The organism is Pseudomonas sp. Leaf15, assembly GCF_001421425.1.
Classification (GTDB): domain Bacteria; phylum Pseudomonadota; class Gammaproteobacteria; order Pseudomonadales; family Pseudomonadaceae; genus Aquipseudomonas; species Aquipseudomonas salomonii.
Genome location: NZ_LMKI01000012.1, coordinates 459,970 through 506,042 on the forward strand (window position 1 = coordinate 459,970; position 46,073 = coordinate 506,042).

General features: G+C 60.6%; 40 protein-coding genes, 1 tRNA gene and 1 pseudogene (1 of these 42 running past the window's edge). 22 read left to right on the forward strand and 20 right to left on the reverse strand.

All coding sequences use genetic code 11. The features are described 5' to 3' along the window. Together sctV and sctW are read right to left on the reverse strand one after the other, a co-directional pair. Positions 1-139, reverse strand: partial view of a type III secretion system export apparatus subunit SctV gene (gene sctV / locus ASE80_RS12495; RefSeq protein WP_056859157.1) — the 5' end (the start) only. It extends 1,955 nt beyond the left edge of the window; 139 of the gene's 2,094 nt are visible here — the first part of the coding sequence; its start codon is at positions 137-139; the stop codon falls past the left edge of the window. After that, positions 136-1,209 carry a type III secretion system gatekeeper subunit SctW gene (gene sctW / locus ASE80_RS12500; protein WP_056859158.1) on the reverse strand — a complete coding sequence of 358 codons (1,074 nt, stop codon included), beginning with the start codon at positions 1,207-1,209 and terminating at the stop codon, positions 136-138. The genes sctV and sctW overlap by 4 nt, the downstream gene beginning before the upstream one ends. Positions 1,210-1,472: 263 nt before the next feature. On the opposite strand from sctW, the gene ASE80_RS12505 reads away from it, so the two are divergent. The 8 genes from ASE80_RS12505 (at position 1,473) to ASE80_RS12540 (ending at position 7,996) form a co-directional block, all read left to right on the forward strand. Continuing rightward, positions 1,473-2,024 (forward strand): RNA polymerase sigma factor, encoded by a 552-nt coding sequence (locus ASE80_RS12505; RefSeq protein WP_056859159.1) that lies wholly within the window; start codon positions 1,473-1,475, stop codon positions 2,022-2,024. A gap of 358 nt (positions 2,025-2,382) precedes the next feature. Then, positions 2,383-2,459: transfer RNA gene (locus ASE80_RS12510), tRNA-Met, on the forward strand. 95 nt (positions 2,460-2,554) lie between these two features. Continuing rightward, positions 2,555-3,121: a ribosomal protein S5-alanine N-acetyltransferase gene (rimJ, locus tag ASE80_RS12515; RefSeq protein ID WP_056859160.1), complete on the forward strand. Its 567-nt coding sequence runs from the start codon at positions 2,555-2,557 to the stop codon at positions 3,119-3,121. Further along, positions 3,118-3,951 carry an EamA family transporter gene (locus ASE80_RS12520; RefSeq protein WP_056859161.1) on the forward strand — a complete coding sequence of 278 codons (834 nt, stop codon included), beginning with the start codon at positions 3,118-3,120 and terminating at the stop codon, positions 3,949-3,951. Before rimJ ends, ASE80_RS12520 begins: the two co-directional genes overlap by 4 nt. A 96-nt stretch (positions 3,952-4,047) precedes the next feature. Then, positions 4,048-4,827: a PhzF family phenazine biosynthesis protein gene (locus tag ASE80_RS12525; RefSeq protein ID WP_056859162.1), complete on the forward strand. Its 780-nt coding sequence runs from the start codon at positions 4,048-4,050 to the stop codon at positions 4,825-4,827. Positions 4,828-4,862: 35 nt separating this feature from the next. Further along, the gene (gene ggt / locus ASE80_RS12530) at positions 4,863-6,692 is read left to right on the forward strand and encodes a gamma-glutamyltransferase (RefSeq protein WP_056859163.1); all 1,830 of its coding nucleotides are present in this window, start codon (positions 4,863-4,865) and stop codon (positions 6,690-6,692) included. Positions 6,693-6,717: 25 nt separating this feature from the next. Next, the gene (gene pgeF, locus ASE80_RS12535; protein WP_056859164.1) at positions 6,718-7,443 is read left to right on the forward strand and encodes a peptidoglycan editing factor PgeF; all 726 of its coding nucleotides are present in this window, start codon (positions 6,718-6,720) and stop codon (positions 7,441-7,443) included. Between the two features lie 238 nt (positions 7,444-7,681). Continuing rightward, positions 7,682-7,996, forward strand: a complete 315-nt coding sequence (locus tag ASE80_RS12540; RefSeq protein ID WP_056859165.1) for a helix-turn-helix domain-containing protein — start codon at positions 7,682-7,684, stop codon at positions 7,994-7,996. Between the two features lie 27 nt (positions 7,997-8,023). Here the strand turns inward: ASE80_RS12540 and ddlA are convergent, their stop codons facing one another. Continuing rightward, on the reverse strand, positions 8,024-9,118 hold the full coding sequence (gene ddlA / locus ASE80_RS12545; protein WP_056859166.1) for a D-alanine--D-alanine ligase: 1,095 nt from the start codon (positions 9,116-9,118) through the stop codon (positions 8,024-8,026). Positions 9,119-9,162: 44 nt separating this feature from the next. Then, positions 9,163-9,801, reverse strand: coding sequence for a LysE family translocator (locus ASE80_RS12550; RefSeq protein WP_056859167.1), 639 nt, complete (start codon positions 9,799-9,801; stop codon positions 9,163-9,165). Positions 9,802-9,937: 136 nt separating this feature from the next. On the opposite strand from ASE80_RS12550, the gene ASE80_RS12555 reads away from it, so the two are divergent. Continuing rightward, positions 9,938-10,747 carry an AraC family transcriptional regulator gene (locus ASE80_RS12555; protein ID WP_056859168.1) on the forward strand — a complete coding sequence of 270 codons (810 nt, stop codon included), beginning with the start codon at positions 9,938-9,940 and terminating at the stop codon, positions 10,745-10,747. 172 nt (positions 10,748-10,919) lie between these two features. Here the strand turns inward: ASE80_RS12555 and ASE80_RS12560 are convergent, their stop codons facing one another. From ASE80_RS12560 to ASE80_RS12570, 4 genes and pseudogenes are all read right to left on the reverse strand, one after another. Beyond that, complete coding sequence (locus ASE80_RS12560; RefSeq protein WP_056859169.1) at positions 10,920-11,495, reverse strand: flavin reductase family protein; 576 nt, start codon at positions 11,493-11,495, stop codon at positions 10,920-10,922. Between the two features lie 59 nt (positions 11,496-11,554). Next, entirely contained in the window at positions 11,555-11,986 is a 432-nt protein-coding gene (locus ASE80_RS31825) for a methyl-accepting chemotaxis protein (protein WP_371920495.1), read from the reverse strand. Between the two features lie 156 nt (positions 11,987-12,142). After that, positions 12,143-12,976: pseudogene (locus ASE80_RS31830) on the reverse strand (PAS domain-containing protein); the annotation flags it as partial. Further along, complete coding sequence (locus ASE80_RS12570) at positions 12,976-13,308, reverse strand: DUF2790 domain-containing protein (RefSeq protein ID WP_056859171.1); 333 nt, start codon at positions 13,306-13,308, stop codon at positions 12,976-12,978. The gene ASE80_RS12570 and the pseudogene ASE80_RS31830, both read right to left, overlap by 1 nt. A 226-nt stretch (positions 13,309-13,534) precedes the next feature. Here ASE80_RS12570 and ASE80_RS12575 point away from each other — a divergent pair, with 226 nt between their 5' ends. The 3 genes from ASE80_RS12575 to ASE80_RS12585 all read left to right on the forward strand — a co-directional run bounded on the left by ASE80_RS12575 (position 13,535) and on the right by ASE80_RS12585 (position 17,261). Further along, positions 13,535-14,854, forward strand: a complete 1,320-nt coding sequence (locus ASE80_RS12575; RefSeq protein WP_056859172.1) for an OprD family porin — start codon at positions 13,535-13,537, stop codon at positions 14,852-14,854. 341 nt (positions 14,855-15,195) lie between these two features. Continuing rightward, entirely contained in the window at positions 15,196-15,870 is a 675-nt protein-coding gene (locus tag ASE80_RS12580; RefSeq protein ID WP_017137677.1) for a heavy metal response regulator transcription factor, read from the forward strand. After that, entirely contained in the window at positions 15,867-17,261 is a 1,395-nt protein-coding gene (locus ASE80_RS12585; RefSeq protein ID WP_056859173.1) for a heavy metal sensor histidine kinase, read from the forward strand. The genes ASE80_RS12580 and ASE80_RS12585 overlap by 4 nt, the downstream gene beginning before the upstream one ends. A 1,636-nt stretch (positions 17,262-18,897) precedes the next feature. On the opposite strand, the gene ASE80_RS12595 is transcribed toward ASE80_RS12585, so the two are convergent. From ASE80_RS12595 to ASE80_RS12610, 4 genes are all read right to left on the reverse strand, one after another. After that, entirely contained in the window at positions 18,898-22,032 is a 3,135-nt protein-coding gene (locus tag ASE80_RS12595) for a CusA/CzcA family heavy metal efflux RND transporter (protein ID WP_056859175.1), read from the reverse strand. Between the two features lie 18 nt (positions 22,033-22,050). Beyond that, on the reverse strand, positions 22,051-23,157 hold the full coding sequence (locus tag ASE80_RS12600; RefSeq protein WP_056859176.1) for an efflux RND transporter periplasmic adaptor subunit: 1,107 nt from the start codon (positions 23,155-23,157) through the stop codon (positions 22,051-22,053). Between the two features lie 18 nt (positions 23,158-23,175). Continuing rightward, a complete protein-coding gene (locus tag ASE80_RS12605) occupies positions 23,176-24,396 on the reverse strand; it encodes a TolC family protein (protein WP_056859177.1) in 1,221 nt (406 codons plus the stop codon). A 111-nt stretch (positions 24,397-24,507) separates the two neighbouring features. Beyond that, positions 24,508-25,413: a cation diffusion facilitator family transporter gene (locus ASE80_RS12610; RefSeq protein ID WP_056859178.1), complete on the reverse strand. Its 906-nt coding sequence runs from the start codon at positions 25,411-25,413 to the stop codon at positions 24,508-24,510. Between the two features lie 216 nt (positions 25,414-25,629). On the opposite strand from ASE80_RS12610, the gene ASE80_RS12615 reads away from it, so the two are divergent. Beyond that, positions 25,630-27,000, forward strand: a complete 1,371-nt coding sequence (locus ASE80_RS12615; protein ID WP_056859179.1) for a GntT/GntP/DsdX family permease — start codon at positions 25,630-25,632, stop codon at positions 26,998-27,000. 3 nt (positions 27,001-27,003) lie between these two features. On the opposite strand, the gene ASE80_RS12620 is transcribed toward ASE80_RS12615, so the two are convergent. Continuing rightward, positions 27,004-28,293, reverse strand: a complete 1,290-nt coding sequence (locus ASE80_RS12620) for an MFS transporter (protein ID WP_056859180.1) — start codon at positions 28,291-28,293, stop codon at positions 27,004-27,006. 186 nt (positions 28,294-28,479) lie between these two features. Between ASE80_RS12620 and ASE80_RS12625 the strand changes: the two genes are divergently transcribed. Then, positions 28,480-29,898: a short-chain fatty acid transporter gene (locus tag ASE80_RS12625; protein WP_056859181.1), complete on the forward strand. Its 1,419-nt coding sequence runs from the start codon at positions 28,480-28,482 to the stop codon at positions 29,896-29,898. Positions 29,899-30,009: 111 nt separating this feature from the next. Here ASE80_RS12625 and ASE80_RS12630 read toward each other — a convergent pair whose 3' ends face one another. After that, the gene (locus tag ASE80_RS12630; RefSeq protein ID WP_017134527.1) at positions 30,010-30,300 is read right to left on the reverse strand and encodes a nucleotidyltransferase family protein; all 291 of its coding nucleotides are present in this window, start codon (positions 30,298-30,300) and stop codon (positions 30,010-30,012) included. Between the two features lie 231 nt (positions 30,301-30,531). Here ASE80_RS12630 and ASE80_RS12635 point away from each other — a divergent pair, with 231 nt between their 5' ends. The 4 genes from ASE80_RS12635 to ASE80_RS12650 all read left to right on the forward strand — a co-directional run bounded on the left by ASE80_RS12635 (position 30,532) and on the right by ASE80_RS12650 (position 34,617). Further along, positions 30,532-30,852 (forward strand): hypothetical protein, encoded by a 321-nt coding sequence (locus ASE80_RS12635; protein ID WP_056859182.1) that lies wholly within the window; start codon positions 30,532-30,534, stop codon positions 30,850-30,852. 101 nt (positions 30,853-30,953) lie between these two features. Next, on the forward strand, positions 30,954-32,654 hold the full coding sequence (gene acpA / locus ASE80_RS12640) for an acid phosphatase (RefSeq protein WP_056859183.1): 1,701 nt from the start codon (positions 30,954-30,956) through the stop codon (positions 32,652-32,654). A 122-nt stretch (positions 32,655-32,776) separates the two neighbouring features. After that, positions 32,777-33,946: a hypothetical protein gene (locus ASE80_RS12645; protein WP_056859184.1), complete on the forward strand. Its 1,170-nt coding sequence runs from the start codon at positions 32,777-32,779 to the stop codon at positions 33,944-33,946. A 146-nt stretch (positions 33,947-34,092) separates the two neighbouring features. After that, positions 34,093-34,617 (forward strand): SET domain-containing protein-lysine N-methyltransferase, encoded by a 525-nt coding sequence (locus ASE80_RS12650; RefSeq protein ID WP_056859185.1) that lies wholly within the window; start codon positions 34,093-34,095, stop codon positions 34,615-34,617. Here ASE80_RS12650 and can read toward each other — a convergent pair. After that, entirely contained in the window at positions 34,614-35,258 is a 645-nt protein-coding gene (can, locus tag ASE80_RS12655; protein ID WP_056859186.1) for a carbonate dehydratase, read from the reverse strand. The two genes, ASE80_RS12650 and can, sit on opposite strands and share 4 nt — an antisense overlap. Positions 35,259-35,397: 139 nt before the next feature. On the opposite strand from can, the gene ASE80_RS12660 reads away from it, so the two are divergent. Then, positions 35,398-35,802: a hypothetical protein gene (locus tag ASE80_RS12660; RefSeq protein ID WP_056859187.1), complete on the forward strand. Its 405-nt coding sequence runs from the start codon at positions 35,398-35,400 to the stop codon at positions 35,800-35,802. 149 nt (positions 35,803-35,951) lie between these two features. On the opposite strand, the gene rimI is transcribed toward ASE80_RS12660, so the two are convergent. After that, complete coding sequence (gene rimI / locus ASE80_RS12665) at positions 35,952-36,404, reverse strand: ribosomal protein S18-alanine N-acetyltransferase (protein WP_003188286.1); 453 nt, start codon at positions 36,402-36,404, stop codon at positions 35,952-35,954. Then, positions 36,397-37,140: a hypothetical protein gene (locus tag ASE80_RS12670; RefSeq protein WP_056859188.1), complete on the reverse strand. Its 744-nt coding sequence runs from the start codon at positions 37,138-37,140 to the stop codon at positions 36,397-36,399. The genes rimI and ASE80_RS12670 overlap by 8 nt, the downstream gene beginning before the upstream one ends. Before the next feature lie 187 nt (positions 37,141-37,327). Between ASE80_RS12670 and mksB the strand changes: the two genes are divergently transcribed. Genes mksB through mksF form a run of 3 tightly spaced genes read left to right on the forward strand, consistent with a single transcriptional unit; the run spans position 37,328 to position 42,139 of the window. Then, positions 37,328-38,605 (forward strand): Mks condensin complex protein MksB, encoded by a 1,278-nt coding sequence (gene mksB, locus ASE80_RS12675; RefSeq protein WP_056859189.1) that lies wholly within the window; start codon positions 37,328-37,330, stop codon positions 38,603-38,605. Then, the gene (gene mksE / locus ASE80_RS12680) at positions 38,595-39,302 is read left to right on the forward strand and encodes an Mks condensin complex protein MksE (RefSeq protein ID WP_056859190.1); all 708 of its coding nucleotides are present in this window, start codon (positions 38,595-38,597) and stop codon (positions 39,300-39,302) included. Before mksB ends, mksE begins: the two co-directional genes overlap by 11 nt. After that, entirely contained in the window at positions 39,299-42,139 is a 2,841-nt protein-coding gene (gene mksF / locus ASE80_RS12685) for an Mks condensin complex protein MksF (protein WP_056859191.1), read from the forward strand. The genes mksE and mksF overlap by 4 nt, the downstream gene beginning before the upstream one ends. A 170-nt stretch (positions 42,140-42,309) precedes the next feature. Here mksF and ASE80_RS12690 read toward each other — a convergent pair whose 3' ends face one another. The 3 genes from ASE80_RS12690 to ASE80_RS12700 are packed head-to-tail and all read right to left on the reverse strand — an operon-like array spanning position 42,310 to position 45,875. Next, positions 42,310-44,613, reverse strand: a complete 2,304-nt coding sequence (locus ASE80_RS12690; protein ID WP_056859192.1) for a PqiB family protein — start codon at positions 44,611-44,613, stop codon at positions 42,310-42,312. Further along, positions 44,606-45,229: a paraquat-inducible protein A gene (locus tag ASE80_RS12695; protein ID WP_017134539.1), complete on the reverse strand. Its 624-nt coding sequence runs from the start codon at positions 45,227-45,229 to the stop codon at positions 44,606-44,608. Before ASE80_RS12695 ends, ASE80_RS12690 begins: the two co-directional genes overlap by 8 nt. Further along, complete coding sequence (locus ASE80_RS12700) at positions 45,216-45,875, reverse strand: paraquat-inducible protein A (RefSeq protein WP_056859193.1); 660 nt, start codon at positions 45,873-45,875, stop codon at positions 45,216-45,218. The genes ASE80_RS12695 and ASE80_RS12700 overlap by 14 nt, the downstream gene beginning before the upstream one ends. Between the last annotated feature and the right edge of the window lie 198 nt (positions 45,876-46,073).

The window sequence follows — 46,073 nt, forward strand, 5'->3', positions numbered from 1 at the left end:
CAATCAGGATGTCCACCAGCCAAGTCGGCAGTGGCACGATAAAAATGAACACAATGGCCAGCACCACCACTGCACCCAGCACTTCGGCACGTTGCGCGGCCTTGAGCAGCCAGCGGTTCAGTGTCGCAACTACGGTCACAGCAATGCCCTCGGATCACCGCCGAGGCGAGCCTGGCCGTTTTCCAGGCGGGTGATTTCGTCCATCACCAGCAAAAAGTTATGCAAGCCCTCCTCGCGCCCACGTGTATCGCGCCACAAGGCCATCGGCAGACTCTTGAGTACCGGGTAGACCGCATTGAGTGAAGCCACCTGGCCGGCCGTCACTTCACCCGCCAGCTCATCGGCCAACCGCTGCACCTCGGACGGGGCGATCCCATTGCCGGCATAACCCAGCAGGCGCTGTAACAGGATGACGGCATCCTGCTCCACGCTCAGGCGCTCGACCAACGCGTGGCAACTGGACAACACGCCACCCAATTGACCGCAGCTCTGCAGCCCCAGCAACAGGGTGCGCAACTTGGCGGTCGGAACGGAGGAGGCATAGGCCGCCACATCGTCCGCCAGGGCCCGGCGCATGATGTTGAGCCCATCGGCAAACTGCTCACCGCCGTACATGCCCAGCAACGCCTGCATCATGCTGGCCAACGATTGGCGCACCACCACATTGGCGTAGTACATCGCCCGCACCGCCTGGCGCTCCTGAGGGTCGTCGCTCGAGGCCTGCAACGCCATGGCGATATTGAGGCCCGCCTGTATTTCGCGCTTATGGCGAATCTCCAGTTTGGCCAGTGCATCACGCGCCAGCGCAGCTTCGGTTTTGCGTATTTCCGCTTCCGCCTGCGCCGTAATCTGGCGCAGCACCACATAGGTACGCGCCGGATCACCACCGGTAAGGTCCAACAACTTTTCGACGCTGGACCCGCGTTGCAGGTACTGCCTGACTTGGCGGGTAATCAACGCCAGGCTCACCTGGGCCGGGTGCCCCAACTGGTCATAGAGTTGCGCGAACTGCTCGATGGGGCTCACTTGCGTCCCCATCGCCCGCTGATTCAAAGCCTTGCTGGTGAGCGCCACTTCCTGGCTGAACATGCTGGCGAGTTCATCGATACCCGACACGCCGGCTTGCGCGTGTGCCTGGGCAACCTTTTCAGGACCTGGCTTATCCAGGGGCTGGATTTTGTGCGGTTCAGGGTTGAATTCGACTTTCATGGGCGTGCCGGGACAGGAAGTTTGTGTCCCTATGTGGCAGACGTTCGCCATACGGTTCCATCGAAATCACCCAAAAGCGACTTTTTGAAAACATCGGCACGGATCACCCGGAGCTTTTGCAAAAAGCTGCGCAAAAACCTCCCATTTCAAAATATTTATATATTTAAATCAGCAAGTTACGATTTTTTTCCATTTGGCACAGCCAGTGCTAAAGGGGTTCCCGTCGGAATTATTTCGATAGCGTCTACCCAGAGGAAAAAATCGTGAATATCCCTATTGAAGCTTTAGCGCAGCTCGTTGGCGACTCGCCTCAATTCATGCTCCAACTGACGGACGACCAGCAAAAAAAACTCCGGCGTTTTATTCATAAACGCGTACTCAACCCCGAAGATGCAGACGACATCCTGCAACTGACCTACCTGGAAGCCTGGCGCAACAGAGAACGTTTCAGTGGCCAGGCCACCCTCAGTACCTGGATGTGCGGCATCGCGCAGAACCTGGTTCGCAACCATTTCCGGCGCCTGTATGCCAAACCGGTACATTGCGAGTTCGATGAGTCGCTGTGGCATGGCCAAGAGGAAAACAACAATCTGGATTGGGAATTCGAGGTCAACCGACGGTTGGAAAAAACCTTGAATGCCATCGACCACTTGCCGGCGGAAATGCGCAAGACGCTGTACGCCTCGCTGGAGACAGATGGTAGCTACCAGGACACCGCCGACGTGTTGGACATCCCGATCGGCACCGTTCGCTCACGCCTGTCACGGGCGCGCGAGCACTTGAAACGCGTCACGCACAACCCGTCGCAACCGTAAGCTGGCCCTGGGGGGCAAGCGTTGGGCGGCAGGGATATCTGCCCAACCGAATTACGCTTTACCGTGCACAGCAACAGGATCACAAGCCGTGCCGAACGGCACCTTGGGGGTCATCGTCAAAGGGTTTACAGCGCCACACCCTTGCGATCACGCATTTAATACCGTCAGCAGAACACCGCAAAACCTATGTGGGAGCAACCCCGCCCCCACCTTGGATCTTCGTGGCTGAAATACCCGTATCCGCCACACCACTCGTCGCCGTTTGGCCTTATTCTGTTTAAACAGTTGAAAGCGTAGATAAATTTTTAAAATAAACGCTTGACGCATATGCGTTCTACGCGAATAATGCGCGCCACTTGGCTACGTAGCTCAGTTGGTTAGAGCATAGCATTCATAATGCTGGGGTCCGGGGTTCAAGTCCCTGCGTAGCCACCAAGTACTAAAAACGGCTTACCGAAAGGTAGGCCGTTTTTTTATGCCTGCAGAAAAGCCCTCAGGCATACTCGCCCCCAACCACAAGGAGGCGATACGTGAACCCCCTCTTCCCCATCCATGGCATCACCACTGAACGGCTGACACTGCACGCCGCTCACCCTCGTCACGCCCTGGCCTTGCAAGCGCACCTGGTGCAAAACCGCGCCTACCTTCAACCCTGGGAACCGGCTCGCGATGATGACTACTTCGAACTCAGCGCCATTACCCAGCGCCTCGAAGCCATGGCCGAGAAAACCGCCAGCGGTGAAGCCTTGCATCTGCTGATATTGCGCGATCGCCGGATAATCGGCAGCTGCAACTTCAATAACATCGTGCGCGGCGCATTCGAAGCCTGCCATCTTGGCTACGCACTTGATGAAACGGCCCAAGGCCAAGGGTTGATGCGTCAAGCGTTGAGCGCTGCGATTGACTATGTGTTCACTGAGATGAAACTGCACCGAATCATGGCCAACTACAGGCCGGAAAACCAACGCAGTGCACGCCTGCTTGAGCGGTTGGGCTTTGAGCGAGAGGGGCACGCACGGGCCTACTTGAAGATCAATGGCGTGTGGGCGGACCATGTATTGACGTCGCTGATCAACCCCGTGAACGGTGACACATGAGCCTCAGCGTATTCGCAATCATCCTGCTGGGCGCCGCCCTTCACGCCACCTGGAATGCGGTGGTCAAAGGCGGCGTCGACAAGCTGCTGACCACCTGCATGATCGCCTCCGCCGCTTCTTTGATTGCGCTGGCGGCCATCCCGTTTCTGGCGCTGCCGGCCAGAGAAAGCTGGCCCTTCATCGGCGCATCGGTGGTTTTGCAGGTGCTGTATTTTGTGCTGGTGGCCTCGACCTACCGCATTGCCGACATGAGCCAGACCTACCCGATCATGCGCGGCACTGCGCCGCTGCTGGTGGCGCTGGCCAGTGTGCTGGTGTTGCACGAGCCACTCTCGGCGTTTGCCTGGCTTGGCATTGGCGTGATCTGCCTGGGTATCTTGAGCATGGCCGCAGCGCCCTCGGCCGGGCATAACAAAGGGCTGGTGCTGGCGCTGATAAACGCCCTGGTGATCGCCGGCTATACGCTGATCGATGGCCTTGGCGTGCGCAAGTCCGGCGCACCCGCGGCTTATACGCTGTGGATATTTTTGCTGACGGGCATCCCGCTTGCCGCGTGGGCTTTAGCTGCCCGGCGTGCAGCGTTCTGTCACTACGTCGCCCATCACTGGCGGCTTGGCGCCGTCGGGGGCGCAGGCACTGTGGCGTCATACGGCCTGGCGCTGTGGGCGATGACACACGCGCCCATCGCCACCGTCTCGGCCCTGCGCGAAACCTCGATCCTGTTTGGCGTGGTGATTTCGGCCTGGGTGCTCAAAGAACAGCTCACACGCGTGCGCATGATTGCTGCCTGCATCATTGCCGCCGGCGCGATGGTGTTGCGCCTGGGCTGACCAGGACACATGCGCACAAAAAAACTGAGGATCTGTACTTTGACGCTCCACGTAAGCCACTGCTAGTGTCCTGCCTCCCAATATGGAGTGCCTGCGATGAAACTGGACATCTATCAAGTCGACGCGTTCAGCCAACAGGTGTTCGGTGGTAACCCCGCGGCCGTGTGCCCGCTGACCGAGTGGTTGCCCACCGAGCAACTGCACCACATCGCCGCCGAAAACAACCTTTCGGAAACGGCCTTTTTCGTGCCCCGTGGCGAGGTCTATGAGTTGCGCTGGCTCACCCCCGAAGTCGAAGTGGACCTGTGTGGCCATGCGACGCTGGCTGCCGCCTGGGTATTGATTCACAAGCTGCCGAATGCGCCTGAAGTCTTGCGTTTTGCCACCCGCAGCGGTGAGCTTCGCGTGACGCGCAATGGCGACGAACTGGCAATGGACTTCCCGGCCAAACAGCCCGAGCGTTGCGAGCCGCCAGCCGGCATGTTGAGCGCGCTGGGGCTCGAACACGCCGAAGTGTATGCCACTGATGACTATATCGTTGTCGTTGATGACGAAGCCCAGGTCGCGGCCCTCACGCCAGATTTTGCACGCCTCAAGGGCCTGCCCAAACGCGGGATAGCGGTGACAGCCAAAAGCACGCGCTTTGATTTTATTTCCCGTTGGTTTGGCCCGAACGTGGGCGTCAATGAAGACCCGGTCACCGGCTCGGCCCACACCTCGCTCGCACCGTTCTGGGCCGAGCGCCTGGGCAAGTCGCAGTTGAGCGCCGAACAGGGCGGCCAGCGCCGTGGGCAACTGCGGTGTGAAATCAAGGGCGACCGCGTGATCATTTCAGGCCATGCAGCACTCTACCTGCAAGGCACGATTTACCTGTAAAAAGGACCACCCAAGGACAACAGATCATTCTCAAAATGAACGGAGTTCAGCGCGTGTTTTCGATTTCCCGCCGTCAACTGTCGATGATTGCCGCAGCGCTCGCGCTGACCGGCTGTCACACTCCCGTCAACGAACAGCCTCCGGCACCGGAATTGGGCTCGGGTTACCGCACCGACCTCAGCACCCGCCACGCCGAACGCCATATGACTGCCGCCGCCAACCCGCTGGCGGCGGAAGCCGGGCGCGAGATGTTGCGTCAGGGCGGTTCGGCGATTGATGCGGCGATTGCGATGCAGGCAGTGCTGACCCTGGTGGAGCCGCAGTCATCCGGCATCGGCGGTGGCGCGTTCATCATGCTGTGGGATGGCAAAAATGTGCACGCCTATGACGGCCGCGAAACAGCACCCGCCGGCGCGACCGAGCGGTTGTTCCTGAAGGCCGACGGCACACCGATGGCGTTTCCCGACGCGCAGATTGGCGGGCGTTCGGTCGGCACGCCGGGGGTGTTACGCGCACTGCAGATGGCGCACCAGAAGACCGGGCACCTGCAATGGGCCAAGCTGTTTGAACCGGCGATTCGGCTGTCGGAGCAAGGCTTTGCGATTTCCCCACGTTTGCACGCGCTGATTGCTGCCGACCGCTACATTCCCCAGTCGCCGGAAATGGCGGCCTACTTTTTGAACGCCGACGGCTCGCCTAAAGCCACCGGCACACTGTTGAAAAACCCGGCGCTGGCCGCCGTGTTCAAGCGCATCGCCAAGGAAGGGCCGGACGCGCTGTACCAGGGGCCGATTGCCGATGAAATCGCGCGCAAGGTTCAGGGCAATCGCAATGCGGGCAGTCTCTCGCAGGCCGACCTTCGAGGCTACACCGCCAAGGAACGCACGCCGCTGTGCACCGATTACAAGCAATACCGGGTGTGCGGCATGCCGCCGCCGTCGTCGGGCGGGATAGCCGTGGCGCAGATCCTCGGCACCTTGCAGGCGGTGGAGGCCCGTGACCCGCGCCTGGCCATCGCGCCGATGAAACCGGTGAAGAGTGCATCGCCTGCGGGCCTTGAGCCTACGCCCGAAGCCGTACACCTGATCGCCGAAGCGGGCCGCCTGGCTTTTGCCGACCGCGCGCTGTATGTGGCCGACTCGGACTTCACCCCGGTACCGGTTGCGGGCCTTGTCGCGCCCAACTACCTGGCACAGCGCGCCGCCCTGATCGGCGAACGCAGCATGGGCGTTGCCAAGCCGGGCACGCCGGCGGGCATCCAGGTGGCCTATGCGCCGGACCGCTCGCCGCTGCGCATCTCCACCTCGCAAGTGGTGGCGGTGGATGACCAGGGCGGCGCTGTGTCGATGACCACCACGGTGGAAGCGGCGTTCGGCTCCCACGTGATGGTGCAGGGCTTTTTGCTCAACAACCAGATGACCGACTTTTCGTTTGTTCCGCAAGAAAACGGCCAGCCGGTGGCCAATCGCGTCGAGCCCGGCAAACGCCCGCGCTCGGCCATGGCGCCGACTCTGGTGTTCGACCGCCAGAGCGGCGAGCTGCTGGCGACGGTGGGCTCTCCGGGCGGTTCGCAAATCATCGAGTACGTGAGCAAATCCCTGGTGGCCATGCTCGACTGGAACCTCGACCCGCAAGCCGCCATCAGCCTGCCCAACTTCGGCAGCCGCAATGGCGCCACCGAGTTGGAGGCCGGCCTGTTCAGCCCGGCGTTGAAACAGGCGCTGCGCGACAAGGGCCACGCGTTGAGCGAAATCGATATGACCAGCGGCATCCAGGCCATTGTTCGCACGCGCGATGCTCAAGGCAAGGTTACCCTGAGCGGCGGCGCCGACCCTCGGCGTGAAGGCGAAGCGGTCGGCGACTGAATGTTCTACGAACGGAGAGAGTGCCGTGCAACAGGCTGATAATCTCGGCGCCCTCCCCGGCGTCGACCATGGTTTTTGCTCAATCAATGACCCCGCGCGCCCGGACGCGGTGTTCATCTGCAAGCAGGTGCACAGTGCCACGGTGATTGAATGGCAGGCGGCCCTGGGGGCCAACAGCGTCGCGGCAGATGGCGTATTCACGCGCGAGCATCAGCCGATTGCAGTGATCACGGCCGATTGCCTGCCCATCCTTATTGCGGCTGAAGACGGTGCGAGGGTCGCCGCGGTGCATGGCGGCTGGAAGGGCTTGCAGGGTGGGATCATCGCCAATGCCGTGCAGCAATTTGCCGACCAAGGCATGGCCGTGGAGCAGTTGCAGGTGGCTATCGGACCGTCGATCAAACCGTGCTGCTATGAAGTGAGCGAGGACTTTATTGCGCAGTTTCAGGCGGACCAAGGCCACCTTTGGCGTGACGGTCAGGCGCCGTGGAACTTCGTACAACCGGCGCCATTGCTGCCCCCCGAAATTTCTCCGCCCTATGCCAGGCAAACGGGAGGTGCCTGGTTTGATTTGAGCGGCTTCGGGGTAATGTTGCTGTTAGCAGCAGGGCTTAAGCGTGAGCAGATCGAAGTCAGTGAAGTGTGTACGTATTGCACATCCTCCACTTTCGCCAGCTATCGCAGGCGCACGCATCACCCTGAAGAAGCGAAGACGTTGATCTATTCGTGGATTGCTCGCACAGGTAGGTGAAAGAGAACCTACAACCTCTATTCTCATATCCCGCTCAAGGGAGCGGTTGTGCCTGGTTCGGGTGGCTGTCGCAAGATTCGTTGGAGCCAGGACGGCCGTGGAAAAAGTGGATCGGTGCGAATCATCTACACCACACAACTGGCTTGCGGAGTTCTGGTCGCTCTACTGATTTACGGAAAAGGCGCTACCGAGAATATTCCAGCGCACATCCTGTACAAAATCGCGAAGGAAATGAACCATGCCACTCACTGAAAAACAACTGAAGCAACGTGACGCCAAACGCAATATTGGCGAAGAGTTGCTGGCGGCCATTCAGGATGTAAAAGCGGGACACCACGGCGCCGTACATCACGTTGAAACTACCCCAGCAGCAGAGGCAAGGAGTAAGACAGGACTGTCGCAACCCAAATTTGCCGAGCTTTTGGGGGTTTCGGTAAGAACGCTTCAAGAGTGGGAACAAGGCCGCCGCTCCCCCTCTGGCGCGGCGCGCTCGCTGTTGCACATTGCAACAATAAGACCAGACGTGTTTCGCGAGGTGCTCAGTAACGCTTGATGGCGTTACTGGCCCGCTAGCGGGTCATTATCGGCTGATCTTTAGCCCCTTACGCCCGGCATGCCGCTCCAGCGCCAACTCGATCAACCGGCTCACCAGCTCGCTGTAACTCATCCCCGCCGCCTGCCACAGCTTCGGGTACATGCTGATACGTGTGAAGCCTGGCAATGAGTTGATCTCGTTGATCAGCACTTCGCCGTCATCGGTGAGGAACACATCAACCCGCGCCAACCCCGCGCAGCCCAAAACCTCAAACGCTTCGATAGCCAGGTGGCGAATGCGCTCGCTGGCCTGGACGCTGATATCGGCCGGCACCACCACTTGGGCGGCCTGGTCGTCGATGTATTTGCTGTCGTAGGAGTAGAAGCCGTTGCTCACCACAATCTCGCCACAGCCACTGGCGATGGGGTTATCGTTGCCCAACACGGCACATTCGATTTCACGGCCTTGGACGGCAGATTCCACCAGCACTTTTTCATCAAAACCCAAGGCCAGTTCTACGGCGGCGTGGTACTCGGCTTCGTTGCCAACCTTACTCACGCCCACCGAAGAACCCTGGTTGGCGGGTTTGACGAACATCGGCAAACCGAGCTTGTTCATAGCCGCTTCAAACGAGGTACGCGCCGCGTTGCGGCGGGTCAGGGTGATAAATGGTGTGACGGCAATACCGGCATCGCGCAGCAGCCGTTTGCTGATGTCTTTGTCCATGCAGACCGCCGAACCCAGCACGTCGGAGCCGACGAAAGGCAGGTCGGCCATGCGCAGCAGGCCTTGCAGGCAGCCGTCTTCGCCGAGGGTGCCGTGGACGATAGGGAAGATCACGTCGATGTGTTCCAGCAGGCCTTGCCCGGAGGTTTCCACCACTTGCTGATTGGCCTTGCCCGGTACTACTGCCAGCTCACGGTTGGATTGGTTGAGAGCGATAAGCGCCGGGTTTTCCTGGTTGATCAGAAAGTTCGACGTGTCGTTGAGGTGCCAGTGGCCGGCCTTGTCGATGCCGATCAAGATGGGTTCAAAGCGCGAACGGTCCAGCGCATCGACGATATTGCGCGCCGACTGCAACGAGACTTCATGCTCGGCCGAACGGCCACCAAAAATAATACCTACCCGCACCTTGCTCATGACCCGGCCTCACTATTGAAAGTAAGGCTTCTTACCATGAGCGGTCAGCGATTCGCTACCAGATGTGCGCCGAACAGCAGGTAGCAACCACCGGCAAAGCGGTCGAGCCATTTGCGTGAGCGCGCGTAAAGGTTGGCCATGCGCTCACTGGAAAACACCAGGGCAACGCTGGAATACCAACTGAACGACAAGGTGGCCATGGTGATGACTGCCAGGGTGAGCAGTGCTGGCGAAGGTGATGGCGGCATGGTCGAGGCAAAGGCGGTGGCGACGAACAGCGCAGCCTTGGGGTTGGACAAGTTGCCCAGTAACCCGAACCGCCAGGCAGAGAACAATGAGCGGCGCGGCGCGTCGGGCAGAACCGTCTGGCCCGCAGCCGGAGCCGAGCGTTTGAACAATTTGAGCCCGAGGTAGATCAGGTAACAACCGCCGATGATCTTGAACGCCAGGTAGAGCATCGGCACCGCAGTAAACAGCGACTTGATGCCCAGGCCGCCCGCCAAGCCCCAAATGATCGTGCCGCTGGCCACGCCCGCCGACGCCACAACGCCATGGCGCCTGGAGCAGCTGGCAGCCAACTGCGCGGTGTTGAACAAGTTTGGCCCAGGCGTCACCACAGCAACCGTCCACAGCAGTGCCAGCGAGACCAACGGTGCCACATAGGCGGGGTTGAAAAAATCCATGGGCAGCTCCGTCAGCGCAGTACACGAACCCGGATCATAGGCCTCGGCTCACGCTTGCACAATCGTACAAGACCCCGGCAGACAACCGCTGCAGACTCGGTTAACGTGTTTCCACCTCTACATGTGACAAGTCATCATGGGCCAACCCACTTCCACCCTCGACTGGCTGCACCGCGCCCCCCATGCCAGCGGCCTGGACCGTATCGAGGCGTACTTTGCCGGTTTTGCGTTCGACCCGCATCGCCACGACACCTACGCCATCGGGCGCACCTTGTTTGGCGTGCAGAGCTATCACTACCGCGGTTGCATGACCCACAGCCTGCCGGGCCGGACCATGGTGATTCACCCCGATGAATCCCATGATGGCCGCGCCAGCAGTGTGGAGGGTTTCAAGTACCGCATGATTTATGTGGAGCCGGCGCTGATCCAGCAGATTCTCGGTGGTCGCCCATTGCCGTTTATCCACAACGGTTTGTCGACTGACCCGCGCCTGTTTCGCGCCAGCGAAGTGTTGCTGCAAAGCCTGGACTGCCCGATCGACCCGATGCAGGAACAGGACGCCCTGTTCGACCTGGCACACGCGCTGAACGCGGCATCCGGCGCAATCATCAGCCGCAAATCCTTCGATTATGTGGCCGCCGAGCGAGCCCGTGAGTTTATCCACAGCGCCCTGGGCCGCAGCATCACCCTGGATGAAATGGCCGACCACTGCGGTCGCGATCGATGGGCGCTGTCGCGAGACTTTCGTGTGTTGTTCGGCACCAGCCCCTACCGCTACCTGACCATGCGGCGGCTGGATTTGGTGCGCAGCTTGCTGGCCCAAGGCCAATCGCTGGTGGACGCGGCCCTGACCGCAGGGTTCACCGACCAGAGCCATATGACCCGGCAATTTCGCAGCACCTACGGCATGCCGCCGTCGCGGTGGGTGAAGATGCTCGGGCGCTGATTGGCCCATCTGAAATGCGATTAAACCTGTGGGAGCTGGCTTGCCTGCGATGGCGGTGCATCAGTCAATATATTGGGCGCCTGACACACGCTATCGCAGGCAAGCCAGCTCCCACAATGCGGGGTCGCCGGCAAAAACACTCACCCGGCCTGCAGCACGCTGCAGCCGTGGCTTACAACTGGCGCCCGACAACCGGCGCACCGATGCTGAGGAAATTCCCGCCGGCGATATGGTGCAAGGTGCGCAATTCGTCCTGCCCCTCGAAGTGCCAATGCCCGTCGCTGAACACGCGCTCGTCGGCATAGGCGGCGATCACTTCGCCGAGGAACAGGTCGTAGGTCTGTTGGTTATGTGGCTCGGGCAACAAGCGGCACTCCAGCCAGGCTACGCAGCCTTCCAGCAGCGGCGCCTGGGTGTGTTCGCCACTGAAGGTGTGCAGGCCGTAGGCGGCGAACTTGTCGGTCTCGGAACCGCTGGTATTGCCGACCGTCTGCACCAGATCGGCCTGGGCCACACAGGGTACTTGCAACACAAAGGTGCCGGCGCCTTCCAGCAGTTGCCGAGTCCAGGTGGACTTGTCCAACACCACGGCGACTTTGGGCGGTTCAAAATCCAGCGGCATGGCCCAGGCGGCCGCCATGATGTTGCGTTTGCCGTCGTGGGCGGCACTGACCAGCACGGTCGGCCCATGGTTGAGCAAGCGATAGGCCTTGGACAGCGGAACGGGGCGACGGTGGTTCGGGCTCATGGAGGGTCGGCTCTTCAAGCAAGAAAAACCTACGATACCTCAAGCACAAGCCCTACGGGTCAGCTCGACAGCTGATTGGCGAACTGCCCCACCGCGCTGACGACTTTTTGCGCGCCGTCCTGGATCTCCACAATCACCGTGCCCGCCTCAGACGCCAGGGCCAGGCCTTGCTCGGCCTGCAGGCGGCCGTCGTTCATCAAAGTCACCGCATCGCGGGCCATGTCCTGGTTCTGGCGCACCACGCCGACAATCTCTTCGGTGGCTTTGCTGGTACGCGAGGCCAACTGACGCACCTCATCGGCCACCACCGCAAAACCACGGCCCTGCTCACCGGCACGCGCCGCTTCAATGGCTGCGTTAAGCGCCAGCAGGTTGGTCTGTTCGGCGATACCGCTGATGGTCTTGACGATGGTGCCGATCACTTGGGATTGCGCATTCAACGCCTCGATGCCGTCACCGGCCTGTTGCATGTGCTTGGCCAGATCACGCATCACATCCACCGCCTGGGTCACCACAGTGGTGCCGCGCTGGGCGCTGTTGTCGGTTTGCAGCGAGGTGCTGTAGGCGATGTTGGCAGCTTCGGCCACGGCTTGTTCCCGATTGACCTGATCGGTAATCACCGTGGCGAACTTGACCACTTTGTACAGCCGGTCATTGGCGTCCAACACCGGGTTGTACGTGGCTTCCAGCCAAACCGTGCGGCCGTGGCTATCGATCCGCTTGAAGCGTGCTGCAACAAACTCACCGGCGTTCAAGCGCTTCCAGAACTGTTGGTATTCGGTGCTGTTGTACTCCTGCGGTTCGCAGAACATGCGGTGATGCTTGCCCTGGATCTGCGCCAGGCTGTAGCCCATGCCACCGAGAAAGCGATCATTGGCCGTGAGTACATGCCCGTCGAGGTCGAATTCGATCACCGCCGTGGAACGCACCAGCGCAGTGATCAGGTTTTCATGCTCGCGCGACGCCTCGATGGTGCGGGTGAGGTCGCTTGAGTAAATCGAGAAATGCTTGATGCGCCCCTCCGAGTTGCGCACCGGCTGCACGATCGAGCGCAGCCACGCTTCCTTGCCGTTGCCACGCATCAGGCGCACGGCGCCGGCGAAGTGTTCGCCGCGCACCAGGGCATTTTTAAAGCGCAGCTGGAATTCGTCCTGGCGCACATGCGGCGGCACCAGCTCATCAATGTGACGCCCCACAATGTTGCTGGCCTGGTAAACCAGTTCCTGCAGGAAGTTGGCATTGGCCCACTCCACCCGGCCGTCGGCGTCCAGCGTCAGGCACAGCATTTCACTTTCCAGGCTCTCCTTGACCTGCTGCAAGCTCGACAATTCTTCGCGAAGAGCAGACAGCTCTTGCTTCAGGCGGGTATTGAACATGGGGCACCGATGGGCATTTGGGGAGGTGGGTCTGACCTGCATCGGCGCTACCGGCGTTTTCTGAAGCGCTTTTTTTCGCCGCACCCAACTGTTTTTTGGATCCATTAACCGCCGTTGTTTCGACACACGCCCATCACTTGATACTCCAGGGTATTGAGGTTACCGGTGGAGTCTTCATAGGTCATGCGCGACGGCACCGCCTCGCAGGCGCGGATCGGCGGCGTCACGTTGACCACCTTTTCAATGTCCAGCTTCATGCCATAGCGGTAGGTCTGCACCTCGGGCGCGGGCTTGCCCTTCTTTTCGGCGTAAGCGGCCATGGCTTTTTCATTGCGCTCCATCATCAGGGCAAAAGTGCGGTCCCCACCGCCTTCGGCCAACGCGCCAAAAGACAGGGCAGCGACCAAGACACCCAGGGCAACTTTATAAGCGTTCATCATTAGTTCCTCGTCTGAAAAGTTCAGTGACGAGATTAATCAACCAACCCTGACGCAATGTTCACCAAAACATTACTTATTTGTTAGGTGGCCGTAAGTTTCCAGAATTGTAATGTTCAGGCAATGAGTTCGTTATCTGCGGTTTGCAACTATCGGCCCGGGCCAGATCAATAAGAACGCCCGACTCTATAAGAAGCTGAAAACTGCCACTACCCAGGAGCGAAACATGCACATTACTTACTACATCCTTCCCTTTTCCTTACTGGCCGCGCTGCCCCTGGCCGCCGCGGCCGTAGAGGACAAGCCCGACGGTTTTATCGAAGGCAGCAGCGTGAACGTGCTGGCGCGCACGTTTTACTTCAACCGCGATGACCGCAAGGGCCAGTCCAGCCCTACCGGAAACGGCTACTCCGAAGCCCTGGCGCAGGGCTTGATCGGCAAATTCGAATCCGGGTTTACCCAAGGCACCGTAGGCTTCGGCCTGGATACGTTTGTCATGTACGGCCTCAAGCTCGACTCGGGCACCGGTCGCAGCGGCGGCAAGGGTTCGTTCGGCGTGCTGCCGGTAGACAGCGACAACCACCCCGAAAGCAGCTACAGCAAATTCGGCGGCGCGGCGAAACTACGGGTGCTGGATACGGTGATAAAAGCTGGCGATGTGTTCCCCGCCACACCGGTGGTGGCCGCTGGCGATTCGCGCCTGTTGCCGGAAAGCTTTCGCGGCGTCACCGCGCAGAACACCAGCCTTGAGGGCCTGAGCCTGCAAGGCGGGCGCTTGAGCGGAATGAGCCAGCCGAGTGAAAGCGGCATGAACAAGGGCTTTGCGACCTTCTACGCAGGCAAGGTCGACTCACCCTGGATCGGCTATTTCGGCGGCGACTACGCGGTGAACCAACACCTCAGTGTCAGTGCGTACAGCAGCCGCCTGAAGGACGCCTGGGACCAGTACTATGTCGGCACCAACGCCAGCTACCCGCTGAGCGACGACGTGTCCTTGTTCGGCGACGTCAACTATTACAAGGCCGTGGACGAAGGCAAAAAACTGCTCGGCGAATTCAACAACAACATCTGGAGCGCCAGGCTCGGGGTCAAGGTTGGCGCCCACAGCCTGGCCCTCTCACACCAGCGCAACAATGGCAATGACGACTTCGACTACCTGCGCCAGTCGGACTCGATCTTCCTCAATAACTCGATCCAGTACAGCGACTTCAACTCGCCCAAGGAGCGCTCGTGGATGGCGCGCTACGACCTCGACATGCAGGCCTTCGGTATTCCCGGCCTGTCTTTCATGACCCGCTACGCCAAAGGCACCGGCGCCGACTACAGCAACGCCAACGCGGTGTACATGCGCCGCGACGCGGCCGGTAACCCGCTGACCGATCAACGCCGATGGGAACGGGATATCGAGGCCAAATACGTGGTGCAAAGTGGCAGCCTCAAGGATTTGTCCTTGCGTTTACGCCAGGCCACGGTGCGCTCCAGTGCGTTCGAGTCAGACCTGGAAGAAGTTCGCTTGATTGCCGAGTACCCACTGGTTGCACTGTGAGCCCTTACATTCGCTTGCCGTTAACTAACATCTGTTCACAAATAGCCAGTTATCAAAACTGTAATATTGAGCTCAGCTTCCCGTTAAGTTGACGTTCCTATACTCGCATCAACTTATTTGCACCGAGCAACATTCATCTCTAGAAGCTTTTTTGTAGCTCCTTTGGAAAGAGATGAATTTTTAACGCCCCTCGGGGCGTTTTTTTTGCGGGCAGGTTTAGCAGCGACCAATGGTCGCAGTTGACCCTGAAGCTACTTCACGGTTCAGACTTTTCCTACTCCCAAAACACCTGATTCCATAAGGAAATGGAGCCCTTCTCCCTCAGTAAAAGGTAAATCCCCATGCGTATCCTTGTGGTTGAGGACGAGCAAAAAACCGCCGACTACCTGCAACAGGGCCTGAATGAAAGCGGCTATGTGGTGGACTGCGCATCCAATGGCATCGACGGCCTGCACCTGGCCGGGCAGCACGCCTATGAGCTGGTGATCCTCGACGTCAACCTGCCGGGCAAGGATGGCTGGGAGGTGCTGGAGCAGCTTCGCCGCAATGGCACGCAACGGGTGATGATGCTGACGGCTCGTGGCCGCCTGGCCGACAAGATCAAGGGCCTGGACATGGGCGCCGATGATTACCTGGTCAAACCCTTCGAGTTTCCCGAGTTGCTGGCGCGGGTGCGTACCCTGTTGCGTCGCAGTGAGCATATCCCGCAGCCGGACGTGTTCCGCGTATTGGACCTGGAACTGGACCCGCGCCGCCATCGCGCCTATCGCGGCACCCGGCGTATCGACCTGACCACCAAAGAGTTTGCGCTGCTGCAGGTGCTGATGCGCCAGACCGGCGAAGTACTGACCCGCACGCAGATTATTTCGCTGGTGTGGGACATGAATTTCGACTGCGACACCAATGTAGTGGAAGTCTCCATCAGCCGCTTGCGGGCCAAGGTCGATGACCAGAGCGAAGTGAAGCTGATCCACACCATTCGCGGCGTGGGTTATGTGCTGGAGGCGCGCGGATGAAAGCCGGCAGTTTGTCGATGCGCCTCGGCTTGACCGTCAGCCTGATGGGCGCCGGCCTGGTGCTGTTGCTGGCGACCCTGGCGTACGTGGCGCTGACCCACGAGCTGGAAAAGCTGGCGCGCAAGAACCTGGAAAGCAAGATGGAGCAGATCCAACACAGCCTGGCCCAGGGCCTGGACGCCAACCGCATCCGCGCCCGCCCGCACTCATTGATGGACCTGGTGATCGGCCACGACAATTTCTACCTGACCATCGTCGGCACAGCGCCGGATGAAAGCGTACTGCTGAGCATTGGCGCCAAGCCCCAGGAGCCTTTGCTGACGGACTTCACACCCAGGGAAACCCTCGGCTACCTCAATTGGGCCGACAGCAATGACAACCAGGTGCTCAGCGCCTCCAGCCTGATGCGCCTGGCCAATGGCGAACGGGTGCGCGTGCTGCTGTCGCTGGACCGCATGGACGACCAGGCGTTGCTCAGTGCCTACCTGCGCGCCACCTTGATTGCCTTGCCGATGCTGCTGATCCTGATCGGCATGGGCGCCTGGTGGCTGGTGCAGCGCGGGCTCGCGCCACTGAAGCAGTTCAGCCATGTGGCGGCCAAAGTCACCACCCAGGACCTGACCCACCGTTTATCCATCGACAACCTGCCCCATGAGCTGGGCGAACTGGCCCATGGCTTCAACGTGATGCTCGACCGCCTGGACACGGGGGTGCAACAGCTGTCGCAATTCTCCGATGACCTTGCCCACGAAATGCGCGCGCCACTGACCAACCTGATGGGCAAGGCCCAGTTGACGCTGTCCCGCCAGCGGCCACCGGAGGAATACAAAGCGGTGCTGGAATCCAACACCGAAGAGCTCGAACGCCTGGCGCGCATCGTCTCCGACATGCTGTTCCTGGCCCAGGTCAGCCATCCGGCCGCGCGGGGCTCATTCACCCAAGTGTCGCTGGCGGACGAAGCCCATCGCGTGATGGATTTGTTCGCCTTAAGTGCCGAAGACAAACAACTGACCCTGACCCTCAGCGGCAATGCCCAAGTGCAGGGCGACCGCCTGATGATTCAACGTGCGCTGTCCAACCTGCTGTCCAATGCCATTCGCCACAGCCCGGCAGCCTCGCATATCTCGCTGCTGGTGGAGGCCTACGGCAATCAGGTTGCGCTGTCGGTCAGCAACCCCGGCCCCGGGATCGAGGCGCAGCACCTTCCGCACCTGTTCGAACGTTTCTACCGCGTCGACAGCAGCCGCGCCCGCACCGAAGGCGGCACCGGGTTGGGCCTGGCCATCGTGCAATCAATCATGGCCCTGCACCAGGGGCAGGCTGACGTGCGCAGCCTGCCCGGTGGCTTTACCTTGTTTCGCCTGGTGTTTCCTCGGGTACTGCCTGAATAGGGAATGGGCACTTCAAACCAAAGCCAATCCCCTGTGGGAGCTCCCGAGCTTTAGCGAGGCTGCGAAGGCGGTGGGTCAGGCACCTTATATCTCGCCTGTGCCGCCGCCTTCGCAGCCTCGCTGGGGCTCGACAGCTCCCACATTTGAATTGCTTCGCTGGTGGGATTTGCGCATGCCGCGATAGCCCTGCAAACTGAGACCTCAGCAACAAAGCCAATCCCCTGTGGGAGCTCCCGAGCTTTAGCGAGGCTGCGAAGGCGGTGGGTCAGGCAACTTATATCTCGCCTGTGCCGCCGCCTTCGCAGCCTCGCTGGGGCTCGACAGCTCCCACAGTTGAGCTTTGTTGCTGGGGGGATCTGCGCTTGCCGCGATGGCCTTGCGAACTGAAATCGAACCAACACAGCCGATCCCCTGTGGGAGCTGTCGAGCTTTAGCGAGGCTGCGAAAGCGGTGGGTCAGGCACCTTATATCTCGCCTGTGCCGCCGCCTTCGCAGCCTCGCTGGGGCTCGACAGCTCCCACAGTTGAATTGCTTCGCTGGCGGGATTTGCGCACGCCGCGATGGCCCTGCAAACCGAAACCTCAGCAACAAAGCCGATCCCCTGTGGGAGCTCCCGAGCTTTAGCGAGGCTGCGAAAGCGGTGGGTCAGGCAACTTATGTGTCACCTATGCCGCCGTCTTCGCAGCCTCGCAGGGGCTCGACAGCTCCCACAGTTGAGCTTTGTTGCTGGGGGGATCTGCGCTTGCCGCGATGGCCTTGCGAACTGAAATCTAACCAACACAGCCGATCCCCTGTGGGAGCTCCCGAGCTTTAGCGAGGCTGCGAAAGCGGTGGGTCAGGCACCTTATATCTCGCCTGTGCCGCCGCCTTCGCAGCCTCGCTGGGGCTCGACAGCTCCCACANGAGCTTTAGCGAGGCTGCGAAAGCGGTGGGTCAGGCACCTTATATCTCGCCTGTGCCGCCGCCTTCGCAGCCTCGCTGGGGCTCGACAGCTCCCACAGTTGACCTGCTGCGCTGGCGGGATTTGCGCATGCCGCGATAGCCCTGCGAACTGAGATCTAACCAACACAGCCGATCCCCTGTGGGAGCTCCCGAGCTTTAGCGAGGCTGCGAAAGCGGTGGGTCAGGCAACTTATATGTCGCCTATGCCACCGCCTTCGCAGCCTCGCTGGGGCTCGACAGCTCCCACAGTTGAGCTTTGTCGCTGGTGGAATCTGCGCTTGCCGCGATGGCCTTGCGAACTGAAATCGAACCAACACAGCCGATCCCCTGTGGGAGCTGTCGAGCTTTAGCGAGGCTGCGAAAGCGGTNCCCACAGTTGAGCTTTGTCGCTGGTGGAATCTGCGCTTGCCGCGATGGCCTTGCGAACTGAAATCGAACCAACACAGCCGATCCCCTGTGGGAGCTGTCGAGCTTTAGCGAGGCTGCGAAAGCGGTGGCTCAGGCAACTTATATGTCGCCTGTGCCGCAGCCTTCGCAGCCTCGCTGGGGCTCGACAGCTCCCACAGTTGAGCTTTGTTGCTGGTGGAATCTGCGTTCGACACGATGGCCTTGCAAACCGAAACCGCAGCAACAAAGCCGATCCGCTGTGGGAGCTTTGGTGATTTCATTACCAAGCCCGCTCAGCTCATACGCATCATTCCTCCTGGCGATGCGCCCATTGGTACAGCGCCGGCAGTACCAGCAAGGTCAGCAACGTAGAGGAAATAATCCCGCCGATCACCACCGTTGCCAGCGGCCGCTGCACTTCGGCGCCGGTGCCGGTGGCGAGTGCCATGGGGATAAACCCGAGTGACGCTACCAGCGCCGTCATTAACACCGGGCGCAAGCGCGTCAGTGCGCCTTCGTTGACCGCCAACGCCAACGGGCGCCCTTCTTCACGCAGGTTGCGGATGAAGGCAATCATCACCAGGCCGTTCAGCACCGCCACGCCCGACAACGCGATAAAGCCCACGCCCGCCGAGATCGACAGCGGGATATCGCGCAGCCACAGCGCCATGATTCCACCGGTCAACGCGAACGGAATCCCGGTAAACACCAGCAAGCCGTCCTTGAGGTTGTTGAACATCATGAACAGCAGCCCGAACACCAGCAGCAACGCCACCGGCACCACGATGCGCAAACGCTCGGAGGCTTCCTTCAGCTGTTCGAACTGGCCGCCCCAGGTGGTCCAGTAACCGGCAGGCACCTTCACCTGGGTGCTGATGGCCGTCTCGGCCTCTTCAACAAACGAGCCGATATCACGCCCGCGCACATTGGCGCTGACGATCACCAGACGCTTGCCGTTCTCGCGGCTGATCTGGTTCGGGCCGAGCACCAGGTCCAGGCTCGCCACCTGGGACAAGGCAATAAAGCCCAACTGCCCCGCCGCACTGCCGGCCAACGCCGGCACCGGAATCAACAGCCGCGACAGGCCCTCGATATCGGTGCGCAATGCGTCGGACAACCGCACAACCATGTCGAAACGTCGGTCGCCTTCGTACAACGTACCGGCCTGGCGCCCACCCACGGCCACGGCAATGGTGTCCTGCACATCGCCCACATTCAGGCCAAAACGTGCGGCCTTGTCACGGTCTATATTGATCGTCAGTACCGGCAGGCCGGAGGTCTGCTCCACCTTCACCTCCGAGGCGCCATCGAGCTTTTGCAAGGTTTCGGCGATTTCCCCGGCGGTCTTGTTGAGCACCGCCATGTCATCGCCAAACACCTTCACCGCCACGTCACTGCGCACCCCGGAAATCAGCTCGTTAAAACGCAACTGGATCGGTTGCGACAATTCATACGCACTGCCCGGCACAATCGCACTGGCGCGCTGGATATCGGCAATCAGCGCCTCGCGGGACTTGTTCGGATCCGGCCATTGGTCCTTCGGTTTAAGCATCACGTAGCTGTCGGAAATGTTCGGCGGCATCGGGTCGGAGGCGATTTCCGCCGTGCCGGTGCGCGCAAATACCCGCTCGATTTCCGGCACGTGGGCGATCAGTATTTTTTCCAGCTGCTGCTGCATCTGCACCGACTGCGTCAGGCTGGTACCGGGTACGCGCAAAGCCTGCTGGGCGAAGTCGCCTTCGCTGAGGCTGGGGATAAATTCGCTGCCCATGCGACTCGCTACCGCGCCCGAGGCGACGATGGTCAATACCGCCAAACCGAATACCAAAGCACGGCGCGCCATGACCCAATCCAGCACCGGCGCATAGACCCGACGTGCAGTGCGCATCACCAGGTTTTCTTCTTCCTTGACCTTGCCGCTCACGAACAGCGCAATCGCGGCAGGCACGAACGTGACCGACAGAATCATCGCGCCCAGCAGCGCAATCACCACGGTGAAGGCCATGGGATGGAACATCTTCCCGGCCACGCCAGTGAGGGCGAAGATCGGCAGGTAAACCACCATGATGATCAACTGCCCAAAGATCAGCGCCCGCCGTGCTTCCTTGGCCGCCGCGAACACTTCGTGCAGGCGCTCGCTGCGCGTTAACAACCGCCCATGCCGCTGCTGTGCATGGGCCAGGCGGCGGATCGCGTTTTCGACGATCACCACCGCGCCGTCGACGATGATGCCGAAGTCCAACGCGCCGAGGCTCATCAGGTTGGCGCTGACCTTGTTGGTGAACATGCCGGTAAAGGTGAACAACATTGCCAGCGGAATCACCATCGCCGTGATCAACGCCGCGCGGATATTGCCCAGGAACAGAAACAACACTGCGACCACCAGCAGCGCGCCTTCGAAGAGGTTTATCTTCACCGTGGCGATGGCTTTTTCCACCAGGTTGGTGCGGTCGTAGACCGTCACGGCGACCACACCGGCGGGCAGTGAGCGGTTGATCTCTTCGAGTTTTTTCGCCACGGCCTGGGACACGGTGCGGCTGTTTTCACCGATCAACATGAACACCGTGCCCAACACCACTTCCCGGCCGTTTTCGGTGGCCGCGCCGGTGCGCAACTCGCGGCCGATTTCGACTTGCGCCACATTGCGCACGCGGATCGGCGTGCCGTCGGAGCTGGTGATGACAATGTTGGCGATATCATCAATCGACGCCACTTGCCCCGGCGCACGGATCAGCAATTGCTCGCCACTACGCTCGATGTAACCGGCGCCGACGTTGGCATTATTGCGCTCCAGCGCCGTGACCAGATCACCCAACGTCAGGTTGTAGGCCGCCAGGCGCTTGGGGTCCGGGGCTATCTGGTATTCCTTGGCGAAGCCACCGATGGTATTGATCTCGGCCACGCCCGGCACGTTGCGCAGTTGCGGCTTGATGATCCAGTCCTGGATCACGCGCAGGTCGGTCGGCGTGTAGTGCGTGCCGTCATCCTTGCGCGCGCCGTCTTCAGCCTCGACGGTCCACAGGAAAATCTCCCCAAGGCCGGTGGAGATCGGCCCCATCGCGGTTTCGATGCCCAACGGCAATTGCCCGCGTGCCACTTGCAGGCGCTCGTTGACCAATTGGCGGGCGAAGAACAGGTCGGTGCCGTCCTTGAAAATCACCGTCACCTGGGACAACCCCGAGCGCGACAACGAGCGCGTCTGCTGCAAACCCGGCAACCCGGCCATGGCGGTTTCAATCGGAAAGGTAATGCGCTGTTCGGTTTCCAGCGGTGAAAAACCGGCCGCCGCCGAGTTGATCTGCACCTGCACGTTGGTGATGTCGGGCACCGCGTCGATGGGCAACTTCTGATAGCTGGCGATGCCGACACCAGCCATCAACAGCACCGCCAGCAGCACGATGATGCGCTGCTCGATGGCGAATTGGATAAGGCGCTCAAACATGGGGAATCACTCGCAGGGTCAATGGGCGTGCTCGGCCGAGCCTTTACCCAGTTCGGACTTGAGGATGAAGCTGCCGACGGTGGCCACCTGCGCCCCAGCCTCAAGGCCCTGGCGCACTTCGACATAGCCGTTTTCGCTCACACCGAGTTCAAGGTGGCGGGTGATAAAGCCCTCCGCAGTGCGCACGAATACCGAGGGTTTGTCCTCGACAGTCTGGATTGCGGTTTGCGGCACGGTGACCTTGGCCTGGTAGGTATCGGTGGCCAATTGCACCGTCACAAACAGGCCCGGGCGCCAGGCGTCGTCGGGGTTGGGCACGGTCACGCGCACGGTGGCGGTACGCGTCTGCTCGCCAAGCAAATTGCCCACGTAGGCCACAGTGCCCTGCACTTCAGTGCCCATTTCCGTGGAGATGACCTTCACCGGCTTGCCGACCCGCACCTTGTTCAAGTCCTTGGGGAACACGCCGAAGGTGACCCACACCTGGGACAGGTCCGAGAGCGTGAAGGCGTTGCTGGTCTCGCTGACCACCTCGCCGACGCCGAGGTGCTTTTCCACCACCACGCCGGCAAACGGCGCACGCAGTTCATAACGATTGCCACCGACCAGGACCGCGCTGCCGCTGAGGGCAGTCATCTTCTGGCGCGCATTGTTCAGGGCGATTTCGGCCTCTTGCAAGGTCTGCCGCGCCAGCAGGTAATCCTGCTCGGCGGAGATTTCGTCCTTCCACAATTGGCGTTCGCGCTGGAAGGTGGTGCGCGCCAATTCGACCCGACGTTCACTGGCTGCCAGCTCGCTGCGCTGGTCGGAAATCTGCTGGCTGGAGATGACAGCCAACAGCTCGCCTTTCTTCACCGACTGGCCAAGGTTGACCTTCACCGCCTCCACCACACCGGCCGCACGCGGGACGATGTGCGAGGTACGGTCCTCGTCGAAACGCACTTCCCCCGGCAGCGTCAACACCGTACTGATCGAGCGCGGTTGCGCCTGGGCGAGTTGGATACCCGCGGCCTGGATCTGCTGTTCAGTGAGTTCAAGCCCGCCTTCTTCTTCATCGGCGATGGCAAAACCAGACAGCATCAGGCCCAGGGCGACGACCAGCGCCACGCCATGTGTATGTTTCATAAAGGACTCCAGAAAAAATCAAAACCGGGCGAGGTCGCCGTAAATCCGTTCGATACGCACCCAGGCATCCGTGGCCTGGGCGGTCGCCGCGAGGTATTGGGTGCGTGCGGCGATCAAGGTGCGCTGGGCGTCGAGAACGTCGAGGAAGTTGAACTTGCCCATCTCGAAGCCACGGGTGGCGCTGTCCACCGCGCTTTGGGCGGCGGGCAGGATCTGTTGGTTGAAGGCGCGCACTTCGGTATCGGCGGTTTGCCACAGGTCCAGGGCCTGGCGGGTCTCGGTGCGCAGGCGCAGTTCGACGGCGTTGCGCAGGTCGCGAGCCTGGTCGGCGCGACGGCTGGCGGCCAGCACATTGCCCTGGTTACGGTTGAACAACGGGATCGGCATCGACACGCCCACCACGTTCACACGTTCACGCACGCTGGCGTCGTACTGGCTGCCGATCGATACATCGAGGTCGGGAATCCGCTGGGCTTTTTCCAGGCCCACGCTGGCCTCGCTTTGCTGGATGTGCAGTTCGGCCAGGCGCAACTCGGTGGTTTGCTCCAGCCGCGCCAGCAAGGGTGCGGAGGGCGGCAACGGTGGTGCGGATTGGCTTTGCGTGGCGACCGCCTGAAAGTCAGGGTTGGCGCTGCCGGTGCTGGCGGCGAGACGGCGGTAGGCATCCGTGAGGCCGATCTGCGCGCGGTTCAGCTCAAGGCGGATCTCCGACAACTGCACCTGGGCGCGAGTCGCTTCTACCGGCGACGACTTGCCAGCCTTGACGCGGCCATTGGCGACCACCAGGCCGCGCTCGGCCAAGGCCATCGAGCGTTGCGCCAGGTCGAGGCGTTCCTGGGCTCGCAGGGCGCCGTAGTAGCTGTCGATCACATCGGCGCGCAGGCCGTTGCGACGTTGCTCCAACGTCAACGCGGCGGCATCCTGAGCGCGCGTTGCCACATCGATACGCGCCCCACGCTTACCACCCAGCTCCAAAGTCTGGCTGAGTTTTATCGTGGTGGTACGCGAGTTGCGGCGGGTGTCTTCGGCATCCCAGGAAGCCACTGGATTGGGGATCAAACCCGCCTGCTGGCGGCCGCCCTCGGCAATATCGATTTCCCATTGCGCGGCAGCCAGGTCAGGGTTGTTGGCGAAGGCGGTTTGCAGGGCTGAATCGAGAGTGAGGGTTTGCGCCTGGGCAGCGTTCGCCGCTACCCACAACGCTGCTGCCCCCAAAAGTGTTCTAAAAGAAAGTGCCATAACGAGAGTTCCACGCCCATGAAGTCGCTGAGGTTTCCCAGCGGGGGCAATGTAGCTTTCGCGACTTATCAGAGCGGTGGAGCGAACATTACAAATCCGACAGGCACAGCCTCAGGCGTGCACCTCGTCAGGGTCGTCGTGATGAGAACCTTCGCCTTCGACCTGCAAGGTGACGTGGGAAATATCGAATTGTTCGTGCAGCAATTCCGTCACTCGCGTGAGGATTTGTTGCTCAGTGCCTTGCGATGGATCCGCAACCAAATGCGTGCTCAGCACATTCTTGCCGCTGGTCAGCGCCCAGATATGCAGGTCGTGCACATCCTTGACCCCAGGCACGCCGCGAATGGCCTGCTCAACCTGGTCGATATCGATGCCGTCCGGCACGCCCTGCAGCAGGACGTTCATGCTTTCCTTGAGCAGCGTCCAGGTGCGTGGCAACACCCAGAAACCAATCGCCGCCGCCACCACGGAGTCCACCCAGCCCCAGCCGGTAAACATGATCACCACCGCCGCAATCATCACGCCGATGGAACCGAGCATATCGCTCCAGACCTCCAGATAAGCGCCCTTCACATTCAGGCTTTCACCGCTGGCAGCGCTGAGCAGGCGCATGGAGATCAGGTTGACGATCAGCCCCAGCACCGCAATCACCAGCATGCCGGTGGACTGGATTTCGGCCGGCGCCTGCAACCGTTGATAAGCCTCGTAAAGGATGTAAAACGCTACGGCGAACAGCAGCAGCGCATTGAAGGCCGCCGCCAGGATCTCGAAACGCGCATAACCAAAAGTGCGCTTGCGGTCGGCCGCACGCTTGGCGACCTGAATGGCCACCAGTGAAATCGCCAGGGCCAGGGCGTCGGTCATCATGTGCGCGGCGTCGGACAACAGCGCCAGGCTACCGGTGACAAAAGCGCCGATAACCTCGGCAATCATGAAGCTGCCGGTCAGCCCCAGGGCCATCCATAACTTGCGTTCGTGGCCGGCGCGTACTTGGGCGTGGCTGTGTCCTGCGCTCATGGCATGTCCTCATGGTGTGTAGTCCGTTGATCATAGAGCTATAGGCCAAATTACCGCGCATACCTTGCAAACTTGTCACGCGCCCGCGAGTTCACGGTTAGATTGAGCGCACCAAAATCGCCCATGCAAGCGCTGCGGCAGTTCTATCAGGTATGCTTTTCGAGCAGGAAACAAAAAGAAACAAATTAACCAACCTGTTCGATAAGGAGTCCCGTTTTGGAGTTATCGACTGCCGCGTGGATGGTTCACGACACCCGCCTCATGTTCTGCGTTCTGCTGGCCATCGCCAGCATCATTGTGTTGATCAGCGCCACCAAGCTGCCGCCGTTCCTGTCGATCCTGATCGGCACGTTCATCGCCGGCGTGGGCGCCGGGTTGCCGCCTGAAGAAGTCGCCAAAGCCTTCAGCAAAGGCGCCGGGGCGATCCTCGGTGAAGCCGGGATCATCATCGCCCTGGGCTCGATGCTCGGCGCGCTGATGGCCGAATCCGGCGCGGCCGACCGCATCGCCACCACCTTGCTTGGGTTGGGCAAAGGCAAGTCACTGCCGTGGGTGATGGCGCTGGTGGCCATGGTGATTGGACTGCCGCTGTTCTTCGAAGTCGGCCTGGTGATGATGGTGCCGATTATCTTCGTGATGGCTAAACGTTCGAACCAGCCATTGCTGAAAATTGCCATCCCGGCGCTGGCGGGCATGACCACCCTGCACGCCCTCATGCCACCGCATCCGGGGCCGTTGATTGCGGTGGGCGCGTTGCACGCCGACCTGGGCCTGACCATGCTGCTGGGCTTCTGCCTGGCGGTGCCGGCCGTGATTCTCGCTGGCCCGCTCTATGGCAACTGGCTGTCCAAGCGCCTGCACGTGGATGAGCCGGCCGACATCGGCGCGCTGTTCAGCGCACCGCCCAAGGCGCCGCGCCAGCCGAGCTTTGGCGTGTCGCTGCTGATCATTTTGTTGCCGGTGATTTTAATGCTCGGCAGCACCTTGGCCAAAGTCGCGTTGCCAGCCGAAAGTACCGTCGGCCTGACCTTGAAGTTCCTCGGTGAACCGCTGATCGCCCTCGGCCTGGCCGTGATCGCTGCCGTTATCTGCCTGGGCTGGGCCGCCGGCATGCCGCGTGCCGAAGTCGGCAACACCCTGCGCAAAGCCCTCGCGCCCATCGCCGTGTTACTGCTGACCATCGGCGCCGGCGGCGGCCTCAAGCAAACCCTGCTGGACGCCGGCGTCAGCCAGACCATCAGCAAGGTCGCCGAAGGCGCGCACATGCCGTATCTGCTGCTGGCCTGGCTGATCGCCGTGGCCCTGCGCCAGGCGACCGGCTCGGCGACGGTCGCTACCACCACCACGGCGGGCATCCTCGCGCCGATGATGGCCGGGCTGGCCGCGACCCAGAGTTCACTGGTTGCCCTGGCGATCGGCGCGGGCTCGGTGTTCTTCTGCCACGTCAACGACGCCGGGTTCTGGATGGTGCGTGAGTACTTTGGTTTGCAACTGAAACAGACGATTTGGGTGTGGTCGGTGTTGCAGACGATTGTTTCGGTGGTCGGGCTGGTCGGTACGCTGCTGCTCTGGCACTTTTTGACCTGACCCTCAGGCGGCCAAGGTGTGGCGCTTGCCAAACAGCGCCACACTCGCCACCCCCACCGCGCCCATCACCACGCAGTAACCCACGCAAATCCAAGGGCTGGTCGGCATCAACGCGATCAGCAACAGTGGCGTTGTACTCGCCCACAACGCATAGGCAATGTTGTAGGTAAACGAAATCCCCGACACCCGCACGTGCGCAGGGAACAAGCCGACCATCACCGACGGCACCGCGCCTACCACGCCGCAACTCAAGCCCGCCACGGCATACGCCGCGCCCAGCCACACGCCGCCGCTGATCAGGCTGGCGTACAGCACCGCAATGCCCACCGGCAGCAACAGGCTGTAGACCAGCACTGCGCGCCAGGCGCCGATGCGGTCCACCAGCAAACCGGCGAGTACACAGCCGATATTCAGGAAGACGATGCCCAGCGCACTTAGGGCGAAGGTGTGGCTGGGGCTCATGCCGAAGGTTTTTTGCATCATGGTGGGGGTGATCACCACCAGCACAACCACTGCCGAGGTGAGCACGCAAGTGAGGATCATCGCCGGCAGCAATACGGCGCGATGGTCGCGCAACACCGTGCGCAATGGCATTTCAGCGGCGGCCTGGCGGCGGGCCTGCATTTCGAGAAATACCGGGGTTTCGCTGAGCCAACGTCGCAGCCACACGCCGATCACACCGAACACACCGCCAAGCAGAAACGGGAAGCGCCAGGCGTAGTCGAGAATTTCAGCCGGGCTGAAGATCTGCGCGAGCAAGGTGGCGGTGAGTGCACCGAGCAGGTAGCCGAAGGTCAGCCCCGCTTGCAGGAAGCCCAGGGCGTAGCCTCGGTGGTGACGCGGCGCGTGTTCGGCGACGAAGGTCCAGGCGCTGGGCACTTCGCCGCCCACTGCGGCGCCTTGCAGCACGCGCAGGGCCAGCAGGATCAGCGGGGCGAAATAACCGATTTGTGCGTAGGTGGGCATGATCCCGATCAGCAGACACGGCAAGGCCATCATCAGGATGCTCAGGCTGAACACGCGTTTGCGCCCCAAGTGATCGGCGAAGTGCGCCATCAGGATGCCGCCCAGCGGGCGCGCCAGGTAGCCGGTGACGAAGATGCCGAAGCTTTGCAGCAGACGCAGCCATTCGGGCATTTCCGGCGGGAAGAACAATTGGCTGAGGGTCAGCGCAAAGAACACAAAGATAATGAAGTCGTAGATTTCCAGCGCGCCGCCGAGGGCGGCCAGGCCCAGGGTTTTGTAGTCGGAAGGGGAAAAACGCTGCGCCCGTGGGGAAAAGGTGGCAGTCATATGGAGGCTCGGCAGGCAAACAAAATGGCGTGCAGGTTATGAGCTGCGCCCAGTGATGGCAATCGCGGCAGATATATTTGTTTTCCTCATGGATCGATGAAGATAACTGCATTCCCATATCAATGCCCGTAGCGGAACATGCCGTAAAACTGCCAACACCCATAATAAATACAAGAGGAAAGACTCGTGGCCGATGCTATCGAAGAAAGCCGCTATGCCCGATTTGCCCTGCGCTGTTCCAACTTCGCCGAACGCTGGTTTCCGGACTCCTGGGTGTTTGCCGCCCTGGCGGTGATCATTGTTGCCGTGGCGACCCTGGGCATGGGCGCCGCGCCGACCGAAGCCGCCAAGGCGTTTGGCGACGGGTTCTGGAGCCTGATCCCGTTCACCATGCAGATGGCCTTTGTGGTGATCGGCGGGTATGTGGTGGCCAGTTCGCCGCCCGCCGTAAAACTGATCGACCGTCTGGCACGTATCCCCAAGAATGGTCGCTCGGCGGTGGCGTGGGTCGCGTTGATTTCCATGGTCGCCTCTTTGCTCAACTGGGGCTTGTCTCTGGTGTTTGGTGGCTTGTTGGTACGCGCACTGGCCCGCCGCACGGATTTGCGCATGGATTACCGCGCCGCCGGTGCTGCGGCTTATTTGGGATTGGGCGCCGTGTGGGCACTGGGGCTGTCGTCGTCGGCCGCGCAGTTGCAGGCCAACCCGGCCAGTTTGCCGCCGTCGATCCTGTCGATCACCGGGATGATCCCGTTCACCGAGACCATCTTCCTGTGGCAATCGGGCGTGTTGTTGCTGGCGCTGATCGTGGTGTCGCTGATCATCGCCTATGCCACTGCGCCGGGACCGAACAGTGCGCGTGATGCCAAGGCCTGTGGTGTCGACCCGGCCTTCAATATGCCTGAACCACAACCGCCGACGCGTCCGGGCGAATGGCTGGAACACAGCCCGCTGCTGACCATCCTGCTGGCCTTGCTGGCGGCTGGCTGGTTGTTCCATGAGTTCTCCACTAAACCTGCGATCAGCGCGATTTCGGGGCTCAACACCTATAACTTCCTGTTCATCATGGTCGGCGCGCTGCTGCACTGGCGCCCGCGCAGCTTCCTGGATGCGGTGGCGCGTGCTGTGCCAACCACCACGGGCGTGCTGATCCAGTTTCCGTTGTATGGCTCGATCGCCGCGTTGATGACCGTGGTGAAAGGCGGTGACGGCCAGACCCTGGCGCACCATATCTCGTTGTTCTTCACCTCCATCGCCTCCCACGACACTTACGCGCTGTTGATGGGCGTGTACTCGGCGGTGCTGGGCTTCTTTATCCCGTCGGGCGGTGGCAAGTGGATTATTGAAGCGCCTTACGTGATGCAAGTGGCCAATGACCTGCAATACCACCTGGGCTGGGCAGTGCAGATCTATAACGCGGCTGAGGCGCTGCCCAACTTGATCAACCCGTTTTATATGCTGCCGCTGCTGGGCGTGCTGGGGCTGAAGGCGCGGGATCTGATCGGGTTTTCGTTTGTGCAGTTGCTGGTGCACACGCCGCTGGTGTTGTTCCTGCTGTGGGCGTTGGGGACGACGTTGAAGTATTTACCGCCGGTGATGCCTTAAACGACCCTGACTGCGCTTGTTGCACAGGCGCAGTCAGGCTGGAACCACAGGAAGGCGATGCAATAGATCAGGCAACGCCTCCATGAAGGTTGATATCGAGGCGCCTTGCGGTCATACCGGGCGAGCCTCAGCCAACACTTTTGCGCGAAACTTCAGTGGTAAATCGCCAGGCGTCAGCAGGTCCACATTGACCCCGAGCAGATCCTCCAGCTCTACCTGCAATCCACCAAGATCAAAAAGCGTGGTCCCCGGCGGAGCATCTACCAGCAGATCAAGGTCGCTACCTTCTTGATCGGTACCCAGCAATACAGACCCAAACACCCTTGGATTTGAGATACGGAAACGCCCCACCACCTCTCTGACGGCGGCCCGTTTTAGATCAAGGGCGATTGAAGGTTTCACGGTTCACCTCGGTGGCATCCATTATTGAAGCAGTTTAGCAGTGCCAGGGTGTGTGTATACATGCCCGATTTCTTACATCAACCTCGTCATTGCGTCACATTGCATTGCTAATTCCCTGGCCAGATGTATCGGGCTTTCCCACTCATGGCAGTGACAGCCTCTGACTTCCCTCCCCCGCGCCTTTGATTAACCTGCCTTGGATAACCACCCACAAACGCCAAGGAAAATCCGATGACGCCCCTGTCCAAATCACTGGAAGAGTTGATCAATGATATTTACAAGGACGACCACGTGTCGTTCGTCGAGTACAAGGCTCTGCGAGACGATGCCGATCGACGTATGGCTGCCGTCGTCAACGAGTTTGGCCTGCACAATAACGTGACAGCCTTCCAAAAAGTGATGGACGTGGCCATGCAGCTTTTGCAAACCACGGTCATCGATGCCAAAAAAGCCAAGCTGACCGACACGGGCGAGGCCCTCGTCAAGGATGCGTTGACGGCTCAAGTGGAGTACTTGCGCGCGGGCAGCCAACTGGCACTGCACTTGCTGTAATCGCCCTTCAGCATTCAAGCCGCTGTCTTCGTTCCGTCACATTGCATTGCTACCGTCCTGCGAAATATCTTGCAACAATCAGCCAGCAGGAACGCCCAGCAATGAGTGACGAGCACGAAGACCGCCCTTCTCCCGATTCCGTAACCCAACCGGCCGTGGACACCAGCCGTCGGCGTTTCCTCGGGGGCGCGGCGGTGCTGGGGGTTGGCGCGACCTTGAGTGCCTGCGGCAGCACCAATGACGCACCTGGCAAGCCAGAGGTGCGGCCGCTTACACCGCAAGAGCTGGACAAGGCCTTGCACGAACAGGTGAAGACGGTGGTGGTGATCTACGCCGAGAACCGCAGCTTCAACAACCTGTTCGCAGACTTCCCTGGCCTGGAAAAACCACTGTCGGCGCTCTCCGCAGCCGACGTGCAGCAACGTGACCGTGATGGCAGCTTGCTGACCAGCCTGCCACCGGCCTGGGGCGGCGTGTTGCAAGTGGGCCCGCAAAGTGTGGACGGGGTGACTTACCCCAGCGAAGTGCAATTCCAGGAAAACCTGCCCAACGCGCCATTCGCCCTCAAAGGCCCGAATGCCGAGGACCTGCCGCTGAGCCTGGTCACCCGCGACTTGTGGCATGTGTTCTATCAGAATCAGATGCAGATCAATGGCGGCAAGAACGACAACTTTGTCGCCTGGGCCGATTCCGGCGGCCTGGTGATGGGTTACTACGCCCAGAGCCGTTATTCCCTGCGCCTGTGGGACGTGGCCAAGGAGTTTGTGCTGTGCGACAACTTCTTCCAGGGCGCTTTCGGTGGCTCGTTCCTCAATCACCAGTACCTGATCAGCGCCACCGCACCGTTTTATCCGAATGCCGCACAATCGGTGGCCAAGGCGCAAATAGCCACGCTGCAAAGCGATGACCCCACCGACCCGCGTCTCAAGCCGCTGGACAAGTCGCCGGCCAGCGCCATGAGCGGCCCGCCGCAGTTCGGCCCCAGTGCCTTGACGCCGGACGGCTACGGCGTGAATACCCTGGCGCCGCCGTATTGGCCGACCTGGATCCGCGACCCGCAAAACCCGGACTACTCCAAACCCGATCTGCCCAACGTGCTGGTGCCGCAAACCCACGAACACATTGGCGACAAACTGTCGAAAAAGAACGTCGACTGGGCCTGGTACGCCGGGGCCTGGCAAGCGACGCTGGACCAGTTCAAGGACTCGGGCGGCATCCCGAAGATTCCGAACTTCCAGTACCACCACCAGCCGTTCAACTACTTCAAGCAACAAGGCCCGCAAAACCGTGCAGAGCGCGACAAGCGCTTGCGTGACGGCGGTTTGGGCGATGATTCCGGCACCAACAAGTTCTTCGCCGATGCCCAGGCCGGCAAGCTGCCCGCCGTGACGTTCTACAAGCCCCAGGGCAACCTGAACATGCACGCCGGCTACGCCGATGTGGCCTCGGGCGACCGCCATATCGCGCGCGCCTTGAAAGTGCTGCAAGAAAGCCCGCAGTGGAAAAACATGGTGGTGGTGGTCACTGTCGATGAAAACGGCGGCTGGTGGGACCACGTGGCACCGCCCAAGGGCGACCGCTGGGGCCCGGGCACGCGGGTTCCGGCGCTGGTGGTGTCGCCGTTTGCACGCAAAGGCACGGTGGACCATACGGTTTACGACACCGCGTCGATCCTGCGTCTGATCACCCGCGTGTTCCAGCTGGAGACACTGGACGGCCTCAAGCAGCGCGATGACGCGATGATCGCCCGCGGCCAGAAGCCCATGGGCGATTTGAGCAACGCCTTGCAGTTCAACCGGTAGGTTTTCTTATCCAATAGCGACATGCCTGGCGATTTAGCACGCGGTTTTCCTGGTCAACCGCTACTGTGTGCAAGTGGGCTTTCACCCCGCGCAGACGGGCTTTCGCTGACAAGGAACCAACTATGTTTAAACCGACCAGGCTGTCCTTCACCCTGGCCGCACTGCTGGCCAGTGCGGTCGTACAGGCCGACATCGAAGTACCACTGGGCAGCACGCAACGCGTCACCCAACTGTTCGCGTTCCCCAATAATTGCAACGTGATCTGCTTTCGGCCATGGACGCTGGAGCAGACCGCCGAGCACTATTTGAACCAGAGCTTGCAGCGCGACGGGTACAGCCGTGCCAAGGTCAGTGTGAAAACCCATGACGGCCAGGTCTCAGCCACCTTCAGCGGCGTGCCCGAGCATTACGGCCAGCCTCTGACCACGCTGCTCAACACGGCCGACCTGGCCTACCAGGGCGCCAGCAAACTTAACAGCGACGGCAAGTGGGCCTACAACTGGTACTTGTTCCTGCCGCTGGGCATGGCCCTGGAAAACCGCAAGAGCATCGAACTGCTGCACTTCCCGCCCGACTACTCGCTGACCCAGGCCCAGGACTACCTGGAATCGGCCACCACCGACCGCTGGGCCACCTTGCTCACGGACAATGGCATCCCGGCCACGGAAACACCGGCCTACCAGACCATCATCGATATTGCGCCGATCGCCGCGCCGTCCAATGCGGGCAAGGACCTGGAAAACGTCTACAGCTACTTTGCCGACTACCAGACCCGCATGGTCAAGGAACTGAGCCTGCACGCCAACGGCTCATTGCCGATGGTCGCGTTCGGCGCGCCGGTGCGTAACTGGATCAAACAACAGTACGGCCAGACCGTGGCCGTGCTGGGCCTGGCGCAGATCAGCCCGGCTGCCGGTAAAACCGTGTCGGTACTGGGCTCCAACCACCCGAGCTACATCTGGTATGCGGCGGATCCAGCCAGCTATGACGGCAATGAACAAAAAGCCGATGAGGCCGGTTTGAAAGTGATGGGCCAGGACTTGAGCGCCGCCTGCTGGCAGGCCGGCATGGGCCAGAAACCCGCCAGTGACCCGAATGTGTTGCTCAAGGCGTGCATGAATACCTGGCAAGTCACGCGCAAGGAGCAGACCTGCGAGCTGTTCTACACCTCGGTGCGCAACCTGACTCCGGAACAAGCCAACGCCAAATGCGCCACCCCGCCCATCAAGGCGCAGTTGAAACAGCTGAAAGACGCCGCCCCGGTCCCCGCTGTTACCGCCCCGGCGCTGTAAATCGTAGAAAATATAACCGGATTCTACTGTCAGATCTGACAGTAGAAATCGGCTACAACTTCGGCGAGTCTTGAACGGCACCCATCCGCTGCAAGACTGGAAGTCAGACCCCATCGCAGGTCGATGCAGCCTAACCCAGGAGAGTTATGAAAACTCAAGCCATGGATAAGGCTAAAACCGCTGTGAGTAGCTGCCTTTACCCCTTCAAGACAGTGCTGGTTGAACAGGGCTACCCCTCGACCCGGCACTTTCAGGTCGTACGCGATGCAAATGGAATGGGGGCCGCACTCAAGGCGTGCGTCGCCTTTGACACCCGCGTGCGCATTGCCAGAGTGTCCGGCTACGCCTTGAGCGAGCGACGTGCGCACACCTTGCAGCTCTCGTCACGCATCCACCTGTATGACCCGTGGTTCACCCGTCTGATGTTGCACTCGTGCAATCCGAACGTGTTTTTCGATGCCACGTACCTGGAAGTCTGGACCGTACAGCCTATTGCACCTGGCACCTTGCTGACGATGGATTACGCCACCACCGAGGATGCGCTGTTCCGGCAGTTCGCCTGCCAATGCGGCGAGCTGAACTGCCGGGGCTGGATCACCGGCGCCAAAGAGAAGTTGAACGCCGAAGGTGAGGCGTTCATGGCCCAATGGCGGATGCGCAAACGGCCTTAGGCTTCGCCCAGTGGGCGCAGGCGATATTGCGGCGGCAGTTGCTCAAAGCCATTGATGGTGGTGTTCAAGCTCTTCCAGCGGCCATCCTTGATGCCGTAGATGCAGCCATGGATCGACAGGCTCTGCCCACGGTGCCAGGCGTTTTGCACAATGCTGGTGTGGCCGACGTTGGCGACTTGCTGAATCACATTGAGCTCGCACATGCGGTCCACCCGCTCCTCTTCGGTGGGCAACTGGGCCAGCACCTCGCGGTTTTCGTAGTAAAGGTCGCGAATAGTGCGCAGCCAGCCGTCGATCAGGCCGAACTGGCGGTCCTGCATCGACGCACGCACGCCGCCGCAGCCGTAGTGGCCGGTGACGAGGATGTGTTTGACCTTGAGCACGTCCACCGCGTACTGGATCACCGACAGGCAATTGAGGTCGGTGTGCAGCACCACGTTGGCCACGTTGCGGTGCACAAACAGGTCGCCGGGCAGCATGCCGACGATTTCGTTGGCCGGTACACGGGCATCGGAGCAGCCGATCCACAGGTATTCCGGGGTTTGCTGGCGGGCGAGCTTGGCGAAGAATTCGGGATCTTCCTGTTTGATCGCATCCGCCCAGCGTTCGTTGTTATCAAGCAGGTCTTGTAGTTCGTTCATCAGGGAAAGCCTCAGGAATGATGCGCAGCTTTGTGACAGACAACCGCTCGTCCGGGTCACGCCCAGGCGCAATTAGCTTGAATCTTTAGGGAGCCGTGCCTGTCCACACACTATAAGCCCCACAGTATGAGGATTGGCCATGACTGAATCACGACGTCCCTACGGCGCTACACAGCCCGAACCGATTGATGACAACGAAGACCGCATGGGCGAGATGCGCGAGCTGGATTTTGACGAGCAAGAGCCGACCGCGGAAATCGGTGATGAGCTGCCGCGCCGCGAGCGCGAACACCTGATGCCCGACGAACGGGTACGTGAAGCCGGCATGACCGGGGCTTCGACCGACGATCATGAGTCCACGGATGATGACATGAGCCCCGAAACCCTGATCCATGAGGATGGCGCCCGGGATGCTCGTGAGGCCGGTGAGGATAATCCGGCGGATTATGACCTGAGCATTGTGGATGAGGACGAGATTGGCGGTGGCAATGGCCTGGACGAGGCGGAACTGGCGGATATTGACCCGATAGACGGTAACCGCTGACACAACACAGTTGAGCCTGTGAATACTTCCCCTGTGGGAGCCGGGCTTGCCCGCGATGCAGGCGCCTCGGTGTTTCAGCCAGACCGAGGTGATGCTATCGCAGGCAAGCCAGCTCCCACAGGGGCCGGCTTGCACATCGGGTTTATGTCTTAGTCGACCAGCGTACAGGCCATGACGACGGCATCCTCGCGCCCGCCCACGGCCGGGTAGTAATCGCGACGACGGCCGATTTCGTTGAAACCATAGCGCTCATACAAGCGAAACGCGCCGGTATTGCTGTCGCGCACTTCCAGGAAGCACTCACGCGCATTGGCGGCGTAAGCGCGGGACATCAGATGTTCCAGCAGCGCCAACCCCAGGCCACGGCCCTGGTTTTCCGGTTTGACGGTGATATTCAGCAAGTGCGCTTCATCGAGGATGATCTGCACCACACCGTGGCCCACTTGCTGCTCACCTTCAAACATCAGCCAGATCTGGTACTTGCCCAGCCCATCGAGAAAAATCCCGCGGGTCCAGGGATGGCTGAACGCCGCGTATTCAATCTTCAGTACGGCGTCGAGGTCCGCCTCGGTCATCGGGCGGAACGATAAAGCTTCACTCATCGGTACTTTTCCAGCGCGCCATCAGCCGGCGCATGGCTTGCCAGACATCAGCCTTACGCTGTGGCTCTTCCATTAATAATTCCAGGCCCGGCAAGGCCCATACCGAGCCCAGGCCTTCGACCTGCAACTCGCGATACCAGGCTTCGGCGTTCGCCTCACCGGCAAAACGCACGGCGGGCAGGCCGATCAGCCACAGGCATACGCAGGGTTCGTCTTCCAGGCGCGCCGAGACAAAACCCTGGACAAAATCCCGTGCGGCGTCGGGGCCCTGGTCCATGTTGCCGCGCACCAGCAGCGGCCAGCGCACGGGGTCGCCGATGATTTGCGGGCTGTCGGGCAGGCCGGCGGCGCGCAGCATGTCTTTTAGCAGCATGTAGGCCGGGTCGCGGGTCTGAAAACGTTCGCCGGTGGGCAGTTCCACCAACAGCAGGCAACGCCCGGCCCGCAGTAACTGGAGGGCGAAACGTGGCGGCGGCACCACCGCAGCCTTGGCCACCGGCGCTGTCGCTTCGGCCGCCACGGGCTTGGCCACGGGAGACGGGCGCGGCACTTCAACTTTCACGCGCTCGACGGCGGGGCGAGCCTCTGGCGTGGGTTTGACCACCGCCACCGGCGCAGCGGCTTCCTCGCCCGACACCTCGAACGCCTCATAGGGCTCAAGCGCCTGCAGCAGCTCGGGCCGCGACGGGGCGGCAAACGGCAGTTCGGTGCGGGGCAGCCAGTTGACCACCTGCATGGCGGTCAAGTAAGCGCGACGTCGGGACTCGATAAGCACAGCTCGGCCACTTGTGGATAACTAAAGAGCGGGGATTCTACCGCTGTTCGGTAACAATCGCCCACTGCGCACTGACCGGCTGTGGATAAATCCCGCGCCTGATGCAGTACAATCGCGACTTTTATTCGCCAACCAGCCGGCCATTCCGATGATCGAACCCAAGCGCGTCTTGCGCGCCCTCGCCGAACACTGGGCCCTGCTTGAGCCACTGTGCGAACACTTCGACCAAGGCACCCTGAGCCTGAGCGAGCTGCGCGCACAACTGGCGGCCCAACAACTGGACAGCACGCCACAGGACATCACCAGCCTGTTGGACGTGTGGATTCGCCTGGACATCCTCGTACCTGTCGCCAAAAGCCCGAACCGTTTCGAGCTCAACGCACAGATCCACGACTTCCTCGCCTATCTTCGCAAGGAGCACCGGCTTGGCCTGTGCCTGGAAATCGAAGCCTACCTGCGCCACCTCGAGCGCCTGGCCGGTTATATCCAGGACGCCTTCGACATCCGTGATGGCCACGACCTGGCCCGCCAACTGCGCTTGCTGGATATGCGTGTGCGGGACGTGCTGAAAAAACTCGCCAACGACGAACAGGCCCTGGCGGCCGTGGCCGACCGCGCCAAGACCAGCGACCGGCAGATCCCGTTGCGCCAGCGTTACGCTGAGGTATTGGCGACCTGGGACGAATACGTCGAACCCATGATTCAACTGGTGAACGCCGACGGCGCCTTCGAACAAGGCGTGCGCAAGGTCGAGAATGTGCTGCTGCGCATGCTTACCGAGCAGCAGCGCCTCGGCCATCTGGTGGACGACGACATGCTGCTGCGCACCCACGCGCGCATCCTCGAAATGCAAACCAGCGCCCAACTGACCTTGCGCCATGCTCGCGAACTGCTGCTGCCGCTGCGTGAAGAAGCGCGCCGGCATAACGCCGTGACCCGTGGCGCGGCGCTGGCCTTGTCGGCCATTCGCCGTAAAGGCCTGGACGCGGTGCCGCAAGCGGCAATGCCAATGTTTACCCGGCCGCAAAGTACCTTCCTGGGCAGTGCCAGCCAGGTCGAAGCGTACGTGTATGCCCTGGCCAATTTCGAGCCGAAACCGGCGCGTTTTCCCAAGGCGCACAAATCCCACAAGGGCGAAGCCCAACGCGCGCCGCGCACGGTCAAGGAAATGCTCGAGCGCTGCGAAGACGCGCTGCCGATGCCGGACCTGATGACCTGGCTGCTGGAGCAGGAACCGGACGGCGCCACCGACGAATTGCTGTACTGGTTCTCACGGCTCTCGCGCGAAAAACGCTTCAAGCGCGAACGCCTGGAACGCCGCGACTACCACACACACGAGCACCAGGTCAGCCTGCGCTCATTCGCCCTGCTCCCGGCTGGCACCGATGCCACCGAGAATTCTGCGAGCACGCCTTATGCATCTTGATCTATCCGAACTGTCCCAACTGGCGCCGATCTTTCGCGAGCTGTTCAAGGGTTACCACGTCAGCCGCCGCGACCCGGAGCTGTACGCACAACTGTCGAACTTCCAGGACCAGTACCGCACGCTGTTCAAGGCCCTGGGTTTTGAGCTGGTGTGTGACACACGCGGTTTCTATTACTTCGTGCCGGACACTGCCGTGGCTGCGGCGCAGGTCAACAAGACCGCGCAACGCCTGGCGCTGTTCACCTTCATCATCGTCGAGCATCTGGCCGACCAGGGCCGCGACCCGATCGCCGTGCTCGACGGTGGCAGCCTGGGACGCGATGAATTGCCATCGTTGCTGGAAAAGTACCGCGACCTGTTTATCCAGGCCGAAGTGCAGACCCAGGAAGAGCTCGAAGAAAAAATCATGCGCCGCATGACCCAACTGGGGTTTGCCAGCGAAGACAACGGCATCTATCGCTTCCTGCCGCCGATGCACCGTTTCCTCGATGTGTGCCTGTCGGTGCAGCAGGACCGTGACCTGGCCGCCAGCGTGCACAGCGTGTTGCCACTGCCGGCGCCGGTGATCATCGATGAAGACAGCGACGAGAAGTTGCTGAAAACCGATGACCCGCTGGACCTCAGCGACTTCGAAGAAGAAAGCGAAGAAGACGCCATGGCCCGCGCCATTGCCGAAGAACAGGAGACCGACGCATGAGTAAGGAACGCTACGGCATCCGCCGCTTCGCCCTGTTGAACACCGCCGGTTACAGCCTGGGCTTGTTCCCGCTGGAAGAACCGCTGTCGGTGTACGGCGCGAACAACCTGGGTAAATCTGCGTCGATCAACGCCTTGCAGTTCCCGATCCTGGCGCGCATGTCGGACATGAGTTTCGGCAAGTACACCCTGGAACAATCGCGGCGCTTCTACTTTGCCACCGACACCAGCTATATCCTCGTTGAAGTCTCGCTGCCCCACGGCCCGCACGTGATCGGCGTGGTCGGGCGCGGCCCGGGTGGTGGTTTCGGTCACCAGTTCTTTGCCTATGCCGGCAAACTGGACTTGGCCCATTACCAGAAGAACGACACCTGCCTGCGTCAGAAAGAGCTGTTCACCAACCTTGAGCGCGAAGGCCTGAAAGCCTACGAACTCAAGCCGGACGAGCTGCGCCGTTTGCTGGTGGGCGGGCACACGTCAATCCCACTGGACCTGACCCTGATTCCGCTGCGCTCCACCAGCGAACAGAGCCTGAAGACTTTCCGCGCGCTGTTTATCAACCTGCTGCACATGCGCGAAATCACCGCGGCCAAGCTCAAGCAATTGTTCCTGGATGCGTTCGAACACAGCCTGCGTTCCGGCAGCGTGGACTACATCGCCGCGTGCGAAGAAGCCTTCCGTGATGTAAGGCGCATGGAGCAGGACTACAACTCGCTGGTAGCTGCCGGGCCGTTGGTTGAGGCACTCGCCAATGGCGTGCGCTTGCGCGATGTATTGCGCGGCAAATTGCATCGCCTGTCGCCCTTGCTGGATTCATTGCTGGGCACCTGGTCGGACTACGCCAGTGCACGCAAGGAAGAGCTGACCATCCAGGCCGAGCACTACCGTAACGAGCAGGACGCGCTGCAAAACGATCAGCGTGGCGGCACCCAGGAGCTGATGCGCCTGGAGCGCGAGATCAGTGGCATCCAGCGTTGGTTGGGCGAGTTGTCGGTGCTCAAGCATCGCTTTGCGCTGGTCGATGACGTCAAGGTACTGGAGCAGCAACTGCTGGCGGCCAAGGATGCCCACGATGAATTGGCGGGCGCCCTGGCGCAATCCCGGCAGTTCAGCGCCGAGGACCTGGATGAGCGCTTGCGCGACCTGGAAAAACGCTTGAAGTCGGTCAAGCAGCAGCTCGACCACGCCGATAACAACAGTTACGCCAAACTGCGTGAAGAATTCTCACAGCAGGACGTCGAGCGTCTGATGCGCCTGTTCAACAGTTCGTTGTTCAGTTTGCCGCTGGGTGAGCATGGCATCACGCTGGATGAGGACGGCCAGTGGGTTAAATCCCTGGAGCAGATCCTTGATGGCTTCAAGGGCGAGAAATTTGAAGTGCCGGGGCTGTCGATCGACATCTCCCATATCGAGCCACCGGCGTTGCAGGCACTGGCCGATCGCGCGGCGTTGCGCGATCAGAAAGAGCGCCTGGAAAAAGAACTCAAGCAGCTCAAGACCCAGCAGGCCGTAGCCTCTGATCGCGCGGCGAGCAAGACCCAGACCGAAGCGCTGTACCAGCAAGTGCTGGATGCGCAGAAGGCGCTGGAAGACTTCCGTCGCGCACAAACCCTGAGCGCGGAAGAAGGCGAGAAGCTGGAAAACCTGGCGCAGATGGAAGCCGCGCAAGACGAGTTGAAACGCTCCAGTGATGCCTTCACCGAGCGTGTTCAGCAGTTGTCGGCCAAGCTGCAACTGGTCGGTCGTCAGATCGGCGATATGGAAGCCAAACAACGCACGCTGGATGACGCGCTGCGCCGTCGTCAGTTGTTGCCGGCCGACTTGCCGTTCGGCACACCGTTCATGGACCCGGTCGACGACTCCATGGACAACCTGTTGCCATTGCTCAATGACTACCAGGACAGCTGGCAAGGTTTATTGCGCGCTGATGGCCAGATCGAAGCGCTGTATGCGCAGGTGCGCCTCAAGGGCGTGGCCAAGTTCGACAGCGAGGATGACGTGGAGCGTCGCCTGCAACTGCTGATCAACGCCTATGCCCACCGCACCGATGAAGCCCTGACCCTCGGCAAGGCGCGCCGTGCGGCGGTTACCGATATTGCGCGGACCTTGCGCAATATCCGCAGCGACTACGACAGCCTTGAGCACCAGTTGGCCTTGTTCAACCGCGAGATCAACAAGCGTCAGGTATCGAACCTGCAAAGCTTCCGCATCGTGCTGGCGCCGAACAAGGAAGCCCTCAAGCATATAGACCAGATCATCCACAGTGCCGGTCAGTATGAAGAAGGCGAAACCCTGTCGGTGTTCGACCTCAGCCAGAGCGCCGAGCAGGACAACAAGAACGAAGAAGCCAAGGAATACCTGGCCCGTCTTGTGGCCGCCAACCATAACCAGTTGGGGCTCAAGGACTTGTTCGAGCTGGCGTTTGAAATCACCAAGGTGCATGGCCAGCCGGTGATCCACACCGACATCGATGGCGCGGCGTCCAACGGCACCACCATGACCATCAAGGCGCTGACCAACATGTATTTGTTGCTGCACTTGATGGACCGCGACCAGGCCGGGCGCGTGCGTTTGCCGTACTACCTCGACGAGGCGGCGGACATCGACGAGAAGAACCAGGCGGCGTTGCTGGAAACCAGTTTGCAACTGGGCTTTGTGCCGATTTTGGCCAGTGTGAAGCCGCAGGTGTCCGCCCAGGTGGCGATCGACCTGGAAGGCGGCAGCGGGCCGAATGGTATCTACATTGATGAGGCGGACTGGAAGTACATCCGTCGCCACGATGTGGTGAAGGCGACGGTGAATGTGCAGGCGGATGAGCCGGAGTTGGATGAGGTTTAATCGGAGGCGCTGAAATGCAAAAGGCCGCGATCTGTTTGGATCGCGGCCTTTTTTATGGGCTGGGGTTTTGCAGTGATGTTGAAGGCCTCATCGCGGGCAAGCCCGGCTCCCACAGAAGATATGCATTCCAATGTGGGAGCCGGGCTTGCCCGCGATGGCCGCGCCTCGGTTTACTTGCCGAGCGGGATCTTAGGCGCCCAGGTCAGCCACTCATCCTCAAACTTGTCAAACAACGGGAACGTCTGCTGCGGTCTCGCCGCATTGCCCATGCGCTCGCCCTCTGGCGTGGCAAAGGCAATACCACCAGCCACCAACGTCTCCAGGGATTCCGTGCGTACCGTCGCACCTTTGAACAAGCCGAAGTCCAAACCGAACCCACTGGTATTCCAGAAGCGGCTGCCACTGCGCACCAGTGGTGCATATTTAGGTTCGATCAGGATATGGACCAACACGCGGTCGGCGGTCTGGCCCAGTTCGTAGCCGGTGACCTTGCCGACGGTGACTTCACGGTAAGTGACCGGCACGCCTTCCTTCAGCGAACCACGGCGTGCGGCGCTGAGGACCAGGCTCAGGCCTTCTTGCGGGTGAACAGCCTCGGGTGGTTTGTCCAACGCAACGAAGCTCTTTTGCGGCCCGGCATTTTTCACGGCGGGCTGCACTTCGATGTATTGGCCGGTGACCAGAGTTTCCAGGTTCGCGGTTTTCATCAGGCCCAGCTCAGGCTTGACCACCCAGAACTGGCTGCCGCTGCGTGCGATGCGATCAGCCACCTGGGTGATCCTTGCACTGAGCAGCACCGACTGCATGTCGGCGCTGAGGTCGACGTTCTCGATCTTGCCAACGTCGAGACCTTTGAAACGTACTGGCGTGCCTGGGCGCAGGCCGTCGGCGCGATCAACTTTAATGGTCACCAGGGTGCCATGCTGGTTGGCCGCTTCGCGATCGGCAAACAGGCGGAAACGCGGGATGCGTTTTTTCAACGGCACATTCTGCTCCGGGGTTTCGAAGGCGATACCGCCAGCCATCAGGCTGGCCAGGGATTCACTCTTCACCTGGATGCCGCCGGTGAGGCCGCCGGTCAAGGTGACGCCGCTGGCGTTCCAGAAACGCGTTGAACCGTTGACGAGGATTTCGTATTCCTTCTCGATGTGGACGCCGATCACCAGTTGCTTGTTCTTGCGCGAAAACTGGTAGCTCTGCACCGAACCGACCTTGACCTGTTTATAGAGGATCGGGCTGCCGACATCCAGGGAGCCTAGGTTGTCGGTGAACAGCACCATGTGCAGGCCGGGGGAGCGCAAATCCAGAGGTGGCGCCTTGGCGCGGGCGACGTACTCACGTTGCGGTGCGCTGCCTTTGTCGCCTGGGCGGATGGCGATGTAGTTACCCTTTACCAACGCCTCCAGACCGGTGATGCCGGCCAGGGAGATGGACGGCTTGACCACCCAGAACTGGGTGTCCTGCACCAGGTAGTCTTCGGCGAGCGGGTCGAGGGTCAACTCGGCATGGGCGCTGGACAGGTCCGGGTCAATCTTCAGGGTTTTCAGGCTGCCGACCTGGATGCCTTTGTACATGACCGGGGTGCGCCCGGCCTGCAAGCCTTCGAAGTCCGTGAGCTTGACCTTGACCTTGATGCCGGCGGCGGCGGCGTCGAAATCCTCATAAAGACGGAAAGGCAGGCTCGGATCCGTCGGCGGGCTGTCTTTGCGATTTTCAGGGGTGGCGAACGCGATACCGCCGGCGACGATGCTGGACAACGACTCGCTACGCACTTTTACGCCCGACAGATTGGCGTCGATGCTGATGCCGCTGGCGTTCCAGAAACGCGTGTGTTTGCGTACGAGGCTGGCGTACGTCGGCTCGATGTAAACCTTGATCTCGACGGTGCTCTGGTCCTCGGACAGCAGGTAGCTTTTGACCTGGCCAACCTGGATCTGCTTGTAGAACACCGGGCTGCCACGATTGAGCGAGCCAAGGCGATCGGCTTTAAGGGTCAGGTGCAGGCCGGGCTTGGCGTCAGATAACGGTGGCTCTTCGGAGAGCGCCTTGAATTTTCGCGTGGGCTCGCCATCGCCAGGGCTGGCGGCAATGTAGTTACCCGAGACCAGGGTTTCCAGGCCGGTAATACCGGCGAGGCTGACGCTGGGTTTTACCAGCCAGAAGCGTGTGTTGGTCTTGAGGTATTGCTCGACGTCCTTGTTCATCTCGATGGTGGCGATCACCCCGCGATTGCTGCCTTCGTCATCCAGGGCCAAGGCTTTGACCTTGCCCACCGTCATGCCTTTGTAGACCACTTCGGTTTTGTTGACCTGGATGCCCTCGCCGCTTTCAAAGCGCACCTGGATCTCGAGGCCCTGTTGGGAATAGGCACGCCATCCCAGCCAGCCGCCGATGATCAGTGCAATCAGGGGGAGTACCCAAATGGCCGACCAATTGGAGGCCGGGCGGGTTTTAGCTTTAGGCAAATCACTCATGGTCGTCGTCCGACTCCGTGTTATCCCAAATCAGTCGGGGATCAAAAGTTACTGCGGCAAGCATCGTCAAGATCACCACACTGGCAAACGCTGCAGCACCAAGGTTGGCCTCGACACTGGCAAGTCGCCCAAAGTTAACAACCGCCACCAGGATGGCGATCACGAAGATATCCAGCATGGACCAGCGGCCAATGAATTCGATAAAGCGGTACATGATAATGCGTTGTTGTGCGGACAGCGGTTGATGGCGCTGCACCGAGAACAGCAACAAGCCAATGCCCACCAGCTTGAACGTCGGCACCAGAATGCTGGCGATAAACACCACTGCAGCGATGGGAAACATTCCGTGCTGCACCAGCTGAATCACGCCCGCCATGATAGTACTGGGATCACCCTGGCCGAGAGAGTTGATGGTCATGATTGGCAACAGATTAGCCGGGATATACAGGATTGCTGCAGTGATCAGCAACGCCCAGGTACGCACAAGGCTGTTGGGGCGACGCGCATGGATCAGCGCACCGCAACGGGTGCACAGCTGCTCATCGGTATCAGCCTCTTGCTTGTTCAGCTCGTGGCATTCGGTACAAATCAGAATGCCTGCATCAATCGCCCGCATGATCATCCTCTCCTGAAAGCGCTTGCCAGATCTGGTGGGGCGACATCACCACCTCCAGCAATACTTGAACCACTAATAGGCTGACGAAGCAGACAAGCCCCACGCCAATGGTGATGGAGGCCATGTCCGCGAGCTTGACGATCGCGACCAGCACGCCCATCAGGTAAACCTCCAACATCCCCCAATCCTTGAGGTGATGGTAAATGCGGTAGAGCAACAGGCCATAACTGCGGCCGATGTTCCAACGGATACTGAGCAACACCGCCAATTGGCAGAGCAGTTTGAGCAGGGGAATACCCATGCTGCACAGGAAAACCACAGCTGCGACACCTTGCATGCCGGTATCGAACAGACCGACCACGCCGCTCCAAACGGTGTCCTCCGAGGACTGCCCGAGAAGATTGAGCTGCATGATGGGTAAAAAGTTCGCGGGGATGTACAGCAACAGTGCCGCCAGCACCAAAGCGAGGCTTCGCTCAACCACGTTGTGGCGGTGAGCGTAAAGCTCGTAACCGCAACGTGGGCATTGGGCTTTTTCACCGAGGGCGAGTGCGGGTTTGCGCATCAGCAAGTCGCACTCATGGCATGCCACCAGATCCTCCAGTGGTAACTGCGACACCTCGACGGTATCAACCGGATCGGGCATAGATAGGGCTCGAACTCTAAAAAAGGTTAGGTGCCTATTCTAATGGTCTGGTTCAGAAATAACTGTGCAAATTTGTCGGCAGCCTTGGGGCCGGTTTGGGTTTTCGACCGCCCAAAACAAAACCCCTGATTGCGTTAGCAATCAGGGGTTTCGGAATTTAATCTTGACGATGACCTACTCTCACATGGGGAAACCCCA

Coding starts and splice junctions, on each gene's coding strand:
- ASE80_RS12645 (WP_056859184.1), top strand. CDS start 32,777: ATGTTTAAACCGACCAGGCTGTCCTTCACCCTGGCCGCACTGCTGGCC.
- ggt (WP_056859163.1), top strand. CDS start 4,863: ATGAACGGAGTTCAGCGCGTGTTTTCGATTTCCCGCCGTCAACTGTCG.
- ASE80_RS12620 (WP_056859180.1), bottom strand. CDS start 28,293: ATGACTGCCACCTTTTCCCCACGGGCGCAGCGTTTTTCCCCTTCCGAC.
- ASE80_RS12695 (WP_017134539.1), bottom strand. CDS start 45,229: ATGCGGGCGATTGATGCAGGCATTCTGATTTGTACCGAATGCCACGAG.
- ASE80_RS12595 (WP_056859175.1), bottom strand. CDS start 22,032: ATGTTTGAGCGCCTTATCCAATTCGCCATCGAGCAGCGCATCATCGTG.
- ASE80_RS12550 (WP_056859167.1), bottom strand. CDS start 9,801: ATGGATTTTTTCAACCCCGCCTATGTGGCACCGTTGGTCTCGCTGGCA.
- ASE80_RS31825 (WP_371920495.1), bottom strand. CDS start 11,986: ATGCGTGATCTGGCCAAGCACATGCAACAGGCCGGTGACGGCATCGAG.
- ASE80_RS12635 (WP_056859182.1), top strand. CDS start 30,532: ATGACGCCCCTGTCCAAATCACTGGAAGAGTTGATCAATGATATTTAC.
- ASE80_RS12570 (WP_056859171.1), bottom strand. CDS start 13,308: ATGAACGCTTATAAAGTTGCCCTGGGTGTCTTGGTCGCTGCCCTGTCT.
- sctW (WP_056859158.1), bottom strand. CDS start 1,209: ATGAAAGTCGAATTCAACCCTGAACCGCACAAAATCCAGCCCCTGGAT.
- ASE80_RS12540 (WP_056859165.1), top strand. CDS start 7,682: ATGCCACTCACTGAAAAACAACTGAAGCAACGTGACGCCAAACGCAAT.
- ASE80_RS12605 (WP_056859177.1), bottom strand. CDS start 24,396: ATGGCACTTTCTTTTAGAACACTTTTGGGGGCAGCAGCGTTGTGGGTA.
- acpA (WP_056859183.1), top strand. CDS start 30,954: ATGAGTGACGAGCACGAAGACCGCCCTTCTCCCGATTCCGTAACCCAA.
- ASE80_RS12585 (WP_056859173.1), top strand. CDS start 15,867: ATGAAAGCCGGCAGTTTGTCGATGCGCCTCGGCTTGACCGTCAGCCTG.
- ASE80_RS12650 (WP_056859185.1), top strand. CDS start 34,093: ATGAAAACTCAAGCCATGGATAAGGCTAAAACCGCTGTGAGTAGCTGC.
- ASE80_RS12520 (WP_056859161.1), top strand. CDS start 3,118: ATGAGCCTCAGCGTATTCGCAATCATCCTGCTGGGCGCCGCCCTTCAC.
- ASE80_RS12690 (WP_056859192.1), bottom strand. CDS start 44,613: ATGAGTGATTTGCCTAAAGCTAAAACCCGCCCGGCCTCCAATTGGTCG.
- mksB (WP_056859189.1), top strand. CDS start 37,328: ATGATCGAACCCAAGCGCGTCTTGCGCGCCCTCGCCGAACACTGGGCC.
- ASE80_RS12610 (WP_056859178.1), bottom strand. CDS start 25,413: ATGAGCGCAGGACACAGCCACGCCCAAGTACGCGCCGGCCACGAACGC.
- mksE (WP_056859190.1), top strand. CDS start 38,595: ATGCATCTTGATCTATCCGAACTGTCCCAACTGGCGCCGATCTTTCGC.
- ASE80_RS12525 (WP_056859162.1), top strand. CDS start 4,048: ATGAAACTGGACATCTATCAAGTCGACGCGTTCAGCCAACAGGTGTTC.
- ASE80_RS12660 (WP_056859187.1), top strand. CDS start 35,398: ATGACTGAATCACGACGTCCCTACGGCGCTACACAGCCCGAACCGATT.
- ASE80_RS12575 (WP_056859172.1), top strand. CDS start 13,535: ATGCACATTACTTACTACATCCTTCCCTTTTCCTTACTGGCCGCGCTG.
- ASE80_RS12560 (WP_056859169.1), bottom strand. CDS start 11,495: ATGAGCCCGAACCACCGTCGCCCCGTTCCGCTGTCCAAGGCCTATCGC.
- mksF (WP_056859191.1), top strand. CDS start 39,299: ATGAGTAAGGAACGCTACGGCATCCGCCGCTTCGCCCTGTTGAACACC.
- ASE80_RS12600 (WP_056859176.1), bottom strand. CDS start 23,157: ATGAAACATACACATGGCGTGGCGCTGGTCGTCGCCCTGGGCCTGATG.
- ddlA (WP_056859166.1), bottom strand. CDS start 9,118: ATGAGCAAGGTGCGGGTAGGTATTATTTTTGGTGGCCGTTCGGCCGAG.
- rimI (WP_003188286.1), bottom strand. CDS start 36,404: ATGAGTGAAGCTTTATCGTTCCGCCCGATGACCGAGGCGGACCTCGAC.
- ASE80_RS12700 (WP_056859193.1), bottom strand. CDS start 45,875: ATGCCCGATCCGGTTGATACCGTCGAGGTGTCGCAGTTACCACTGGAG.
- ASE80_RS12555 (WP_056859168.1), top strand. CDS start 9,938: ATGGGCCAACCCACTTCCACCCTCGACTGGCTGCACCGCGCCCCCCAT.
- can (WP_056859186.1), bottom strand. CDS start 35,258: ATGAACGAACTACAAGACCTGCTTGATAACAACGAACGCTGGGCGGAT.
- ASE80_RS12580 (WP_017137677.1), top strand. CDS start 15,196: ATGCGTATCCTTGTGGTTGAGGACGAGCAAAAAACCGCCGACTACCTG.
- ASE80_RS12670 (WP_056859188.1), bottom strand. CDS start 37,140: ATGCAGGTGGTCAACTGGCTGCCCCGCACCGAACTGCCGTTTGCCGCC.